Origin of the sequence: Streptomyces sp. NRRL S-244, from assembly GCF_000717915.1 — a bacterium.
Lineage (GTDB): Bacteria > Actinomycetota > Actinomycetes > Streptomycetales > Streptomycetaceae > Streptomyces.
The window spans coordinates 57,672-113,870 of sequence record NZ_JOCX01000031.1; the positions used below are offsets into that span (position 1 = coordinate 57,672).

A 56,199-nucleotide genomic window follows, 5' to 3' on the forward strand; every position below is an offset into this window, starting at 1 on the left:
CCCGGCCGCGCCCCTTCCGTCCGTGCTCCACCCTGCCCCCCGATCGGTCGTACGTAACACGTACGCACGTACGACGCGCAGACCCCCCGAAAGGTTGCTTGCAGCAAGATCCGGGGGGTCAGTGGGGCGGGGGTCTGCGCGGCGCGGCGTCAGGCGGCGGCGCGTTCGTCCTCGCCCACGAAGGTGCGCCACAGTTCGGCGTAGCGCCCGCCGCGGGCCACGAGTTCGGCGTGGGTGCCGTCCTCCACGACCCGGCCGCGGTCCATGACCACGACGCGGTCGGCGCGCGCGGCCGTGGTCAGCCGGTGCGCCACCACGAGGGTGGTGCGCTTGCCGGCGAGCCGGTCGGTGGCCTGGTTGACCTGGGCCTCGGTGGCCAGGTCGAGTGCGGCGGTGGCCTCGTCGAGCAGCAGCACGTCCGGGTCGACGAGTTCGGCGCGGGCCAGTGCGATCAGCTGGCGCTGGCCGGCCGAGAGGTTGCGGCCGCGCTCGGCGACGGTGTGCAGGTAGCCGCCGTCGAGGGTGGCGATCATGTCGTGGGCGCCGACCGCGCGGGCGGCGGCCTCCACCTCGGCGTCGCTCGCCTCGGGCCGCCCGTAGGCGATGGCGTCGCGGACCGTCCCCGGGAAGAGGTACGGCTCCTGGGGGACGACCCCGAGCCGGTGGCGGTACGCCGTCAGGTCGAGCTCCCGCAGGTCGGCGCCGTCGGCGGTGACCCGGCCCGAGGTCGGGTCGTAGAACCGGGCCACGAGCTTGACCAGCGTGGACTTGCCGGCGCCCGTCTCGCCGACGAAGGCGACGGTCTGGCCGGCGGGTATCCGCAGGCTGATTCCGGCCAGCGCGTCGCCCTTCTCGCCGCGCTCCTCGGCGGTGCCGTACGCGAAGCGCACGTCCTCGAAGGCGATCTCGCCGCGCAGCTCCTCGACCGCGCGCGGGTCGGCCGGGCGGGGGGTGCTGGTGGGCTCGCGCAGCAGCCCCTGGATCCGGCCGAGCGAGACGGTGGCCTGCTGGTAGCCGTCGAAGACCTGGGAGAGCTGCTGGACGGGGGCGAAGAACAGGTCGATGTAGAGCAGGTACGCCACCAGTGCGCCGGTGGTCAGGGTGCCGGCCTCGACCCGGCCCGCGCCGACGATCAGCACGGCGGCCGCGGCCCCGGAGGACAGCAGCTGCACGAAGGGGAAGTAGACGGATATCAGCCACTGGCCGCGCACCCGGGCCTGGCGGTACGAGTCGCTCCGCTCGGCGAACCGGGCGGCGCCGGCGCCCTGACGGCGGAAGGCCTGGACGATGCGCAGCCCGGAGACGGACTCCTGGAGGTCGGCGTTGACCAGGCTGACCCGGTCGCGGGCGAGCTCGTACGCGGCGACCGACTTGCGGCGGAACACGATCGTGCCGATGACCAGCACGGGGAGGGTGGCGAAGACGATCAGCGCGAGCTCGACGTCGAGGACGAGCAGGGCGATCAGGATGCCGAAGAAGGTGAAGACGGAGACGACGGCGGTGACGAGCCCGGTCTGCAAGAAGGTGGACAGGGCGTCCACGTCGGTGGTCATCCGGGTCATGATCTTGCCGGTCAGCTCGCGCTCGTAGTAGTCGAGGCCGAGGCGCTGGAGCTGGGCGAAGATCTTGACGCGCAGGGAGTACAGGACGCGCTCGCCGGTGCGCCCGGTCATCCGGGTCTCGGCGAACTGGGCGGCCCACTGCGCGACGACGACGCAGAGCGCGAGGGCGGCGGCGACCCAGACGGCGCCGAGGGCGGCCTGCTCGACGCCCTTGTCGATGCCGTGCCGGATCAGGATCGGGAGCAGCAGCCCGGAGCCGGCGTCGACGGCGACGAGGCCGAGGCTGATGGCGAGGGGCGCCCAGAAGCCTTGGAGCAGGCGGCGCAGGTTGTAGCTCTTCTCGGCGGCCGCCGCGCGGTCCTCGTCCACGGCGGGCTCGTCGTCGGCGGGCGGCAGGGCGGCCACCTGCGCGAGCAGTTCGGGGGTGGCCGGCATTCCGGCGACGGCGCCGGCAACGGAGGCGCCGGGCGCGCCGGTTCCGGGCGCGCCGGTTCCGGGCGCGCCGGTTCCGGGCGCGCCGGTCGCGGCCGCGGTCCGGGTGGCGGCCTCCGCCTCCGCCTCCTCCTCCGCTTCCTCTTCCTCTTGTTCCTCCTGGCGGCGCCAGAGCTCGGGGGTGATCCCGTCCACGACCCGCCGCTTGGCGTTGACCGGCTCGGAGTCGATCTCGGCTTCGAGTTCGATGTCCCGTTCCAGCTTGCCCTCGATGTCCCGCTCGAACTCGGCCATCGCGGGCGCGTCGGGGGTGCGCGGCGAGCCGGCGCCGAGCGCGTCCGGGTCGGTGAGCAGGCGCCGGTAGAGGGGCGAGCGGCGCTCCAGTTCCTCGTGCGTACCGATGTCGGAGAGCCGCCCGCGGTCGAGTACGGCGATCCGGTCGGCCAGCGCGAGCGTGGAGCGGCGGTGGGCGATGAGCAGGGTGGTGCGGCCGGCCATGACGGCGCGCAGCGCCTCGTGGATCTCGTGCTCGACGCGGGCGTCCACGGCCGAGGTGGCGTCGTCCAGGAGCAGCAGCCTGGGGTCGGTGAGGATGGCGCGGGCGAGCGCGATGCGCTGGCGCTGGCCGCCGGAGAGGGTGAGCCCCTGCTCGCCGACCTTGGTGTCGTACCCGGCGGGCAGGGCCTGGATGAACGATTCGGCCTGGGCGGCGCGGGCGGCGGCCTCGACCTGCGCGTCGGTGGCGTCCGGCTGCCCGTACGCGATGTTGGCGCGGATGGTGTCGGAGAAGAGGAACGAGTCCTCCGGTACGAGTCCGATGGCGGCGCGCAGCGAGTCGTACGTCAGCTCGCGCACGTCGTACCCGCCGACGCGGACGGTGCCGCGGTCGGCGTCGTAGAAGCGCGGCAGGAGGAGGGAGACGGTGGACTTGCCGGAGCCGGAGGCCCCGACGACGGCGACGGTCTCGCCTTCGGCGATGGAGAGCGAGAACCCGTCCAGGACGGGCCGCTGGGGGTCGTACCCGAAGCCGACCCCGTCGAACTCGACGGTGGCGGGGACGTCGGCGGGCAGCTCCCGCGTGCCCTCCTCGATGACGGGCTCGGTGTCGATGAGCTCGAAGACCCGCTCGACGCCGGCGCGGGCCTGCTGGCCGACGGTGAGGACCATGGCGAGCATGCGGACGGGGCCGACGAGCTGGGAGAGGTAGGTGGAGAAGGCGACGAAGGTGCCGAGGGTGATGTGCCCCTGGGTGGCCATCCAGCCGCCGAGGGCCAGCATGGCGACCTGTCCGAGGGCGGGTACGGCCTGCAGGGCGGGGGTGTAGCGGGAGTTGAGCCGGATGGTCCGCATCCGGCCGGCGAACAGCCGGCGCCCGGCGGTGCGCAGCTTGCCGGTCTCCTGCTCCTCCTGGCCGAAGCCCTTGACGACGCGGACGCCGGTGACGGCCCCGTCGACGACGGTGGCGACGGCGGCGGCCTGGCCCTGGGCCCACCAGGTGGCGGGGAAGAGCTTCTTGCGGCTGCGCTTGGCGATGAACCAGAGGGCGGGGGCCATGAGCAGCGCGACCAGCGTCAGCAGCGGGGACAGCGCCAGCATGATGCCGAGGGATATCCCGAAGAGGAGGAAGTTCCCGATGGTCATGGGCAGCATGAAGAGCAGCCCTTGGATCAGCTGGAGGTCGCTGGTGGCGCGCCCGATGACCTGGCCGGTGGACAGTTCGTCCTGGCGGCGCCCGTCGAGGCGGGCGATGGTGTCGTACATGTCGGTGCGCAGGTCGTGCTGGACGTCGAGCGCGAGGCGGCCGCCGTAGTACCTGCGTATGTAGGTCAGTACGTACACGAGGACGGCGGCGGCTATGAGGAGCCCGGCCCAGACGCCCATGGGCTTGGTGTGGTCGCCGATGACGTCGTCGATGATGACCTTGGTGACCAGGGGTACGAGGGCCATGACGGCCATGCCGGCCAGTGAGGACCCGAGGGCGAGCAGCACATTGGTCCGGTACCGCCAGGTGTAGGCGGTGAGCCGCCTGGCCCAGCCCTGTTTCCCGCCCGCTGCCGTCACGTCGTGCCTCCCCGTTCGTCTTGTCCTGCCGGAAGCCCCAACGCTCCGACCGGCGGATTTCATCCCGCCGCAACAATCGAACGGGTTTCCGCGCGGCGCGGCGACCCGACCCCACCCATCCGTGTCGGCCTGACCGTGCCGCCTTACGGGCTGGGCAGCGGCTTCACGACGGGAGGCCGCTCCAGCGGCTTGTTCTCGCAGCCGAGGGCCTCGGTGACCCGGCGGGCCACGAGGTAGGCGAGGGCTGTCTGGCGGTCCCGGGCGGCCTGGTCGAGTTCCGGCTTGCCGATGTTGATCGTGTACGAGGCGTCCGCGTAGAACCGTGCCGACTTCGACCGCTCATCGAGTTCACCGGGCATGGCGCACTCGACGAACACGCTCTTCGCCTCGGGCTCGCCCGAATCGCACGACGACATCGGCCCCGATGCCGTTGAGGGCGCCGGCCGCCGCGCCGATGTCATGGGCCCGGAGTGACCGCCTTGACCGTGTCCGCGATCCGCTGCGTCCGGGACCGCTCGACCTCCGGGAGGTCGGGGTCGTGGCGGATCGCCTTCGCCGTGTCCGGGTCGGCCTTGCCGAAGTCGTAGCTCGCGACGCCTGCGTCCGAGACCTTCATACGGGCGGTCACGGCATCGGCGCCTTCGTCAGACCGGTCGCGAACGGCACCGCTCCCCCTCGCACTTCGCCCACGTGATCAAGGCCACCCGCCACCCTGGCCAGCCGCCGGCAGGGCTCCCGGCGCTCAGAGGTGTGTGGGCGCGAACATGCGGAGTTCGGCCGGAAGGACGACCACCGAAGGGCCCGGGGTCTTCAGGGACTTGGTGAGGTCCTCGCGGAGGGTTTGGGGGGTCGTCGTCGATGCCGGGACTCCGAAGGATTCGGCCAGGGCCGTGAAGTCCGGGCGGGCGAGGTCGGTGCCCGTCGTGCGGCCCTCGAAGGAGTCCGCCATGTACTCGCGCAGGATGCCGTAGCCGCCGTCGTCCACGATCAGCCAGGTCACGTCGAGGTCGTGCTGCTTCGCCGTCGCCAGGTCCGCGATCGAGTACATCGCCCCGCCGTCGCCCGAGACCGCCAGGACCGGGGTGCCCGGTTCCGCGACGCAGGCTCCGAGGGCCGCCGGGAAGGCGTAGCCGAGGCCGCCGGCGCCCTGCGCCGAGTGCATCGTGTTGGGGTGCTTCGCGTCGAACGCCGACCAGGCCCAGTACGACAGGATCGTCATGTCCCAGAAGGACGGGGAGCGGGCCGGGAGCGCCGCGCGGATCGAGGTGAGGAGCCCGCGCTCCAGCGATACGTCCTGCGTCGACAGGCGGGTTTCGATCTCCGAGAGGAGCAGGCGCACGCGTTCCGGTGCGTGGGTGTCCTGGCGTTCCCCGACCGTCTCCAGGAGGGCCTGGAGGGCCAGGCGGGCGTCCGCGTGGATGCCGAGGGCCGCGTGGTTGGACTCCAGCTTGCCGAGGTCCGCGTCGATCTGGACGACCCGGCCCGTCGGGAAGAACGTGTGGTAGTTCGAGCTCAGTTCGCCCAGGCCGGAGCCCACGACGAGGAGGACGTCCGCGTCCTCCAGGAAGTCCGTCATGTGGCGGTCCTCCAGCCAGGACTGGAGGGACAGCGGGTGGGTCCACGGGAAGGCGCCCTTGCCGCCGAACGTGGTGACCACCGGGGCGTTCAGCCGCTCCGCCAGCCGGCGCAGCTTGCCCGCCGCGTCCGAGCGGATCACCCCGCCGCCCGCGATGATCACGGGGCGGGCGGCCCGCTCCAGCCAGTGCGCCGCGAGCGCGGTGAGCTCGGGGCGCGGGACCAGCTCGTGCGGGGTCGCGTCCACGCCCGTGACCTGCGGGATCACCGTCTCCGCGCGCAGCACGTCCTCCGGGATCTCCACCCAGACGGGGCCGTGCGGAGCCGTCAGCGCCGATTCCCAGGCCTCCGCGATCACCGAGGGGATCTGCGACGGGGTGCGGGCCGTGTGGACCGACTTCACCACGTCCCGGAACGACGCCGACTGGTCCCGCAGTTCGTGCAGGTGCCCGCGCCGGCCGCCGCCCAGGCCCGCCACCGGGACCTGCGAGGCGATGGCGAGGACGGGGGCCGAGGCGGCGGCCGCCTCCGCGAGGGCCGGCAGGGCCATCAGCGCGCCCGGACCGGTCGAGAGCAGCAGAGGAACCGCCTCGCCCGTGATGCGGCCGTACGCGTCCGCCGCGAAGCCGGCGTTGTTCTCCGTCCGCAGCCCGACCAGCCGCAGGTCGGAGCGGCCCACCGCGTCGAAGAGGGCGAGTGCGTGCTGCCCCGGCAGACCGAAGACCGTGGTCGCGCCGAGGCCGCGGAGCGTCTCCACGACCAGGTCCCCGCCCGTCCGCCCCGGCGGCGGCGCGAGGGCGGCCGCCCTCTGGGCCTCGGTGGGACGGAGTACCAGGTCGTGGTCGTGCGTCACGTGCGCTTACTCGCCCTTCTCGGGTCCTACTTCGTCCTCGACGCCGCGATCTGACGGCTCATGATCGTCGTCAGCTCGTACGCGGTGTGCGAGGCCGCGACCGAGGTGATCTCGGCGTGATCGTACGCCGGGGCGACCTCGACGACGTCCGCCGAGACCAGGTTGCAGGAGGACAGGCCGCGGATGATCTCCAGCAGCTCGCGGGAGGTCATGCCGCCCGCCTCCGGCGTGCCGGTGCCGGGCGCGTGCGCCGGGTCCAGCACGTCGATGTCGATCGAGATGTACAGCGGGCGGTCGCCGATGCGCTGGCGCAGCTGGTCCGCGACCTCGTCGGCGCCGCGCCGGTAGACGTCGGCCGAGGTCACGATGCCGAAGCCCATCTTGGCGTCGTCGTCCAGGTCCTGCTTGCCGTACAGCGGACCGCGCGTGCCGACGTGGGACAGCGCCTCGGTGTCGAGGATGCCCTCCTCCACGGCGCGGCGGAACGGCGTGCCGTGCGTGTACTCGGCGCCGAAGTACGTGTCCCAGGTGTCCAGGTGCGCGTCGAAGTGCAGCAGCGCGACCGGGCCGTGCTTCTTCGCGACGGAGCGGAGCAGCGGGAGGGCGATGGTGTGGTCGCCGCCGAGGGTCATCAGGCGGGAGCCGGCACCGAGGAGCTCGTCCGCGGCCGCCTCGACCGTCTCGACGGCCTCGTTGATGTTGAAGGGGTTCACGGCGATGTCACCGGCGTCCGCCACCTGGGCGAGCGCGAACGGGGAGGCGTCCTGCGCCGGGTTGTACGGGCGCAGCAGGCGGGAGGCCTCGCGGATCGCGTTGCCGCCGAAGCGGGCACCGGGGCGGTACGAGACGCCCGAGTCGAACGGGACACCGACGACGGCGACGTCCGCCGAGCCGACCTCGTCCAGGCGGGGCAGCCGGGCGAAGGTCGCGGGGCCCGCGTAGCGCGGGATGCGGGAGGAGTCGACCGGTCCGCGCGGCGTCTGCTCGTTGCTCATCGGGGTGTGCCCTTCTGGAGGTCCTTCGGTGCGGTCCTTCGAGCGTAAGCCGCGGGTGCCGGGGCGCGAAGTGTACGTTTTATCCACCGAACGACCTCGAACTGTACGGAGCATCCATGCCGAAGCCTGCGGGGGCCGACAGCCCGCCCACGCCCGCGGTCGGGCTCGGCGCGCTGCTCGCCGACCAGGCACTGGAGCTGCGGCTGGTCGCCGGGCCGGAGCGGGCGGAGGTGCACGGGGTGCACGCCTCGGAGATGGCGGACCCGTCCCCCTACCTCCTGGGCGGCGAGCTGCTCCTCACGGCGGGGGCGGGCGACGCCGCCGATGCCGCCGATGGCGCCGACGCGTACGTGCGGCGGCTGGTCGGCTCGGGGGTGGCCGCGCTCGGGTTCGGGGTGGCGCCGCTGCACGCGGAGGTGCCGCCCGCCCTGGCCGAGGCCTGCGTCCGGCACGGGCTGCCGCTGCTGGAGGTCCCGCCGCAGACCCGGTTCACGGCCGTGGCCCGCGCCGTGTGGCGGCTCATGGCCGAGGCGCGGACGCGCGAGCTGCGCCGGGTCACCGAAGCCCAGCAGGCCCTCGCCGCCGCGGCCGCCCGCCCCGACCCGGTCCCGGCGGTGCTGGCCCGCCTGGCGGCCAGCCTGAGCGGGTGGGCGGCCCTGCTGACCCCGGCCGCCGCCCCGGCGGGAGGATCGGACCAAGCGGTCAGCCGGTCCGGCGCCGGGGCGGCCGGGTCAGGCCCGGCGCCCGGCCCGGCCGGCGCCGCGGCAGAAGGATCAGGCCCCGCGGGCGGTCTGCCCGGCCCCGGAGCCGCCGCGGGCCCACCCGGCGGCCCGGCCGGATCCGGAGCTTCCGGGGTCGCGCCGGGCGGGCCGGCCGTGTCCGACGCCGCGGCGGCAACCGCCGGAGCGCCCGTCGGGGTGGTGCGGGCCGCCGGGGCGGGACCGGCGGAGGAGGCGCTCGTCGCCGTCCGGGGGCTGGCGCGGCGGGTGGCGGGCGGGGCGGCGGCCACCGCCACCGACGCCGTCGGCGGGACGCACCTCGCCGTCTACACCGTCGGCGGGGGGCGGGTGCTGGCCCTCGCCGCCCCGGTCCGGGCCCCGGGCGACCACGCCATCGCCTCCATCGCCGCCGTCCTGCTGGCCCTGCTCACCGCCGACCGGCCGGCCGGGGCCGAGGCCGCCGCGCTGGCCCGGCTGCTGCTGGGCGGCTCCCCCGCCGCGGCGCTGGGCGGGCCCGGGCCCTGGTACGCGGTCCACGCGCGCGGCGGCGCCGATCCGCAGGCCCTCGCCGCCGCGCTGGGCACCGTACTGCTGGACCCGGACGGCCCGGCCGTACGGCTCCTCACCGACCGGGAGCCGTCCCCGCAGCCCGGGTGGCGGCTCGGGGTCAGCGCCCCGGCCGGGCCCGACGCGCTGGCCGGCGCCGACGCGCAGGCCCGCCGGGCCCTGGACCGCGCGGAGGCGGCCCGGACCCTGCTGGCCCGGCACGCCGACTCCGGCTTCGCGGGGCTCGTCGGCGAAGCCGAGGCCCGCGCCCACGCCGAGGCCCTGCTCGGCCCGCTCTCCCCCGCCCTGCGGGACACCCTGCGCGCCTGGCTGGCCCACCACGGCAGCTGGGACCGCAGCGCCGCGGCCCTCGGGGTGCACCGCAACACCGTCCGCCAGCGCATCGCCCGCGCCGCGAGCCTCCTCGGCCGCGACCTCGACGACCCGGACACCCGGATGGAGCTGTGGTTCGCCCTGCGACGGGCGCCGGAGGCCTGACCGGCCCGGGCCACCGGCCATCCGGGGCCACCGGCCCGGCCCGGGGCAGCTCCGCCGTACGGATGGACTCGGGCCGTACGGCAGCGGGTGCGCCGCCCCGCGGCGCATGGCGGCCTACGTTCGCACTGCATCCCCCACCCCACCTCGAAAGGCAGTACTCGTGCGATCGATCCGCCCCGCCCTGACCGCTCTCGCCGTCGGCGGCATCATCCTGGCCGGCGCGTCCGCCGCCTCCGCCGACGACACCTTCACCGTGTACGCGCCGATCGACAACACGTACTCGATCGTCTTCGGCGACCTGTCCCAGGTGGCCGGCGACGACGTGTTCAACGCCGGCCGCGACAACACGGTCGGCTCCCACAACGGCACGGCCCCGGCGGCCGGCGACATCGGCATGAAGGCGCTGCCCGGGACCCGGGTCCTGAGCAACGAGGCCCTGATGCAGGGCGCCGCCGGCCAGTGGACCGGCAAGATCCTCGGCAAGTAGGACCCGGCAAGCACCACCGAGCGCGACCAAGCGGAACCAAACAGCACCGAGCAGCACCAGCAGAACCAAGCAGGACTCGGCGTCGGCCGGCCGGCACGGGCCGGCCGGCCGGCGCTCCGCCCCGGCCGACATGGGCCGGACATCACACCCGGTCCCCCTCCGCGACTCTGGACAGCCCACCCGACCCACCGGTAACTTAGTAGTCTGAGCAAGCGCTTAGACACGGCGCGACAGCGCGACGGGCGACAGGATCGAGGAGGCGGCTGTGCGCCGTACCGTTTTCAACGAGGACCACGAAGCGTTCCGCGAGACCATCCGCGCCTTCATAGAGGCCGAGGTCGTCCCCGTCTACGACGAGTGGTTCGCGGCCGGCCAGGCTCCGCGCGACTTCTACTACAAGCTCGGCGAGCTGGGCATCTTCGGCATCAACGTCCCCGAGGAGTTCGGCGGCGCGGGCCTGGACACCCACAAGTTCGAGGCCGTCCTGTACGAGGAGACCGCCCGCGCGGGCGTGAACTTCGGCGGCTCCGGTGTGCACGTGCTGCTCGCCCTCCCCTACATCAAGATGCTGGCCGACGTCGAGCAGAAGAAGCGCTACCTGCCGAAGTTCGTCTCCGGTGAGGAGATGTGGGCCCTCGCCATGACCGAGCCGGGCACCGGCTCCGACGTCGCGGGCATGAAGACCACCGCCAAGCTCTCCGAGGACGGCACGCACTACGTCCTCAACGGCTCCAAGACCTTCATCACCGGCGGCGTGCACGCCGACCGCGTGATCGTCTGCGCCCGCACCTCCGCCCCGCGCGAGGACGACCGCCGCTTCGGCATCTCGCTGTTCGCCGTGGACACCAAGTCCGAGGGCTACTCCATCGGCCGCAAGCTCGACAAGCTGGGCCTGCGCACCTCCGACACCGCCGAGCTGGCGTTCGTCGACGTCAAGGTCCCGGTCGAGGACCTGATGGGCGAGGAGGGCAAGGGCTTCTACTACCTCGGCCACAACCTGGCCTCCGAGCGCTGGGGCATCGCGTTCGGCGCGTACGCCCAGGCCGCCGCGGCCGTCCGGTTCGCCCAGCAGTACGTCACCGACCGCACCGTCTTCGGCAAGCCGGTCGCGCACTTCCAGAACACCAAGTTCGAGCTGGCCGCCTGCCAGGCCGAGGTGGACGCCGCCCAGGCCGTCGCGGACCGCGCCCTGGAGGCCCTGGACGCCGGCGAGCTGACCCCCGCCGAGGCCGCCTCGGCGAAGCTGTTCTGCACCGAGGTCGCGCACCGCGTGATCGACCGCTGCCTCCAGCTGCACGGCGGCTACGGCTACATGAACGAGTACCCGATCGCCCGCCTGTACGCCGACAACCGCGTCAACCGCATCTACGGCGGCACCAGCGAGATCATGAAGTCCATCATCGCCAAGTCGATGGGCCTGTAAGGCCCGTCGGACCAGGGACACGAGGGACTTACCCTTCCCCCCATGAACGAGGCACTGACGACGCTCCTCGATCTGCTCGACCTGGAGCAGATCGAGGAGAACATCTTCCGCGGTACCAGCCGTTCGGCGCTGGTACCGCGCGTCTTCGGCGGCCAGGTCGCGGCCCAGGCCATGGTCGCGGCCGGGCGGACCGTGCCCGAGGACCGCACCGCGCACTCGCTGCACTCGTACTTCCTGCGCGCCGGGGATCCCGGCGCGCCGATCGTCTACGCGGTCGACCGGATCCGCGACGGGCGCTCCTTCACCACCCGCCGGGTCGTCGCCGTCCAGCACGGCCAGCCGATCTTCCACCTCTCCGCGTCCTTCCAGACGTACGAGGAGGGCCTCGACCACCAGGCCGCGATGCCGGACGCGCCCGATCCGGAGACCCTGCCGACGGCCGCCGAGGCGCTTCCGGCGTACCGGGAGATCTTCCGCGACCCGGGCACGGTGGAGCGGCTGATCGAGGCGCGCGACGCCGTGGACCTGCGGTACGCGACGGTCCCGCCCTGGGGCAGCGTCGGCAAGCCGGTCGAGCCGCGCTCGCAGGTGTGGTTCCGTACGGCCGGGAAGCTGGAGAGCGACGACGCGCTCCTGCACACCTGCCTGGCCACCTACGTCTCGGACATGACCCTGCTCGACTCGGTGCTGCTCGCGCACGGCCGGGGCGGCTGGGCGGTCGGCGACGTGGTGGGCGCCTCGCTGGACCACGCGATGTGGTTCCACCGGCCGTTCCGCGCCGACGAGTGGCTGCTGTACGACCAGGAGTCCCCGACCGCGGCCGCCGGGCGCGGCCTCGGCCAGGCCCGGATCTGGACCCGGGACGGACGCCTCGCCGTGACGGTCATCCAGGAGGGCGTCGTACGCGTCCCGCGCGCGTAACGCCCACTGCGCGTCAGTCCCACCAGAACGCCCAGTGCTCCGCGCCGGTCACGGCCTCGTCGGCATACGCGCGGACGCTGCCCGAGCCCTGCCACACGTTGTCGGGGCAGAAGGCGAAGTGCTCGGCGGCGACCGGCAGCGCCGCGACCCTCGTCGGGAGCGGGGCCGCCACGGACAGGTGGACCTCGTCGAAGCCGAGTGCGATGACGCGGGCCCCGAACCGCTCCTCCCACGAGCGCATGACGGTGGTGAGCAGAGCCGTGTCGTTCTCGTGGTTCGCCGCGCCCTGCCAGCCCATCGCGGTGGGTACGTCGGCTCCCCGGGCGGCGGGGACCAGCGCGAGCCGCGGGCTCGGCAGGACCCCGTCCCGGATCAGCCCGTCGGCGAGGGCGAGGGCGAGGGCCTCCGGGTCCTCCCGCGGGGTCCGGCGCTCGGCGAGGCCCGGCCAGTCGCGGCCGAAGGGGGCTATGAGCCCGGCCCCGTCGGGGCCTTCTCCCTCCTCCGGATCGGGGACGACCCCGGCCCAGAACTCGCGCAGCACCGGCTCGACGTGGTGGTCGTCGGGGTCGGACATCGAACCGGGGCACAGCTCGCCGCGGTTCCACCACTCCTCCAGGCCGCGCCGCTCCTGGAGCAGCACCGCCTGAAGGCCCGCGCCGGTCCGGGCCAGGCGGGAGCGGCAGGCGGCGAGCACGCCGACGCCGACGGGCTCGTCGGAGACCCACAGCAGCGGCTCGCGCCGCGCCCGGGACCACAGCGGGGTCCGCCCGGCGGGCCCGTCGACGACCGTGCCGGGCGGCAGGTCCAGCCCCAGGGCCCGGCCTTGCGGATCCTCGGCCAGCGGGGACAGCGCGTTCTGGTTCTCCGGCGGTTTCGTCACGCCTTCGACGCTAGCCCCCGGCACTGACAACGCCCTTTCGGCGAGAGGGCGGTGGGACCGGGGCCGGCTACGCCTCGGGCTGGGCCTTGAGCTTGGCCCAGATCGCCTCCAGCGCGGCTATGTCCGCGTCGTCGAGGCGGTCGTCGAAGGCCTCGGCGAGGGCCTCGCGGCGGGTGGCGTCGGCCTCCGCGAAGGCGCGGCGGCCCGCCTCGGTGAGGGTGATGCCCACGGACCGGGCGTCCGTCGGGGACGGGACCCGTTCGATCAGGCCGCGGGCCCGGAGCGAATCGGCGACACGGGATACCTGGCTGCGGCTGAGCAGGGTCCTGGTGCCCAGCTCGGAGGGGGCGACCGGCTCTTCCTGGATGCTCAGCCACAGCATGACCTCGAACCACGACAGCGGCAGGTCGTGCCGGCGCGTGAGCGCCTGGTCGACCCGGGCGGTGAGGGTGGTTCCGGCCCAGACCAGGCCGTAGAAGGCGTGGTCGCGGGCGGTGAGACCGTTCAAGTTGAGATTCGCGTGCGCCATGGGGGCAGGATACCGGGTTGCGTGCACGCACACACATCGTTAATGTGTGTGTGCACGCACAAATCTAGGGAGCCTTCCATGAGCAACAAGACCACCGCCAAGACCGTCCTCATCACCGGCACGTCCTCGGGCATCGGCCTGGCCGCCGCGGTCGCCTCCGCCCGGGCGGGCTGGCACACCGTCGCCACCATGCGGGACACCACCCGCGCCGACGCCCTGAACAAGGCCGCCGCCGAAGCCGGCGTCGCCGACCTCGTCCAGGTCAAGCGGCTCGACGTGACCGACGCGGAATCGGTCGCCACGTGCGTCGCCGAGGTCGTCGCCGAGCACGGGCACCTCGACGCGGTCGTGAACAACGCGGGCGCCGGCTTCGTGGGCACGATCGAGCAGCACAGCATGGAGCAGCTGCGGAAGGTCATGGAGGTCAACTTCTTCGGCGTGGCCGAGCTCACCCGGACCGCGCTCCCGCACCTGCGCGCCTCGGGCGGCCGGGTCATCACCGTGACGAGCGTCGGCGGAATGATCGGCCAGCCGTTCAACGAGTCCTACTGCGCGGCCAAGTTCGCCGTCGAGGGCTTCATGGAGTCCCTGGCCCCGGTCGCCGCGTCCGCGGGCGTCCAGGTGGCCGTCGTCGAACCGGGCGCCGTCGCCAGCGAGTTCGTGAACAACGTCGGGCTCGACATCCCGACGCTGACCGCCCAGGCGGGTCCGTACGGCCCGGCGCTCGAGGGCTACATCAACCACGCCCTGGAGGTCTTCGGCAGCGGCACCGCCCAGACCTCGGAGCAGGCGGCGGCGCCGGTCATCGAGGCGCTGACCGCCGAGAAGATGCCGTTCCGGATCCAGACCTCCGACTGGGCGCGCGACTTCGTGGGCATGAAGCTCGCGGACCTCGACGGCTCGGCCGTCCAGACCGCGATGACCGCCTGGCTCGGCTGAGCGCGACCCGGCTCCGCGCCTCCGACGTTCCACCGGAGGCGCGCGGGAGCCGGACGCGCCCTACAGCAGGCCGGCCGCCGACAGCAGGTACGCCACCACCGGGTCGTAGAAACGCGGGTCGCGGACGTGGTCGTCGAGGGGGACCGCCACCTGGAGGGTGCCCTCCGCCTCGCCGAGGAAAAGCGCCGGGTCGTTGCAGTCCGCGTACCCCACCGCGTCCAGCCCGCGCTGCGCCGCGCACCCCGCCCAGCCGTGGTCGGCGACGACCAGGTCCGGCTGGGGGCGGTCCTCCGCCGCCAGGCCGTCCAGGATCGCGGCCATCGGCTCCGGGGAGTGGGTGTGCCACAGCGTGGCACCCCGCTCCAGCACCGCGACGTCCGCGAACTGCCACACCGAGCCCTCGTCCGCCACCAGCCCGGACGGGATCACCACGATGTCGCAGCCCGCCGCGCGCAGCGCCGCCGCCGTCGCCCGGTGGACGTCCAGCAGCCCGCCCGGGTGCCCCGTGGCGAGCAGCACGCTCTGCCGGTCCAGGGCCGCCTTCCGCAGCCGCACCGCCATCCGGTCCAGGCCGGAGACGGTCAGCTCCGGGTCGATCGTGTCCTGGCCGAAGCGGTACGCGGCGTCGTCGACGACCCCGACCCGCTCCGCCATCACGGCGAGCACGTCCTGCTCGTCCGCCCAGCGGTCGCCCAGCTCCAGGCCCAGCCAGTAGTGCCGGTCGCCGTTGGCGAGCTTGCGGTAGTGCGACAGGTTGTTCTCGCGGGGCGTCGCGACCTGACCCGAGATCCGGGTGCGGACCAGATGGTCGACGAGTTCGGCGCGGCTCGGTACGTGCGTCTCTATCGGCTTCGGCATATGGCCCATTCTGCCGCCGCCGGGCTCCGGGCGGCGGTGCCATTTCGACCAGCGGACGCGCCGCCTCACCTCCGCCTCACCCCGACAGCGCCCCGAACGCCCCGTGCGCCAGGCGCCGCAGCAGCGATTCCGTTGCCTCCCGGCCGAGCGCCGCCAGGTGCGGGGTGGAGTTGAGCAGGCCGAACACGGCGTGCACGGACACCCGCACCTCCGCCTCGCCGACCTCCGGGTGCAGTTCCCGTACGACCTCCACCCACAGCTCCACGTACTGCCGCTGCAGCTGCCGTACGAGCTTGCGGTCGGCCTCCCGCAGCCGGTCCAGCTCCCGGTCGTGGAGCGTGATCAGCGCCCGGTCGTCGAGGGCGAAGTCGATGTGCCCGTCGATCAGGGAGGCCAGGACGCCGTCCGGATCGCCCGCGGCCTCGGCCACCCGGTGGCGGCCGCCCGTCAGCAGCCGCTCGCTGATCCCGACGAGCAGCTCGGCGAGCATCGCGTCCTTGCCCGCGAAATGGCGGTAGAGCCCGGGGCCGCTGATGCCCACGGCGGCCCCTATCTCGTCCACGCCGACGCCGTGGAATCCGCGCGCGGCGAAGAGACGGGCGGCCTCGCTGAGGATCTGCTCGCGACGGGTCGGGGCGGCGGCTCTGGTGCTCATGGGAATCCATTCTAGACAGGGCCGTTAGCGCTCGTTAACCTAGGCGGTACATGCGTTAACGCTCATTAACAGCGTGCACCGAGCAAGGGAGCTCGACCGATGCAGCAGGCACCAGTGCTGACGAGCGCCGCGGACCCGGCGTCCGAGGCCTGGCGGACCAACGAGGCCGCCCACCGCGAGCTGACCGAGGGGCTGCGCGCCCGGCTCGACGCGGCCCGGCTCGGCGGCGGCGAGAAGGCCCGCGCGCGCCACACCGCCCGCGGGAAGCTGCTCCCCCGCGACCGCGTGGACACCCTCCTCGACCCCGGCTCGCCCTTCCTGGAGCTGGCCCCGCTGGCCGCCGAGGGCATGTACGGGGGCGCGGCCCCGGCTGCCGGGGTCATCGCCGGCATCGGCCGGGTCAGCGGCCGCGAGTGCGTGATCGTCGCGAACGACGCCACCGTCAAGGGCGGCACGTACTACCCGATGACCGTCAAGAAGCACCTCCGCGCGCAGGAAGTGGCCCTGGAGAATCGTCTCCCCTGCCTCTACCTGGTCGACTCGGGCGGCGCCTTCCTCCCCATGCAGGACGAGGTCTTCCCCGACCGGGAGCACTTCGGCCGCATCTTCTACAACCAGGCGCGCATGTCCGGCGCCGGCATCCCGCAGATCGCCGCCGTCCTCGGCTCCTGCACGGCCGGCGGCGCCTACGTCCCGGCGATGAGCGACGAGGCCGTCATCGTCCGCGGCCAGGGCACGATCTTCCTCGGCGGCCCGCCGCTGGTGAAGGCCGCCACCGGCGAGGTGGTCACGGCCGAGGAGCTCGGCGGCGGGGAGGTCCACTCCCGGATCTCCGGCGTCACCGACCACCTCGCGGAGGACGACGCGCACGCGCTGCGGATCGTACGGAACATCGTGGCGACCCTGCCCGAGCGCGGGGCCCTGCCCTGGTCGGTCGAGGCTCCGGAAGAGCCGAAGGTGGATCCGTACGGGCTGTACGGCGCGGTCCCGGTCGACTCGCGCACCCCGTACGACGCCCGCGAGATCATCGCCCGGATCGTGGACGGCTCCCGCTTCCAGGAGTTCAAGGCCGAGTTCGGCACGACGCTGGTCACCGGCTTCGCGCGGATCCACGGCCACCCGGTCGGGATCGTCGCCAACAACGGCATCCTGTTCTCCGAATCCGCCCAGAAGGGCGCGCACTTCATCGAGCTGTGCGACCAGCGCGGGATCCCGCTCCTCTTCCTCCAGAACATCTCGGGCTTCATGGTCGGCCGCGACTACGAGGCCGGCGGCATCGCCAAGCACGGCGCCAAGATGGTCACGGCCGTGGCGTGCACGCGGGTCCCGAAGCTGACGGTGGTCGTCGGCGGCTCGTACGGAGCCGGCAACTACTCGATGTGCGGGCGTGCGTACTCGCCCCGCTTCCTGTGGATGTGGCCCAACGCCAAGATCTCCGTGATGGGCGGGGAGCAGGCGGCCTCGGTGCTCGCGACGGTCAAGCGCGACCAGATCGAGGGCGCGGGCCAGGAATGGCCCGCCGAGGACGAGGAGGCCTTCAAGGCCCCGGTCCGCGCGCAGTACGAGGAACAGGGCAACGCCTACTACGCCACGGCGCGGCTGTGGGACGACGGGGTCATCGACCCGATGGAGACCCGGCAGGTGCTGGGACTGGCCCTGACGGCTTGCGCCAACGCTCCCCTGAGCGACTCCGCTTTCGGCATCTTCCGCATGTGACGTGAGGACCTCTTCGATGTTCAGCACTGTTCTGGTCGCGAACCGGGGCGAGATCGCGGTCCGGGTCATCCGCACGCTGCGGGAGCTCGGCATCCGCTCCGTGGCCGTCTTCAGCGACGCCGACGCGGACGCGCGGCACGTACGGGAGGCCGACACGGCCGTCCGGATCGGCCCGGCGGCGGCCGCCGAGAGCTACCTGTCAGTGGAGCGGCTGCTCGACGCCGCCCGGCGGACGGGCGCCGAGGCGGTCCACCCCGGGTACGGGTTCCTCGCCGAGAACGCGGCCTTCGCGGCCGCGTGCGCGCAGGCGGGACTGGCCTTCATCGGGCCGCCGGCCTCGGCGATCTCCCTGATGGGCGACAAGATCCGCGCCAAGGAGACGGTGAAGGCGGCGGGCGTGCCCGTGGTGCCGGGCTCCTCGGGCAGCGGCCTGTCGGACGCCGAACTCGTCGCGGCGGCCGAGGCGATCGGCATGCCGGTGCTGCTGAAGCCCTCGGCGGGCGGCGGCGGCAAGGGCATGCGGCTGGTCCGCGAAGCCGGTCTGCTGGGCGAGGAGATCGCGGCGGCGCGCCGCGAGGCGCGGTCCTCGTTCGGCGACGACACGCTGCTCGTGGAGCGGTGGGTGGACCGGCCGCGGCACATCGAGATCCAGGTGCTGGCGGACGCGCACGGGAACGTGGTGCACCTGGGTGAGCGCGAGTGCTCGCTCCAGCGGCGCCACCAGAAGGTGATCGAGGAGGCCCCGTCGGTCCTGCTCACGCCGGAGCTGCGGGCCTCGATGGGCGCGGCGGCGGTGGAGGCGGCGCGCTCGTGCGGGTACGTCGGCGCGGGGACGGTGGAGTTCATCGTCCCGGGCGGGGACCCGTCCTCGTACTACTTCATGGAGATGAACACCCGGCTCCAGGTGGAGCACCCGGTGACGGAGCTGATCACCGGGCTGGACCTGGTGGAACAGCAGCTGAGGGTCGCGGCGGGCGAGCGGCTGGGCTTCGGCCAGTCGGAGGTCCGGCTGACGGGCCACGCGATCGAGGCCCGCGTCTGCGCGGAGGATCCGGCGCGGGGCTTCCTGCCGTCCGGCGGTACGGTGCTGGCCCTCTCGGAGCCGGACGGCGGGGCGGTGCGTACGGACTCCGGGCTGGTGGCGGGCGTCGACACGGGGTCGACGTACGACCCGATGCTGTCGAAGGTGATCGCGTACGGCCCGGACCGGGCGGCCGCCCTCCGGGTGCTGCGCGGTGCGCTCGCGGACACCGTGATCCTGGGCGTCCAGACGAACGCCGGGTTCCTGCGGAGGCTGCTGGCCCACCCGGATGTCGTGTCGGGCGACCTCGACACCGGCCTCGTCGAGCGGGACCTCGCCTCCCTCCTCCCGGATTCGGTGCCGCCGGAGGTGTACGCGGCGGCCGCGCTGCTGGATGTCCCCCGCCCCGCCCCTTCCCGAAACCCTGCCGGGGGCTCGGGGGACCCGGGCTGGGTGGACCCGTTCGGGGCGGCCGACGGCTGGCGCCTCGGCGGTACCCCGGCCTGGACGGTCCGCCACTTCCGGCTCCCGGGTCAGGAGCCGGTCCAGGTCCGCACCCGCCCCCTGGGCGCGGAGACCGAGCTGACCGTTTCCGATGCCGCCGGGGCAAACCCGGCCCCGGCGGCGAGTGAGGCGCGGGGTCCGGGGCAGAGCCCCGGGGCGCCGGCCCTCGGCCGGATCGTCAGCCGCACCCGGAGCCACCTCACCATCGAGCTGGACGGCGTCACGCACCGCTTCGCCCACGCCGCTTCCCCGGAGGGGGTCTGGCTCGGCCGCGACGCGGACAGCTGGCACGTCCAGCGCCACGACCCCGTCATCGCCGCCCTCACCGGGGCCGGGCACGCCGGCGCCGACACCCTCGCCGCCCCCATGCCCGGCACGGTCACCGTCGTCAAGGTCGCCGTCGGCGACAAGGTGGTCGCGGGGCAGAGCCTGCTCGTCGTCGAGGCGATGAAGATGGAGCACGTCATCTCCGCCCCCCACTCCGGCACGGTCACCGAGCTGGACGTCTCCCCCGGTACCACCGTCGCCATGGACCAGGTCCTGGCCGTCGTCACCCCGGACGAGGATGAGAAAGAGGAGGAGGGCGCGTGAACGGGCTGCCCATGACCTTCCCGGCCCCCGAGCTGCCGGCCCGCGTCCGCATCCACGAGGTCGGCGCCCGTGACGGGCTGCAGAACGAGAAGTCGGCCGTACCCACCGCCGTCAAGGCCGAGTTCATCCACCGGCTGGCCGCCGCCGGCCTCAACACCATCGAGGCCACCAGCTTCGTGCACCCCAAGTGGGTGCCCCAGCTGGCCGACGCCGAGCAGCTGTTCCCGGAGCTGCACGACCTCGCCGGGGTGCACCTGCCCGTCCTCGTCCCCAACGAGCGCGGCCTCGACCGCGCGCTCGCCCTCGGGGCCACCCGTATCGCCGTCTTCGGCTCGGCCACCGAGACCTTCGCCTCCCGCAACCTCAACCGGACCGTCGCCGAGTCCCTCGCCATGTTCGAGCCCGTCGTGGCCCGCGCCAAGGAGGGCAGGGCGCACGTCCGCGGCTACCTCTCCATGTGCTTCGGCGACCCGTGGGAGGGGCCGGTCCCGGTCCACCAGGTGGTCCGGGTGGCCAAGGCCCTGCTCGACCTCGGCTGCGACGAGCTCAGCCTCGGCGACACCATCGGCGTCGCCACCCCGGGCCATGTCCAGACCCTCCTCAGCGAGCTCAACGAGGAGGGCGTGCCGACCGACCGGATCGGCGTGCACTTCCACGACACCTACGGCCAGGCCCTGTCCAACACCCTCGCCGCGCTCCAGCACGGGGTCACCACCGTCGACGCCTCCGCAGGCGGCCTCGGCGGATGCCCGTACGCGAAGAGCGCCACCGGCAACCTCGCCACCGAGGACCTGGTGTGGATGCTCGACGGCCTCGGCATCGAGACCGGCGTCGACCTGGCCGCCCTCACCGCCACGAGCGTGTGGATGGCCGAACAGCTGGGACGCCCCAGCCCCTCCCGTACCGTCCGCGCGCTCTCCCACAAGGAGTAACGAAGACCATGTCCCTCGACCACCGGCTCACCCCCGAGCACGAGGAACTCCGCCGTACCGTCGAGGCGTTCGCCCACGACGTCGTCGCCCCCAAGATCGGCGACCTGTACGAGCGGCACGAGTTCCCGTACGAGATCGTCCGCGAGATGGGCCGCATGGGCCTGTTCGGCCTGCCCTTCCCGGAGGAGTACGGCGGCATGGGCGGCGACTACCTCGCCCTCGGCATCGCCCTGGAGGAGCTGGCCCGCGTCGACTCCTCTGTCGCGATCACGCTGGAGGCGGGCGTCTCGCTCGGCGCCATGCCCCTCCACCTCTTCGGCACCGAGGAGCAGAAGCGGCAGTGGCTGCCGAAGATGTGCTCCGGCGAGATCCTCGGCGCCTTCGGCCTCACCGAGCCGGACGGCGGCTCCGACGCCGGCGGCACCCGCACCACGGCCGTCAAGGACGGCGACGAGTGGGTGATCAACGGCTCGAAGTGCTTCATCACCAACTCCGGTACGGACATCACCGGCCTGGTCACCGTCACCGCCGTGACGGGCCGCAAGGCGGACGGCCGCCCGGAGATCTCCTCGATCATCGTCCCGTCCGGCACCCCGGGCTTCACGGTGGCCGCGCCGTACTCCAAGGTCGGCTGGAACTCCTCGGACACGCGGGAGCTGGCCTTCGACAACGTACGGGTGCCGCTGGCCAACCTGGTCGGCCAGGAGGGCCGCGGCTACGCCCAGTTCCTGCGCATCCTCGACGAGGGCCGTATCGCGATCTCGGCGCTCGCCACGGGCCTGGCCCAGGGCTGCGTGGACGAGTCGGTGAAGTACGCGAAGGAGCGCAAGGCCTTCGGCCGGCCCATCGGCGACAACCAGGCCATCCAGTTCAAGCTGGCGGACATGGAGATGCGTGCCCACATGGCCCGCATCGGCTGGCGTGACGCGGCCTCCCGCCTCGTGGCCGGGGAGCCGTTCAAGAAGGAGGCGGCGATCGCGAAGCTGTACTCCTCCACGGTCGCGGTGGACAACGCCCGGGACGCCACGCAGATCCACGGCGGCTACGGGTTCATGAACGAGTACCCCGTGGCGCGCATGTGGCGGGACTCCAAGATCCTGGAGATCGGCGAGGGCACCAGCGAGGTGCAGCGCATGCTGATCGCCCGCGAGCTGGGCTTCGCCGGGTAGTCATCCGTACGGGGACGACCGCCGGGCCGCGATCGGTCCGGCGGCCGTTCCCGTTCGCGACTACTGCTCGCGCTCCGCCTCGGAGACGAAGGGCTGGAGGAAGCTCGCGATGTGCTGCTCGACGTCGGTGATCCGCTGCTCGAAGGCGTAGAGCTGGTCCCGCATGCCCGCCTTGGCCTGCTCGTCCTGCCGCGACTCCTCGATGTTGCGCTGGACGATGCCGATGAGGTCCTGGAGCTGGACGTGGAGCGTTCCGCTGATCCCGCCCCACATCTCGCGCAGGTCCGCGGCGCGGCTGCCCGCGTACTGGCGGGCGGTCTGGGCCGCCGAGTCCTTCACGTGGACGGCGAACTCCTCCGCCGCTCGCGTCTGAAGCTTGCCGTCGGCGAAGAAGACCGCCCCCGAGGCCAGCAGCGGTCCGATCGCCGCGCCGATGGCCACCGCCACGCCGACCGGCGGAACGGCCAGGCCCAAACTGATCAGACCGGCCGCCGCGGCGGCCGTCGCCCCGCCGGCGACCACCGCGCCGCCGCCCGCGCCGAGCGCCATGAGCGAGCTGGGGCGGAACATCAGCGGCACGTCGTCGCTGTGGCGGCGCCCGTCGCGGCCCGCCTTGCCCTTGCCCGCCGCGATGGCCAGCGTGTAGATCAGGTAGTTCTGGTCCCGTTCGGACTGCGAGCCGGTAAGTTCCGCGCGCAGCTTGTCGAGGAGGTCGGCGTGCGCCCGGATCAGCGGTTCGAGCTGGCGCACCAGGTCCCCCTGCCGCTCCTCGATGACCTGGTCGAGCTCCTGGGCGCAGAAGACCTGCATGCGTTCCTGGAGCTGGACCGTGTACGCGTCCATCAGCTCGTGCTGGGCCGCGACGCGGCCGCCCTTGGTGAAGGAGCGCACGGCCCGGGTCAGGCGCCCCGGGCCGGTCGTGACGTGCCATTCGCCGATCTCGCGGCTGATCTCGGTCAGGAACGCGGCGAACCTCAGCTGCAGTTCGTTCTCGATGCCGAGGATCTTGGTGCTGACGATGTCGCGGATCGCGTCGGCGCTGGCGCGCAGCTGGTCCTGGGTGGACTGGCTGCGGTCGAGGAGTTCGCGCAGCTCCGCAGTCGACTTCATCAGGACCGCGCCCTCGTCGTGCAGGCGCACGCGCAGGTTGACGGCGTTGTGGCGCAGGAACTCGGCGAGCCGGACGAACTTCACCCGGGCCGCGTCGCGCATGCAGAAGACCTCCAGGGCGGACTCCAACTGCCCGATCCCCGAGGCCTTCAGGGCCTCCTCGTTGCCGTCGGTCCGCGCGCGCAGGGCCTGGAGGGCGCTGATGAAGAAGACGTTGGGGGTGGCGCCGCCGGATTCCCCGCTGAACTCGGCGACCGAGTTGCGGCAGCGGCTCATCACCTCCGCCCGCTCCTCCTCCTCGATGCGGTCGAACTGGTTCACCACGAAGAAGATGTCGCGGTGGCCCAGCTTCCTGACCCGGGAGAGATAGTTCTCGGTCTCGTGGAGGGTGAACGGCCGTCCCGCGTCCGTGACGAAGAGGACGGCGTCCACCTCCTCCAGGTAGCGCAGGGTCACCAGCTCGCGGTCGGAACTCTCGTTGATCCCTGCCGAGTCGACGATCTCGACGGACCTGCGCAGCAGCTCCAGCGGCTGCTCGACGACGGCCAGCGCGAAGGACGGGGTGCGGGGCGCGCCCTTCGCGTCGATCTGGAGGGCGACCTCCCGCTTGAACTCCTCCGTGGTGACGGCCGTCTCGCCGCTGCGCCGGTCCCCGTCCCGGTAGAGCCAGGCCCGCTCGGTCTCGCCCCAGCGCAGGACCGTGGTGAAGGCGGTGGCCGGATTGGCCTTGGTGGGCAGCAGTCGCTTGCCGAGCAGGGCGTTGATCAGGGTGCTCTTACCGCTGCTGAACTCGCCGAGCACCATGATCCGGAAGGTCTCGCGCTCGAAGACCGCCCCGTTGATGCCGAGGTCCAACGGCCCGCCCGGGGTGCCGGGCGGGGCGATGACGGCCGCGGCCTCGCCGGCCACCTGCTGGAGGCGCTGGTAGTACGAACGCAGCGTTCCGATGTTCTCGCTCCAGCCGCGGAATTGCGGGGCCGGTGATTCCTGGCCGGCCGTTAACCGCCGGTTCTCTTGCGCCATCAGGCCCCTTCCAGGGGAGAGAGGTGGGCGTGCACGGCGCGGCTCAGCGTCCGCGCCGTGCTCCGCAGTGAACGCCAGTGGTCGAGGGATTCCGGCTGGGCGGCGACGGCGGTGGTGTGCAGCCGCCACCACTGCTCGTCGCGTTCCCGCGCCTGGCCGAGCAGGCGGTCGTAGACCTGGCCGATGCGCGACTCGGTCCGTGCCACCTGCTCCGTGAAGGCCGCCTCGACGATCCGTTCCAGGTCGTCGATGGCGCGCTCGCGGCGCTCGGCCTGGCCGTGTTCGAGGGCTTCCGTCACCAGCGCCGTACCGGCCGCGCCCGCGATCTGGCCCACGACCTCGGCGGACATGGGCGTCAGCACGCTCTCGATGGCGGTGCCGACGAACTCCGGCAGCCAGGAGGCGTCCCAGGCGGTGGCGCTGCGCGATTCGGCGGCGGCGGCCTCCTCGGCGACCGGGGGCAGGGCCGCGGCCGGTACGACCCGCCCGGCGCCGGGGGCGGCCAGGCCCTGGAACAGTTCCTCGCCGGGCCGGTTGCGGAGCAGGGCGGCGCGCAGCCGGCGGATGTCCTCTTCGAGGGCCCGGTCGACGGCTTCGGTGATCCACGCCTCGAAGTGCTGGAGGGCCTCGGCGGTGTACGGGATCGCGTGGAGGCGTATGAAGTGCTGCTCCTCCGGCGTCTCCAGCATGGCGGAGAAGCGCGCGGCGAGTTCGCGCGCCGTGGCGGCGCGGCGCCCGCGCGCCTCGGCGCCGATCGTCTGGACGAGGGTGGCGCGCCACTCCCCGGCATCGGCGCTGAGCACGATCCAGTGGAACCGGGCGCTCTCGTGGGCGGTGTGCCAGATCTGGGCGGCCCGCGTCCGGACGGGGTCGGGCCGGTGCACGTCGGCCAGCGCCCGTCCGGCGGCTTCGTCCACGAGGGCGCAGGTGGCCGCGAGGAGGTGCAGCCTGCGGATGGTGCGCAGCGCGCGGCGCAGCCGGATCCCGGCGAGGTGGCCCAGTACGGCGCGGAGCGGGTCGATGCCGTCGGGCTCCCCGGCGGCGGGGGCCGGGACCGGTCCGGTCAGTACCAGCGCCTCGGGGGCCAGGACCGAGACGAGGTGGTTGACGCGGCGCAGGATGTCGGGCGCCTCGTCCTCGACCTCGGCGAGCTTGGTGACGACGACGGCGAGCGGCGGGCTGTGCGGGGCGGCGGCGAGCGCCTTGATCCGGGCCTGTTCGGTGGCGAGCATCGCGCGGCGCGCCTCGGTGACGACGACCACCACGTCGCAGTCGCCGACGATCCGGGCGAGGGCGGCGGTGTCGGGCTGCCGTACCCCGGACCAGCCCTCCCAGCCCGGGGTGTCGACGAGTTCCACCCCGGTACGGGCCGCCCAGGACCCGGACGGCACCTCGACGCGTACGGTACGCAGGCCCGCCGGTTCGGGGTCCCCGGGAGCGGGGGTGTCGCCCGGCCCGGCGAAGTGGCCGGTTTCCGCCGGTGCGGCGGACCCGGCGGACCCGGCGGACCCGGCGGTGAACGGGCGTACCACCACGGGCGACCCGTCCGTCGGGTGCACGGACACCGGCACGCACGCCGCGCCGACCAGCTCGTTGACGAGCCGGGACTTGCCGACGTTGCTGCCGCCGATGACGCAGATCCGGGCCCTCGGGGATTCCGCGCGGCGGGCCGTGCGGCGGATCAGGGAGGCGGCGGAGTCCGCCCCGGCCCGGTCCGCCAGCAGGGCCACCTGTTCGGCGAGTTCGGCCTGGCGCAGCTCGCGCTCATGCTCCTCCGTACCGGCCACAGCGCCGCCACCCCACCCCGTCAGGTCCTCCCGGCAGGGCCATGATGCCAACGGACGGAGCCTTGCGCCTCCGGTTCGGCGGGAAGGGCACCTCGTACGCGCGGGGAAGGAGCGGCGGCAGGGGCGCGGGAGAAGGCGCCCGGGAAAACTTAGGCCCCCCTTACCAGTTTCGGCCAAGGTTAGGCTAACCTTCCCTCCGAACGGCCCCGTGGCCGCCCGGCACGCACGAAAGCGGACATAGACATGCCCAAGTCCCGTACCTCCCACCTCTCCCGCCGCGGCCTCATCGCCGCCGGCGGAGCGCTCGGCCTCGTCGCGGCCCTCACCGCGTGCGGCGGATCCGGCTCGGCGAAGGGCGAGGCGGGCGACAAGGACAAGGGCGCCGCCGCCTCCGGCCCCTGGACCTTCAAGGACGACCTCGGCAAGGACATCAGCCTCAAGGCGAAGCCGAAGAACATCGTCGCGTTCACCGGCACCGCCGCCGCGCTGTACGACTACGGCATCCAGGTCAAGGGCGTCTTCGGCCCGACCAAGACCGCCGACGGCAAGCCCGACGTCCAGGCCGGCTCGATGGACATCTCCAAGGTCGAGATCCTCGGCAACGTCTACGACGAGTTCAACGTCGAGAAGTACGCGTCCCTCCAGCCCGAGCTGCTCGTCACCAACACCTGGGACGGCACCTACTGGTACGTGCCCGAGGCCTCCAAGGACAAGATCCTGAAGCTGGCCCCGGCCGCCGCCGTCGGCGTCGGCGGCGACGTCTCCATGGACAAGGCCCTGGAGCGCACCGCGGACCTCGCCAAGTCCCTCGGCGCCGACCTGAACTCCAAGTCCGCCGCCGACGGCAAGGCCCGCTTCGACGCCGCGGCCGCCAAGGTCCGCGAGGCCACCAAGGCCAACCCGGGCATCAAGGTCCTCGTCGGCTCCGGCTCCGCCGACCTCTTCTACGCCTCCTCCCCCGACACCTCGGCCGACCTGAAGTACTTCAAGTCCCTGGGCGTCGAGTTCATCACCCCGGACAAGCTGGGCGAGGGCAACTTCTTCGAGAGCCTGAGCTGGGAGAACGCCGGCAAGTACAAGGCCGACCTGGTCCTGCTCGACAACCGCACCGGCACCCTCCAGCCGGAGGAGCTGAAGGCCAAGCCGACCTGGGCCGAGATGCCCGCCGTCAAGGCCGGCCAGGTCGCCCCGCGCGTGACCGAGCCGATCTACTCGTACGACAAGTGCGCCAAGATCCTGGAAGACCTCGCGAAGTCCATCCAGAGCGCCAAGAAGGTCAGCTGACCCTCGGCAGGCCCACCGGCCTCCGGCGCCCCGACCAGGCGCCGCTTCCACTCCCAGGGGGGACTCTCCGCATGACCGCCACCGCGTCCGACACGACTGCCTCCGAAGCCGTCCCGGCTGCCGCCCACTTCCGCTTCTTCGAACTCGAAGTGCTGCGCACCCGCCGGCTCGGGCACTCGTTCCTGCGCGTCACGTTCGGCGGGGAGTCCCTCGCGGGCTTCCGCTCGGGCGGCTACGACCAGAGCCTCTCGCTCTTCCTGCCGCCCGCCCACGAGGAGCACACCGTGCTCCCGTCCACCGACGAGGACACCTGGTTCGCCGCCTGGCGCGCGATGCCCGACGCCGACCGCCCGGTGATGCGCTCGTACACCGTGCGCGAGCAGCGCCGTACGCCCGAGGGCGTGGACGAGGTCGACATCGACTTCGTCCTGCACGGGGACTCCTCTCCGGCCTCCCACTGGGCCGGACGGGCCGTCACCGGCCGCCGGATCATGGCGATCGGCCCGGCCGTCACGGAGAACAAGTCCGTACGTTTCCAGCCACCGGCCGCCACCGACGCGCTGCTGATGTACGCGGACGAGACGGCGCTCCCGGCGGCCGCAGCGATCCTGGACCGGCTCCCCGCCGGCACCCGGGTCGCGGCCTGGTTCGAGGTCCCGCACGCCGACGACCGGATCGGCCTCCCCACCTCCGCAGACGCGGACATCACCTGGATCGTGCGGGAGAGCGGCGCGGGCAAGCAGCGCACCGAGCGCGTGCTGGAGGCGCTCCGGTCAGCAGAACTCCCGGTCGCGAAGGCTCCGTACGTCTGGCTCGCGGGCGAGGCGGGAACCGTTCGGGCGGTCCGCAGGCACTTCGTGCAGGAACGTTCCGTCGACCGGCGCGCGGTGCGTTTCACCGGCTACTGGCGTCTCGGTGCGAGCGAGGAGGAACTCCTCGCCGAGGCGTACGCGGGACAGGCGGCCAGCGAGGACCCCTCCTCCGCGCTGTAGCGCCAACTCCCTTTATCCACACCCCTGCTGAGAGATGGGCCCCGGCTTCCGGCCGGGGCCCATCTCTATTTGGCGTGACACTTAGGTTAGGCTAACCTAAGGGACGTCTTCCCCACCCCCCTCTCCCCGTGCCCGGAGGAACGTTGATGCGCTCGCATCTGCTGAATGAGACGACCGCGGACCTTTACCGGCGTTCCGTCACGGAAGGCGTCGAGCGCGTCGCCGCCAAACTCGCGACCACGGAGCGGCCCCACACCGGCATATCCGTCGACGAACTCGCCCCGGTCATCAACGGGATCGACCTGGACCGGCCGCTCGAAGACGCGGCCGCCGTCCTCGACGAGCTGGATGAGGTCTACCTGCGCGACGCGGTGTACTTCCACCACCCGCGCTACCTCGGTCACCTCAACTGCCCGGTCGTCATCCCCGCCGTCCTCGGCGAGGCCGTCCTGTCGGCCGTCAACTCCTCGCTGGACACCTGGGACCAGTCCATCGGCGGCACGCTCATCGAGCGCCGCCTGATCGACTGGACCGCCGAGCGCATCGGCCTCGGCCCGGACGCGGACGGCATCTTCACCTCCGGCGGCAGCCAGTCCAACTTCCACTCCCTGCTGCTGGCCCGCGACGAGGCCTGCCGCACGGTCATGCAGCGCAGCGAGCGCCCGCCGGCGAAGTCCGAAGTCCTCCCGAGGCTGCGCATCTTCACCTCCGAGGCCAGCCACTTCAGCGTCAAGAAGTCGGCCGCCATGCTCGGGCTCGGCTACGAGGCCGTCATCGCCGTCCCGGTCGACCGCAACCGCCGCATGGACACCTCCGTGCTCGCCCTGGAGCTGGAGAGCTGCGTCCGCGAGGGCCTGGTCCCGATGGCCGTCGTCGCCACCGCCGGCACCACCGACTTCGGGTCCATCGACCCGCTCCCCGAGATCGCCCGCCTGACCGCCGAGCACTCCACCTGGATGCACGTGGACGCCGCGTACGGCTGCGGACTGCTGGTCTCCCCGACCCGCCGGCACCTGCTCGACGGCATCGAGCACGCGAACTCGGTCACCGTCGACTACCACAAGTCGTTCTTCCAGCCGGTCAGCTCCAGCGCGATGCTGGTGCGCGACCGCGACACCCTCAAGCACGCCACGTACCACGCCGACTACCTCAACCCCCGCCGCATGGCGGAGGAGCGGATCCCCAACCAGGTCGACAAGTCCATCCAGACCACGCGCCGCTTCGACGCGCTCAAGCTCTGGATGACCCTGCGCACCATGGGCGCCGACGGCCTCGGCTCGCTCTTCGACGAGGTCATCGAACTGGCCGCCGCGGGCTGGGACATCATCGACGCCGATCCCCGCTTCGAGGTCGTCGTCCGCCCGCAGATCTCCACCCTGGTCTTCCGCTACGTACCCCGTCTCGAAGGCGTCGACGTGCGCAAGGACCTCGTCGACGAGGCCAACCTGCACGCCCGCAAGGCGCTGTTCGCCTCCGGTGAGGCCGTCGTCGCGGGCACCAAGGTGGACGGGGACCAGTACCTGAAGTTCACCCTCCTCAACCCGCAGACCACGACGGCCGACATCGCGGCCGTCCTCGACCTCCTCGCCGCACACGCCGAGCAGTTCCTGGGAGAATCCCTTGCCGTCCACCACTGAGCCCCACGACTTCATCGGTATCGGCCTCGGTCCCTTCAACCTGGGACTCGCCTGCCTGACCGCGCCGATCGCCGAGCTCGACGGTCTCTTCATCGAGTCGAAGCCGCACTTCGAGTGGCACGCCGGGATGTTCCTGGACGGCGCCCACCTGCAGACGCCGTTCATGTCGGACCTGGTCACCCTGGCCGATCCGACCTCGCCCTTCTCCTTCCTGAACTACCTGAAGGACAAGGACCGGCTGTACTCCTTCTACATCCGGGAGAACTTCTACCCGCTGCGGACCGAGTACAACGACTACTGCCGCTGGGCCGCCGACCGCCTCGACAACGTGCAGTACTCCACCTCCGTCACGGAGGTCACGTACGACGAGCAGGCCGAGGTGTACGAGGTCCACACCGACCGCGGCGAGACCCACCGCGCCCGCCGCCTGGTCCTGGGCACCGGCACCCCGCCGTTCGTGCCGCAGGCCTGCGCCGGCCTGGGCGGCGACTTCACGCACAACTCCGCGTACATGCAGAACAAGGCGGAGCTCCAGCAGAAGAAGTCGATCACGCTCGTCGGCTCCGGCCAGAGCGCGGCCGAGATCTACTACGACCTGCTGTCCGAGATCGACGTGTACGGCTACCAGCTCAACTGGGTCACCCGCTCCCCGCGGTTCTTCCCGCTGGAGTACACGAAGCTGACGCTGGAGATGACCTCGCCGGAGTACGTGGACTACTTCCACGCGCTCCCCGAGGAGACCCGCTACCGGCTCGAGACCCAGCAGAAGAACCTCTTCAAGGGCATCGACGGCGAGCTCATCAACGCCATCTTCGACCTGCTCTACCAGAAGAAGGTCACCTCGCCGGGCCCGGTCCCGACCACCCTGCTGACCAACACCTCGCTGAACTCCGCGGCGTACGACACCACCACGGGCACCTACGCCCTGGGGCTGCGCCAGGAGGAGCAGGAGCGCGACTTCTCCCTCGCCACCGAGGGCCTGATCCTCGCGACGGGGTACAAGTACACGCTGCCGGAGTTCCTGAACCCGGTGCGCGAGCGCCTCGCCTTCGACGGCCACGGCCGCCCCGACGCGGCCCGCAACTACAGCATCGACGTGACCGGCCGCGGGGTCTTCCTCCAGAACGGCACGGTGCACAACCACTCCATCACCTCGCCCGACCTGGGCATGGCCGCGTACCGCAACGCGTACATCGTCGGAGAGCTCCTCGGCCGCGAGTACTACAAGGTCGAGAAGTCCATCGCGTTCCAGCAGTTCGCGGCCCCGGAAGGCACCCACGCATGAGCACCACCACGGAAAACCTCTACACGCGCAACGACGCCGTCCTCGGCAGCTTCGCGATCCGCCCGCTGGACCCCTTCGCCGACGCGGAGCTGCTCCACGGCTGGGTCACGCACCCCAAGGCCTCGTTCTGGATGATGCAGGACGCCTCGCTGCCGGACGTCGAGCGCGAGTACATGCGCATCGCCGCCCACGAGCACCACGACGCCTTCATCGGCCTCCACGAGGGCCGCCCGGCCTTCCTGATGGAGAAATACGACCCGAGCCGGCTGGAGCTGGTCGGCCTGTACGAGGCGCAGCCCGGCGACGTGGGCATGCACTTCCTCGTCGCGCCGAGCGAGCGGCCGCTGCACGGGTTCACCCGCGCCGTGATCACCACGGTGATGGCCGCGCTGTTCGCCGACCCGAAGACCGAGCGCGTCGTGGTGGAGCCGGACGTGGAGAACAAGGCGGTGCACGCCCTGAACGAGGCGGTCGGCTTCGTCCCCGACGGCCCGGTCCGCAAGCCCGAGAAGACGGCCCTGCTGAGCTTCTGCACCCGCGCGCAGTTCGAGGCGGCCACCGGCCTGACGGGAGCCTCCATATGAGCCTCGCCGACGCGATCTCGCACCTCTCCCCCGAGCTGTGGGCCCGCGCGAACCGCGCGCTGGTCCGCAAGGCCCTGGCGGAGTTCTCGCACGAGCGCCTGCTGACCCCGAAGCCGCTCGACGGCGCCGCCTCCGGCACCGGCACTGCGTACTCGGTCCTCAGCGACGACGGCTCGGTCGAGTACCGCTTCACCGCGGCCCGCCACGCCCTGGACCACTGGGCGGTGGACGAGGCCTCGGTCACCCGTCTCAAGGACGGCGCCGAGCTCCCGCTGGACGCCCTCGACTTCCACATCGAGCTGCGCGAGGCCCTGGGCCTGAGCGCGGAGGTCCTGCCGGTCTACCTGGAGGAGATCTCCTCCACCCTGGCCGGCTCGGGCTTCAAGTACACGAAGCCGCAGGTCCCGTCCGCCGTGCTCGCGAAGTCCTCCTTCCAGGACATCGAGACCGGCATGACCGAGGGCCACCCCTGCTTCGTGGCCAACAACGGCCGGCTCGGCTTCGGCGTGCACGAGTACCTCTCGTACGCCCCGGAGACGGCGAGCCCCGTCCACCTGGTGTGGGTCGCGGCCCGCAAGGACGTCTCCACCTTCACGGCCGGCGCGGGCCTGGAGCACGACGCGTTCATGCGCGAGGAGCTGGGCGAGGCCGCCATCGCGGGGTTCGAGGCCAAGCTGTCCGCCCTGGACCTGGACCCGGCGGACTACCACTTCCTGCCGGTCCACCCCTGGCAGTGGTGGAACAAGACCACCGTCACCTTCGCGGCCGAGATCGCGAACCGCCGTCTGGTGCTGCTCGGCGAGGGCGAGGACGCGTACCTGGCCCAGCAGTCGATCCGTACGTTCTTCAACACCACGACGCCGGCCAAGCACTACGTGAAGACCGCCATCTCGGTCCTCAACATGGGCTTCATGCGCGGCCTGTCGGCGGCGTACATGGAGGCCACCCCAGCGATCAACGACTGGCTGCACCAGCTGATCGAGGGCGACGAGGTCCTGCGGTCGGTGGACTTCTCGATCATCCGCGAGCGCGCGGCGATCGGCTACCACCACCGCCAGTACGAGCGCGCCACCGACCGGTACTCGCCGTACCGCAAGATGCTGGCCGCCCTGTGGCGCGAGTCCCCGGTCAACCACCTGCGGGACGGCGAGCGCCTGGCGACGATGGCCTCGCTGCTGCACGTCGACTCCGAGGGCAAGTCCTTCGTGGGCGCGCTGATCGAGGAGTCGGGGCTCACCCCGTCGCAGTGGCTGAAGCCGTACCTGAGGGCCTACCTCCTCCCGCTCCTGCACTGCTTCTACCAGTACGACCTCGCGTACATGCCGCACGGCGAGAACACGATCCTCGTCATCGAGAACGGCGTGGTGAAGCGGGCGATCTTCAAGGACATCGCCGAGGAGATCGTGGTCATGGACCCCGACGCGGTGCTCCCGCCGGCCGTCGAGCGCGTCAGGGCCGACATCCCGGAGGACATGAAGCTCCTGTCGATCTTCACGGACGTCTTCGACTGCTTCTTCCGCTTCCTGGGCTCGATCCTCGTCTCGGAGGGCATCTGCGAGGAGGAGACCTTCTGGCGCGCGGTCGCGGACTGCGGCCACGAGTACCAGGAGTCGATGCCGCAGCTCGCGGAGCGCTTCGAGCGGTACGACCTGTTCGCCGAGGAGTTCCAGCTGTCCTGCCTGAACCGGCTCCAGCTGCGCAACAACAAGCAGATGGTGGACCTCGCCGACCCGGCGGCCGCCCTCCAGCTGATCGGCACCCTCAAGAACCCCGTCGCGCCTTACGCATCGCGACGGTGATCAAAGGGGGTGGGTGCGCTGCCGAATACGGTCCCTCGGCAGCGCACCCGCCCCTCCTGCCCGAGGACGTGTCTGCGGAGCCCTGACTGGCCCTCTTCGCGGACACGCCTCGGGCATCCCGTTCTCCCGGCTACGGCCAGGGGACGTCCGGTGCCCGGTAGTACGTGATGTCCTGGGCGTCCAGCCTCGGGCCCTGCGCCGCCACCCGCTGCCGGTACTCCGCCCAGTTCCGCGGGCCCGGGCTCCAGCCCAGTTCCGCGAGGCCCAGCACCCGCGGGAAGGCCATGAACTCCAGGTCCGCGCGGGTCGCGATCGTCTCCGTCCACAGCGGTGCCTCGACGCCCAGGACCGCGGACTCCGGGACTCCGGCCGCGGCCAGGTACGTCCCCGGGTTCCAGTCGTAGGCCCTGCGCACCGGGACAAAGCCCGCCCACGCCAGACCCGGCTTCGTCGTCAGGTCGTACTTCATGTCCAGGTACAGCCGGTCCGCCGGCGACAGGATCAGCGGGTGGCCCGCCTTCGCCGCCGCGGCCACCGCCGCCTTCTCCGCGGCCGCCGTCCCGTCGTGGCCCCAGTACTGGAGCACCGCCCCGGGCGCCGGGCGGGCCGTGGCGAGCTGGTGCCAGGCCACCACCGTCTTGCCGTGGCGCCCGACGATCTGCTGGGCCCGGTCCATGAAGGCCGCGTAGTCCGCCGCCGGAGTCGAGTGCGCCTCGTCGCCGCCGATGTGCAGGTAGCGGCCCGGCGTCAGCTCGGCCAGTTCGCCGAGCACGTCGTCGATGAACTCGTACGTCCGCTCCTTGCCGACGCACAGCGAGCTGAAGCCGACCTTGATCCCGGTGTAGCGCTCGCGCGCCTTCCCGTCGCAGTTCAGCTCCGCGTAGGAGGCCTGGGCGGCGTTCACGTGCCCCGGCATGTCGATCTCCGGGACCACGTCCACGTACCGCTCGCCCGCGTACGCCACCAGGTCCCGGTACTGGTCCTTCGTCCAGTACCCGCCCGGCCCGCCGCCGACCTCGCTGCCGCCGCCGTACTCCGCCAGCCGCGGCCAGGAATCGATCGCGATGCGCCAGCCCTGGTCGTCGGTCAGGTGCAGGTGCAGCGTGTTGACCTTGTACCGGGCCAGCTGGTCCACGTACCGCTTGACCTGCTCCGCCGTGAAGTGGTGGCGGGCGATGTCCAGCATGGCCCCCCGGTACGCGAACCGGGGCGCGTCGGCGATCTCGCCGCCGGGCACCGTGCCCGGTCCGGCCACCGGCAGCAGCTGCCGCAGCGTCTGCCCCGCGTGGAAGAGCCCCGCCGGGGTCCGGGCGGTCAGCGTGACCCCGCCCGGACCGGACTCCAGCCGGTACCCCTCGGTGCCGGTCCCCTCCGCCTGCTCGTCGAGCCGCAGCCGGATCCCGTCGCCGTCGGCCCCGTCGACCACCGGCAGCGGGAGCCCGCTGGGGCCCCTGAGCTGCTCCGCGAGGAGCTCGCCGACCCGCCGGACCTCCTCGCCGCCCGGGCCGGTACGGATGACCGTGCCCGCGCCGACGACGTACCCGGGGCCTTCGGCGCGTGCGGAGGCGGGCGCCGGCAGGAGCTGTGCGTAGGGGGCGAGGGCGGCCGGGCGCCCGTCCCCGGGTCTGGCGTCGGCGTCGGGGGACCCGGCGCAGGAAACGGCCGCGCCGAGGACGAGGAGTGTGCCGAGCGTGCGTCGCAGGACTCTCATAGAGCAGGTATAGGCCAACTGGCGTGCCGGGGCCGGTGCGAGAATCGACGGATGGCGGAAATCATCCAGAAGGACGGCACATGGACCTTCGACGGGGACGCGGTGCGGATCGTGCCCGGTCGGGACAAGGGGGTGGGGCTGCTGCGCCAGACGCTGGGCGAGGTGGTCGTCCCGCTGCGCGCGCTCGCCGGGATCAGCCACGAACCGGGGCGCAGGACGGGCCGGTTGAGGCTGAGGCTGCGTGACGGCGCCGACCCGCTGCTCCAGGTGACGGGCGGGCGGCTGCCGGAGGCCTCCGACCCGTACCGGCTGACGGTGGACACGGACCGGACCGGGGTGGCGGAGTACTTCGTGGACGAGGTGCGCAACGCGCTGCTGCTGGACCAGGTGGACCCCGGCCCGGCGGACGCGTACCTGCTGCCGGGGCCGGCCGTGCCGATCACGGTGGCCGCGGGGGACGGGACGGTGGCCTTCGACGGCGACCGGGTGGCGCTGGACTGGAACTGGACGACGGAGGAGGCCAAGAGCTCCGGCGGGCCGCGCGAGTTCCGGGTCGCGGACCTGCGGGTGGTGGAGTGGTCCCCCTCGAAGGGCCTGGACAACGGATGGATCCGGTTCACGCTGGCGGGCGCCCCGGCGGCTCCCGCGCCCAAGTACGACCCGTACACGGTGGAGCTGTTCGGCTTCAAGAAGGACCCGCTGATGGCGCTGGTCGCGGCGGCCGTGGCGGTACGGATGCCCCATCCCCGGGGCGCCGCGGCCCCGGCCGAGCCCGCCCCGGCCCTGTCGAAGCCGCCGGTGCCGGAGCTGGCGGCCTCGGCCCCCGAGCCGGCGGCCCCGGAGGACCACGACGCCCTGCTGCGGCGGCTGCGCGAGCTGGGCGATCTGCACCAGGGCGGCATCCTCACGGCCGAGGAGTTCGCCGCGGCCAAGCAAGCCGTTTTGCGACGTTTCTGACCTTTACCTTCGCTTTTCGGTGACCGGATTTACGCATTCCACTGGTCTGGACCAGAGGGATCCTGCCCGATTCCGGGCAGGATCTTTGCGTTCCCGGCCGCGGCCAGTCAGTATCTACGGGTGCTCGACCGCCGCCCGTCTCATGACGATCTCGTCGACCACCTGGTGCGCAGCACCGCGCTGCAGCGCGGCGAGGCCGCCCGGGTGGTGCTCGACGTACTCGCGTACTTCGACGAGACGACCGAGGAATTCGTGCGCCGCCGCCACCGTGAGCTCCAGTCCGGCGGCGCGGTCAACGCGGAGATCTTCGAACGGATCGCGGCCGAGCTGCCGCACCGCGCCGTGGCGCCGCCGGAGCTCTCGCTCCGGCAGTTGCGCCGCATCGTCTACGGCTGAGCGACAGGGCCGGCCGACGGCCAGGCGCGGCGACAACAGCGGCAAGGGCAACCGAACTTCAGGAGGGGCAAGACTTTATGTGCGGAATCGTGGGTTACATCGGCAAGCGTGACGTGGCACCGCTGCTGCTGGAAGGCCTGCAGCGACTGGAGTACCGCGGTTACGACTCCGCGGGCATCGTCGTCAACAACCCGAAGTCCCCCGCGCTCAAGGTGGTCAAGGCCAAGGGCCGCGTCCGCGAGCTGGAATCCCGGGTCCCCAAGCGCTTCGCGGGCACCACCGGCATCGCCCACACCCGCTGGGCCACCCACGGCGCGCCGAGCGACATCAACTCGCACCCGCACCTCGACGCCGAGAACAAGGTCGCGGTCGTCCACAACGGCATCGTCGACAACGCCGCCGAGCTCCGCGCCAAGCTGGAGGCCGAGGGGGTCGTCTTCGTCTCGGAGACCGACACCGAGGTCATCGTCCACCTGATCGCCCGCTCCCAGGCCGACACCCTGGAGGAGAAGGTCCGCGAGGCCGTCAAGGCGATCGAGGGCACGTACGGCATCGCCGTCATGCACGCCGACTTCGCCGACCGCATCGTCGTGGCCCGCAACGGCTCCCCGGTGATCCTCGGCATCGGCGAGAAGGAGATGCTCGTCGCCTCGGACGTCGCCGCGCTCGTCGCCCACACCCGCCAGGTCGTCACCCTCAACGACGGCGAGATGGCCACCCTGAAGGCCGACGACTTCCGCACCTACACCACCGGTGGCGCCACCACCACGGCCACGCCGGAGACCGTGGAGTGGGAGGCCGCCTCGTACGACATGGGCGGCCACGACACGTACATGCACAAGGAGATCTCCGAGCAGCCCGACGCGGTCGACCGCGTGCTGCGCGGCCGGATCGACGACCGCTTCAACACCGTGCACCTGGGCGGCCTGAACCTGGACCCGCGCGAGGCGCGCGGCATCCGCCGGGTCAAGATCCTGGGCTGCGGCACCTCGTACCACGCGGGCCTGATCGGCGCCGGCCTCATCGAGAGCATGGCCCGCATCCCCGCGGACGCCGAGCCGGCCTCCGAGTTCCGCTACCGCAACCCGGTCGTGGACCCCGACACGCTCTACATCGCCGTCTCGCAGTCCGGTGAGACGTACGACGTGCTGGCCGCCGTGCAGGAGCTCAAGCGCAAGGGCGCCCGCGTCCTCGGCGTCGTCAACGTGGTGGGCTCCGCCATCGCCCGCGAGGCCGACGGCGGCGTGTACGTGCACGCCGGTCCCGAGGTCTGCGTCGTCTCCACCAAGTGCTTCACCAACACGGTCGTGGCCTTCGCGCTGCTCGCCGTGCACCTGGGCCGGATCCGGGACCTGTCGGTCACCGACGGCAAGCGGATCATCGAGGGCCTGCGCAAGCTGCCCGCGCAGATCCAGGAGATCCTCGAAGGCGAAGAGGACATCAAGAAGCTGGCGGCCGAGTACGCCGAGGCCAAGTCGATGATGTTCATCGGCCGGGTCCGCGGCTACCCGGTGGCCCTGGAGGCCTCCCTGAAGCTCAAGGAGATCTCCTACATCCACGCCGAGGCCTACCCGGCCTCCGAGCTCAAGCACGGCCCGCTCGCGCTCATCGAGCCGGCGATGCCGACGGTCGCGATCGTCCCGGACGACGACCTGCTGGAGAAGAACCGCGCGGCGCTGGAGGAGATCAAGGCCCGCAGCGGCCGGATCCTCGCGGTCGCCCACCGCGAGCAGGAGAAGGCCGACCACACGATCCTCGTGCCCAAGAACGAGGACGAGCTGGACCCGATCCTGATGGGCATCCCGCTCCAGCTGCTGGCGTACCACACGGCCCTGGCCCTGGGCCGGGACATCGACAAGCCGCGCAACCTGGCGAAGTCCGTCACGGTCGAGTAGTCGCAGCGGCGCACCGAGCACGCGGAACGGCCCCCGGGGATTCCCCGGGGGCCGTTCCCGTACTTCCGCTTCCGTCCTTCCGCTTCCGTACTGCGCCCTCAGCTCGCGGCGACCGTGCCGCGGCCCGAGGCCTTGCCCAGTGCGGTGGGCCAGTGGGCCAGCGCCGCGGTGGCGCCGTACCAGAACAGCAGCCCGGAGAGCGCGGCCGCCCAGCCGGCCGCCTTGGCGAGCCCGCCGCTGTCGGCGAAGGAACCGACCGCGAGGAGCAGCAGGGAGAGGGTGAGCAGGGCGTACGCGCCCTGGCCGAACAGTCCGCTCGTGGCGCTCACGGTGAGGGTCAGCGCGAGCAGGGCGAAGAGGACCAGGAACAGTCCGGCGGCGTGTGCCGAAACCTTTCCGTCCGCCCCCGATGCCCAGGTGAACCAGAAGGCGCCGAGGCCCGCGAACGCCGTGCCGTTGAAGCCGTTGCCGCCGCGGAATTCGAGGACTCCGAGGACGAACAGGGCGAGACCGCCGACGTAGGTCGCGAGTGACACGGAGTTGGCGACGGACACGCCGCTGACGACGGCGGTGTGGCCGATACCGAATGCGAGAAGGGTGAGACCCAGGGCTATGTTCCCGAGGGTCGAAGTCGAGGCCGTGCTTCCCGCAGAGACACCATTGTCCACGGCGGGCTCCCTTCGATCTGCAGTTGTTTGCTGCGTCCCAGCAGCATTTATCTACCCTTTACATGGGGGTTCACAACCGCACGACCGACGTACAGTGGGTTACGGAATGACAACGACCGGTCGCTGTGCGCGCTTGGCCAGCCGGCCCGCCACGGAGCCGAAGATCCGGCCCACGATCCCGTGCGTCGAGCCCACCACGATGGCGTCCGCCGAGTACTCCCGGCCGACCTCCTCCAGCTCGTGGCAGATGTCCCCGCCCCGCTCCACCAGGATCCACGGCACCTCGGAGAGGTAGTCCGCGCAGGCGAGCTCCAGCCCCAGCACCTCGGTGCGGTGGTCCGGTACGTCCACGAATACGGGCGGCTCGCAGCCGGCCCACACGGTGGTGGGCAGCCGGTTGGCCACGTGCACGATGATCAGGCCGGATCCGGAGCGGCGGGCCATCCCGATCGCGTACGCCAAGGCGCGCTCACTGGACGTGGAGCCGTCGAACCCCACCACGACCCCGTGCCGGAAGGCCGGGTCGCAGGGATGACGTGTCTGTTCCGCCGCGCGCAGGTCGCTCGACGTGTGGTCGGCGAGCGGTTTGCGCTTGCGGTCCGCGGGTTCGGGAAGTTCGTGACCGGCCATGGATGTCTCGGCGAAAGGTCCTCGGGGGAAGGGACAAGGCGACGGAGCGGCAATGGGCGGAAGCAACGATTGAAAAAACGACGACTCAGGGTGACGGAGCACTGTCCGGGAAGCATCTTCCCAAGCCCATACCCACCAGGGTACGGCGACACTCCTGTCCTGCACAGGGCATGCCGCCCTTGGAGAGCGTCCCAGGGAGCATGCCGGAGCGAGGGCTCCTTGGCAATGGCCGCTGTCCCCTACAGCCAGTGACGAGTTGCCGCACGAGCCACTTCTGCGCCACCCGTGCGCGCAGTGACCGAGCGCGGCCGCGCGCCGTTGGACAGGCGTCCGACCGTCCAGGAAGAGCCCGCAGGGAGCACGCCGTGCCCGGCCATCCGGTTCACCCCGTCCAGCCCGCTCACCCGACCCACTCCGCCCGGTCCGCCCGGTCCGCCCGGCACGCCCACACGACACCGCATTTCACGCCCGCTCCCGTTCACTCGTCCGTGCACCCGCCGAGACACGCCCATGACGACCCCGCGGGTGACGTGGTCCGCTGGGCCGCCTTCAGCTGCCTGCTCGTGCCCGTGGTGCTCGTCGTGTACGGAACCTCCTTCGGCGGGGCCGCCGTCGCCACCCTCGGGCTGGTCGCGGTCACGGCGGCGTGCCGGGCGATGCTGCGCTATTCGGAGAAGGCGGAGCGGGCCTCCCTGGTTCTCGCGGAGGACCGGCTGCCGCCGGGCAGGCGCCGCCGGCATTCGCGCGCCGGGAGCGGGTCCGGGGGCCGCGGCTGCCACTCGTCCGGTGGAATCTCCCCAGAGGACTGACTGATTCGTACACCCACACCCGCATATTTTCAGCCAACTTCCCGGAACAGTGCCGGTCTTGCCGGAATGCCCCCTCAACCCCCCTACCACCAGCGACGACAGCGGCGAGGGGGCTCCGAGACCCTACGGGTACTGGCCATGGCCGGAGGGCGAGCTTCCCACTCCGGTAGCGGAGTGGAAGGCTTCCTGATCGAATGCTTTTCGCCAAGTTGCCAAGTCGACATAGCGCTGCGTGCTGAACTTGTCACGCCGACACCACGGGACGCAGTAGATTCGATCATGTATTTACGGCGGGGGATCCACGTGCAAGGCCGAGGGGAAACGTGCAGGTGCGACCAGACCAAGGAGTCGCGACACCCAAGGGGGGCTTAGCCATGAGCCAGGATTCCACCGCCGTCGTCGCGGACGCCGGCAGGAAGCTCGCGGGGCGTCGCCGCAGGGAGATCGTCGCGGTGCTGCTGTTCAGCGGCGGCCCGATCTTCGAGAGCTCCATTCCACTTTCCGTGTTCGGCATCGACCGGCAGGACGCGGGAGTTCCACGCTATCGACTGCTCGTCTGCGCCGGGGAGGACGGTCCGCTGCGGACCACCGGCGGACTCGAGCTCACCGCGCCGTACGGGCTGGAGGCGATCGCCCGGGCAGGCACGGTCGTCGTTCCGGCCTGGCGCTCGATCACTTCACCGCCGCCTCCCGAGGCGCTCGACGCACTGCGTCTGGCGCACGAGGAGGGCGCCCGGATCGTCGGACTGTGCACGGGGGCCTTCGTGCTCGCCGCCGCCGGTCTGCTGGACGGCCGGCCCGCCACGACGCACTGGATGTACGCGCCGACGCTGGCCAAGCGGTACCCGTCCGTCCATGTCGATCCGCGCGAGCTGTTCGTCGACGACGGCGACGTGCTCACGTCCGCGGGCACCGCGGCCGGAATCGACCTGTGCCTGCACATCGTGCGCACGGACCACGGCAGCGAGGCGGCCGGGGCACTGGCCCGCCGGCTCGTCGTCCCGCCGCGCCGCACGGGCGGCCAGGAGCGCTATCTCGACCGGTCGCTGCCGGAGGAGATCGGCGCCGACCCGCTGGCCGAGGTCGTCGCCTGGGCCCTGGAGCACCTCCACGAGCAGTTCGACGTGGAGACGCTCGCGGCCCGCGCGTACATGAGCCGGCGCACGTTCGACCGCCGGTTCCGCTCGCTGACCGGCAGCGCGCCGCTCCAGTGGCTGATCACCCAGCGGGTGCTCCAGGCCCAGCGGCTTCTGGAGACCTCCGACTACTCGGTCGACGAGGTCGCCGGGCGCTGCGGGTTCCGCTCGCCGGTCGCCCTGCGCGGTCACTTCCGGCGGCAGCTGGGGTCCTCCCCGGCCGCCTACCGCTCGGCCTACCGGGCACGCCGGCCGCAGGCCGAAGTGTCCCAGGTCAGCGAGATGCCGGGGGGCCCGGTGCCGCACCAGCGCACCCCGCAGCCCCAGCGTGCGGCGGCCGCCCTGGCCGCGGCCGGCCCGACGGTGACGGAGCTGTACGCCCCGAACCGGGTCCTGCGCGAGCACGCGTAGCTCCCGCCACGGGCACTGCCTGACGGAGGTCCCCCGCATCGGTCACCACCGAAGCGGGGGACCTTCCGCGTTATCCGCATAAGCTGGGCCGCATGAACGATCGCATGGTGTGGATCGACTGCGAGATGACCGGGCTCTCGTTGACGGACGACGCACTTATCGAGGTGGCCGCACTGGTCACCGACTCGGAGCTCAACGTGCTCGGCGAAGGCGTGGACCTCGTGATCCGCCCGCCGGACGCGGCCCTGGAGACCATGCCCGACGTGGTGCGCGAGATGCACACCGCCTCCGGACTGCTCGACGAGCTGGCCGGCGGGATCACCCTCGCGGACGCCGAGGCGCAGGTCCTGGCGTACGTACGGGAACACGTGAAGGAGCCCCGCAAGGCGCCGCTCTGCGGAAACTCGGTCGGTACCGACCGCGGGTTCCTGCTGCGCGACATGCCGGCGCTGGAGAGCCACCTGCACTACCGGATCGTGGACGTGTCCTCGGTCAAGGAGCTGGCGCGCCGCTGGTACCCGCGGGCGTATTTCAACAGTCCGCCGAAGAACGGCAACCACCGGGCGCTCGCGGACATCAAGGAGTCCATCGCCGAGCTCCGGTACTACCGGGAGGCGGTCTTCGTCCCGCAGCCGGGGCCCGACTCGGACACCGCCCGGGCGATCGCCGCCAAGCACACCCTGTCCGCCGAATAGGACCCGGCGGGAGCCTCCGGAGGCGGGGCGGGGGAAAGGGGGGCGCGAGCACCCTCCCGGACCCTGTACCCTTTTCTTCGGCCGGTCGGTTTTCCGACCGGACATGGTGGGTGTAGCTCAGCTGGTAGAGCACCTGGTTGTGGTCCAGGTGGCCGCGGGTTCAAGTCCCGTCACTCACCCTGCGAGAGGGCCCCGGTCCGCGAAAGCGGACCGGGGCCCTCTGCATTTTCCTCATTCTGCTCCTGCGCGACCGTCCTCTCAGACGAGGTCGCTGCGGAACCAGTTCCAGGAGCCGGTGCTCTCCCACTTCTTCACCGGGGCCGCGAACCCGCCGCCCGTGCCGGTGAAGGTCCACAGGCCGGTCCGGTTGGTGCCGTCACCCTGCTGGCCGTAGTTGTAGAGCACACCCACGTCGGTCTTGCCGTCGCCGTCGAAGTCCCCCGCGGTGACCTTGCTCGCGTCGGCGTTCCAGCTGCTGCCCGAGTCCCACTTCTTCACCGGGCCGCCGAAGCCGGAGCCGCTGCTCGTCATCGTCCACAGGCTGGTGTGGTTGACGCCTCCCGCGTCCTGGCCGTTGTCGTACAGGACGCCTACGTCGGTCTTGCCGTCGCCGTCGAAGTCACCGGCGACGGGCTTGGAGCGGTTCCAGTCCCAGCTGCCGGTGGTGCGGTCGTCGTTGTCCCACTTCTTCACCGGGCCGCTGAAGCCGGAGCCGGTGCTCGTCATCGTCCACAGCGCGGTCAGGTTGGTGCCGTCGGACTGCCGGCCCGTGTTGTAGAGGACGCCCACGTCCGCCTTGCCGTCGCCGGTGAAATCTCCGGCCACGAGCTTGGAGCGGTCCCAGCTCCAGCTGCCGGTGGTCCGGTCGTCGTTGTCCCACTTCTTGGCGGGTGCCTTGAAGCCGGAGCCGGTGCTGGTGAACGTCCACAGGGCGGTCAGGTTGGTGCCGTCGCTCTGCTGGCCGTTGTTGTAGAGCACGCCGACGTCCGTCTTGCCGTCGCCGTCGAAGTCGCCCGCGGTGAGCTTGGAGCGGTTCCAGTTCCAGGAGCCGGCGCTCTCCCAGGCCTTGACCGGGTTGCTGAACGCGGAGCCGGTGCTGGTGAAGGTCCACAGCGCCGTGTGGTTGGTGCCGTCCGCGTCCTGGCCGTTGTTGTAGAGAACACCGATGTCGGCCTTGCCGTCACCGTTGAAGTCGCCCGCCGTCACCTTCGAGCGGTCCCAGTTCCACGAACCGGCGCCGGAGGCGACGTTGTCCCACACCTTCACGGGAGCGTCGAATCCCGAACCGTTGGCCGTGAAGGTCCACAGCGCCGCGTGGTTGACGCCGCCGGCCTCCTGGCCGTAGTCGTACAGCACGCCGACGTCGGCCTTGCCGTCACCGTTGAAGTCGCCGGAGGCCTGGGTGGCCGCGGCCCGGTTGGCGGTGAAGAAGGAGACCCCGGCCGAGGCCGGCCCGGTCTGCCCGGCGTCGTTCGTCGCCTTGACGGTGAGGGTGTGCGGGCCGTCGGACAGGCTCGTGGTGTCGAGGGTGACCGCGTACGAGGGCCCGGAGCCGGTGGCCGCAGCGACCGCCGTGCCGTCGACGTAGAACGTGGCACCGGTCGGCGTGCCGACCGCGTCCGTCACCGACGCGGTCAGCGAGACCGGGCCGGTCAGTACGGTGCCCGCGCCCGGGCCGGTGACCTTGGACACCGGCGGGACCGGGTCGGGGTACGGGTCGGCGTGGTCGGCGCCCAGCCCGGCGGCGGGTCCGCAGTTCGGCCAGGCACCCTGGCCCTGCCCCTTGAGGAGCTTCTCGCCTGTCAGGATCTGCTGCTGCTTCGTCGCCTTGTCCGCTCGCGGGGCGTAGGCAAGACCGCCGTACGCCTCCCAGGAGGACTGCGTGAACTGGAGGCCGCCGTAGAAGCCGTTGCCCGTGTTGATGGCCCAGTTCCCGCCGGCCTCGCACTGGGCGACCTTGTCCCACGTGCTGACGGAGGCGGCGGTGGCCGGTCCGCCGGCCAGGAGGGTGGCGGCCATGCCGGCCACGGAGACGAGGGAGACGGCGGCGGCGAGGCGGGCGGTGCGCGCGGTACGGGCGGTGCGCGCGGTGGCGGCGGAACGGGACATGGCGGGTTCTGCTCCTGAAGGCGAAGAGTGCGGGGGAAGGGGGCCGGGGGGGGGGGGGGGGGGGTTTTTCCCGCCCCCCCCCGTCCGGGCGCCGGGGGGGCGGTCCCCGGGCTTGGCCGGGGTCCTGCTTCCACAGGCCGGTCCGGTTGGAGCCGTTGTCCTGCTTGCCGTAGCCGTACAGCACGCCGACGTCGGTCTTGCCGTCGCCGTCAAAGTCACCCGAGGTGAGCTTGCTGGCGTCGGAGTTCCAGCTGCCGTCGCCGGAGTCCCACTTCTTGACCGGGCCGTTGAAGCCGGAGCCGGTGCTGGTCATCGTCCACAGCGCGGACTGGTTGCGGGAGTCCTCGCTCTGGCCGTTGTTGTAGAGGACACCGATGTCGGCCTTGCCGTCGCCGTTGTAGTCGCCGACCGTGATCTTCGAGCGGTCCCAGTTCCAGGAGCCGGTCGTCCGGTCGTCGTTGTCCCACTTCTTGACCGGGCCGCTGAAGCCGGAGCCGGTGCTCGTCATCGTCCACAGCGCGGTCAGGTTGGTGCCGTCCTCCTGCTGGCCGATGTCGTACAGCATGCCGATGTCGGCCTTGCCGTCACCGGTGAAGTCGCCGGCCACGACCTTGGAGCGGTCCCAGTTCCACGAGCCCGTGGTGCGGTCGTCGTTGTCCCACTTCTTGACCGGCGCGTTGAAGCCGGAGCCGGTGCTGGTGAACGTCCACAGGGCGGTCAGGTTGGTGCCGTCCGTCTGCTGGCCGTTGTTGTAGAGCACGCCGACGTCGGTCTTGCCGTCGCCGTCGAAGTCGCCCGAGGTCACCTTGGAGCGGTTCCAGTTCCAGGAACCGGTGCTCTCCCACTTCTTGACCGGCGCGTTGAAGCCGTTGCCGTTGCTGGTGAACGTCCACAGGGCGGTGTGGTTGGTGCCGTCGGCGTCCTGGCCGTTGTTGTAGAGCACGCCGATGTCCGACTTGCCGTCACCGTTGAAGTCGCCGGTCGTGACCTTGGAGCGGTCCCAGTTCCACGAACCGGCGCCGGTGGCGACGTTGTCCCACACCTTCACCGGGTCGTTGAAGCCCGAGCCGTTGCTGAGGTACGTCCACAGGCCGGTGTGGTTGGAGCCGTCGGCCTCCTGGCCGTAGTCGTACAGCACGCCGACGTCGGCCTTGCCGTCGCCGTTGAAGTCCGCCTGGAAGGTGGAGGTGGCCTCGCCGTTGGAGGTGATGACCTGGGTGCGGGCGGTACCGGTGTTGCCGTTGGTGTCGGTCGCCTCGACGGACACGATGTGCTTGCCGTCCGGGACCCGGCTGGTGTCGAAGGCGAACCCGTACGGGGCCTTCGTCTGCTTGCCGCCGACCGGCTTGCCGTCCACGTAGTACTGGACGGAGGCGACCGGGTAGGTGCCGGCGGTCGCAGAAGCGGTCAGGTTCGCGACGCCGGACGCGGTGCCGCCCAGCCCGCTCAGGGTGACCTTCGGCGGGGTCGCCGCCTGGAGCTTCGGCGAGATGTACGCGCTGATCGTCTGGCCCCAGGGCGCCTGTCCCACCCGGTACGTGGTGGTCGTGCCGGTGCTGACGATGCCTTCGCGGTGCGTGCTGTGGCCCTGGTTGCCGCCGGTGATCGTCACTTCGTCGCCGTTGACGGCGGTGACCATGGCGACGTGCTGGGCCCAGCCGTTGGTGTACCCGAAGACGACGGCGTCGCCGACGTGCGGGGTGCCGGACTTGGTGCCGTACTTCACGCCGTACTCGTAGAAGCTGGCGGCGCCGTCGGTGAGGGTGCTCATGCCCTGGACGTTGTAGTGGGACCAGACCCAGCCGACGAAGTCGGCGCACCAGGCATGCGCCTGGCGCCCGTTGCCGGCGCAGCTGTTGCTCTGGTTGATGTTGTCGTCGTAGCCGCCGTTGGCACAGGGCCCGTTGCCGTTCTGGCTCTTGGCCAGCGCTGCCATCTGGTCCAGCTCCGAGGCGGCGTGGGCGGGCCCCATGCCGAGGCCGGATATCGCGGCGGCGGCGACGAGGGCGGCGAGGCCGGTCTTCATGCGGGCGGCGTTCTTGGTGCTGGACATGGCAAGTCTCCTGGAATCGGGCATGGCGGTGCCGTCTCAGTGGCGTGGGAAGTTCAGAAGCTCAGGGGGCGACGGTGTAGCCGTGCGCGGCGAAGGGGGTGTCCACCCGGGTGAGCAGGGTGCGCATCTGCTCGAGGGCCGAGGCGTCGCAGTCGGCTCGTACGAAGAGGAAGAGGTCCAGACCGTGCTCGGTGGGGCGGGGCCGGATGTGTTCCAGGCCCTCTGCCTGCGTGGCGTGCGCCCAGAGCAGGTCGTGGATGAGGTGGGAGGACCCCGCGGGGGCCGGCCCGGGGAGGGTGCGGTGCAGGGAGGCTTGGATCACCCGCACGGGTCGTCAGTCCCAGCCGATGACGCGCTTGTTCGCGGCCGGGGAGTCCCACCCGATGACGGAGGCGGAGGCGGAGACCGCGTGGTACGAGTCCCAGCCGATCACGCCGGCGGGTGCGGCAGGAGCGGCGACGGCGGCGGAGGCGGCGCCGATCGAGAACAGAGCGGTGAGGCCGGCGGCAGCGATGAAGTGCGTGGTGCGAGACATGACGTTCCCCTGAGCGTGAAAGCGGTGCGGTGCGGGTGGTGCGCGCTGCTCCGGTCCGGCCTTTCGGCCCTGGCCTGGGGTGGGGCTTCCGTGCCCCGCCGTCCCGGTGATCAATATCTTGCTGCCCGGGTGGGAGGCCCGGAAGGGGTTCGGGCTGGCACCGTGCTGCCCGGCAGCTTGGTGTCACCTGACCGAAATGCCGCAGGGGCCGACTAAGATCATCCAATGGCCGTCTGACCTGGCCGTCTGCACGAAACAGCTGGGGGGCTGCGCATGCTGGAAGCGTTGGGATTCGATGGGGACGTGGAGTCCGTGTACCGGGGGATGCTGGCGGATCCGTCGGGCGGGCTGGCCGAACTGGGCGCCCGCATCGCGCTCCCGGAGGCCCGCGTACGGGACGCGCTGGACCGGCTCGTCGACCTGAACCTCCTGACCTCCTCGCGCGAGAGCTCGGGCGGGCTGCGGGCCGTCAGCCCCGAGGTGGGTCTGGAACTGATCCTGCGCCGCCAGGAGGAGGACCTGGCGCGGCGCCAGCAGCAGCTCGCCGCGAGCAAGGCGGCGGCCGCGCAGGCCATCGCCGAGTACGCCGGACTGCGGCCGAACACGGAGACCGACGGCACCGAGCGGCTCGTGGGGATCGACGCCATCCAGGCGCGGCTGGAGGTCCTGACCCAGGACCTCGCCGAGGAATGCCTCGCCATCATCCCGGGCGGGGCGCAGTCACAGGCCAGCCTGGACGCATCACGCCCGCTGGACGAACGGGCCATGGCCCAGGGCGTCGACCTCCGGGCCGTCTACCAGGACAGCGTCCGCAACGACCCGGCCACGCTGGGCTACGCCCAGTGGACCACCGAGCGCGGCGGCCAGGTGCGCACGAGCCCGATGCTGCCGCCGCGGCTGCTGGTCTTCGACCGGACGACCGCCATCGTCCCGATCGACCCGGCCAACTCCCGGCTCGGCGCGCTGTGCACGACGGCGCCGGGCATCGTCGCCTCGCTGATCACGCTGTTCGAGCAGACCTGGGAAACGGCGGTACCGCTCGGCGCCGACCTCAAGCAGCCGGCGCAGGACGGCATCACCGCCGGCGAGCGGGAGCTGCTGAAGCTGCTGGCGTCCGGGCTGACGGACGAGGCCGCCGGCAAGCGCCTGGGCGTCTCGCTGCGCACCGTACGCCGCCAGATGGCCGGCCTGATGGAACGCCTGCACGCCACGAGCCGTTTCGAAGCCGGCCTCAAGGCAGCCCAGCGCGGCTGGCTGTGACCGCACGCGCCGCCCACGCCGCCCACGACTAGCGGCGGCGTTGGCCCGCGTAGAGGAGGGTTGCGGCGGTCAGGGCATAGAGGCCCGCGGTGATGCCCAGGCCGACGGGGTCGGCGGCGCGGTTGTCCGTGGCCTCGATCCACGGGTCCAGGCCGCCCAGCCGGTCCTTGAAGAGGACGACGCGCCGCCCCGTCGCGAACTGGCCGTGGCAGTTCTGGATGTCGCCCAGCTCCGCGCGGCTTCCCGCATCGTCGAGGACCCGGCAGAAGTGCCGTACGTCGCCCTTGACGTTGACCCGCTCCCCCGCCTCCACGACCACCGCGCCCGTGCTTTCACCGAGCTGCTTGAGGTACGTCTCGTTGAGGTTGGACCCTGCGAACAGCCCCAGCGCGAACACGGCGAAGCCCACCAGGGTCGCGGCGCCCGCCCGCTGCCAGACCGAGCCCGCCACGATCGGGCCCGCTGCCGCGGCGGCGAGAACGATCAGGACTCCGACCCACAACATGCCGTAGGGGTACTGGCTGACGAAACCGCCCACGGTGGCCGCCGTGGGGATCAGCGCGGCCCAGAACAGCGTGTTCGCCGTCCGCCGCGGCCGCCCGGCCACGGCCTCCTCCGGACTCCCCGGTATACCGATCTTCTGCATCCGGACACCCTAGGCACTTGGGGCGCGGAACGCCTCCACGTGGTCACGGGCCCAGGTTTCGAAGGAGCGGGCCCGGTGGCCGGTGAGGTGCTCGACGGCGTCGGTGATCTCCACCGGGAGCCCGTCACTGGCCGCCCAGTAGTCGAGGAGGGCGTCCGCGTAGGGGCCGGATATGTGCCCGTCGACCTCGGCCTTCCACTGCTCGGCGGTGACGGACTCGAACGGTATGGGGGCGCCCAGGACCCCGCCGAGTATCGCGAGTTGGGTCGCGAACGTCAGCGACTGCGGTCCCGTCAGGTGGTACGCGCGGCCGGCGAGGGCCGGGTCGGTCAGGACGGCGAACGCGGCCTCGGCGAGGTCGGCCTCATGGACCGGGTCGCAGTGCGAGCCCGGGTAGGGCAGGTGGACCGGGCGGCCGGACTTCAGCGACCAGGCCCAGCCGAGGGCGTTGCTCGCGAAGGAGCCGGGGCGCAGCAGGGTGGTGCGCAGCGGGGAGGCCAGCAGGGCTTCCTCCACGACGAGGTGGGAGGCGGCCAGCGGGCTGTCGGCGGCGCCGGGGGCGAGCACCGACGACGAGGAGAGGAGCACGACGTGCTCGACTCGGGCGGTGACGGCCTCCTTGACGAAGGCGTCGATGGCGGAGGCCTCGGCGTAGAGGAAGACGGACCGGACTCCGGCCAAGGCGCCCGGGAAGGTCGCGGGATCGCTGAGATCGCAGCGGACGGTGTCTGGTGTGTCCGGCTCGCGGGAGGCGAGGCGGTGGGGGATGCCGCGGGCGGCGAGGAGGGGGACGAGGCCGCGGGCGACGGAGCCGCGGGCACCGGTGACGAGGATCGACATGGCGGGTTCCTGCTTCCTGTTCCAGTTCGTGTTCGTGTTCATGAGCACGGGTACGTCACCCACGCTAGGATTGATACGTGGCACAGATTCTGCACGATAAATATTCTGCGTCACACAGATAAATTTCAGGCATGGAGAAGCCGATGTCAACCGATTCCCCTCGTTCGAGTGACGGCGCCCGCGATGAGTGGAGCCGCGCCGAGCTGCTCGCGCGCATCGTCACCGAGAGCCAGCGGCACTACGCCGACTACTCGCTCTTCGCCCAGGCGATGGCCGACCACGTCGGCCTGCACCCCACCGACATGCAGTGCGTCGGGCTCCTCGACATGGAACCCGGCCCCGTCAGCACCGGGGACATCGCCCGCCTCACCGGCCTGACCTCCGGCTCCGCCACCCGCCTCGTCGACCGGCTCGTCAAGGCCGGCATCGTCGAGCGCCTCGCCGACCCCCACGACCGGCGCCGCTCCCTCGTCGCCCTCGCCCCCGAGGCCCGCCGGCGGATCGGCGAGGCCTGGGACACCCCCGGCCGGGCCTTCGGCGCCGTCCTGGAGAGCTACTCCGACTCCGAACTCGCCGTCATCGCCGACTACCTGCACCGCGCCGCCGAGGTCGGCCGGTCCCAGGCCCGGCGCCTGAACTCCGGCGGCTGACCGCCGTCGCACCGGTGGCGGCCGCACACACAGTGGCGGCCGCCGGCCGGGTACGGGCGCTCAGCCCCGCGCGCTCTGCAGCTGCGACAGTCCCTTCGCCAGGTCGTCCGCGTTCATCACCGGGCTGACCTCGATCTCGGCGTTCAGCTCTGCGAACAGGTCCTCGAACAGCGGCGGCATCTCCGCGCTGTCCTGCATGTCGAAGACGATCCAGCAGGTCCGGACGCCCTCGGAGGGGCCGAAGTACGCGGCTTCCGGCTTGAGCTTGTCCATGAGCTTCTTCATGGCCTGGGGCAGGGCGCCGGTCTTGATGGCCTCATTGCCGGCCGGTGTGTCGATGTGGGCCCGGAGCATGACTCTCATGCCTGACTCCTTCCGTCGGGCCCACACTCGGCGGGGCCACCGGGACCGGCAACATCTCCTCGCCCATCCGGCCCCAGCCCCACCCCCGCCCCCACCCCCGCGAAGAACTCAGTCGCTCCCCGCCGCGCCCTGGATGTGGAAGTTGAAGTCCGCGTGTCCGAGGGCGCCCATCATGCGGAGCCAGATGGGCAGGAGCATCTCGGTGCCGCGGGCCGACTCGATGCCGCCGAGGTCGAGGACGCTCGCCTCCGGCCAGCCGAAGGAGTACAGCAGTTCGCGTACGGACTTCTTGGCGTCGGCGTCCTCCCCCGACAGGAACACGGTGTGCTCGCCCGCCACCCGCGCCGGTTCGACCATGACGCGGCAGTTCATCGTGTTCAGCGTCTTCACCACCCGCAGCCCCGGGAACGTCCGCTGGAGCAGCTCCCCCAGGCTGTCGTCGTTCACCGGGTCGAGGGTGGGCGGGAACCCCCGCGAGAAGTCCAGCGGGTTGGCGATGTCGATCAGCACCTTGCCGTCCAGGTGCGCGGCGTCCGCCTCCGTCAGCGCGGCGACGCTGACCTGCCCGCCGGTGGCGTTGACCAGGACGTCGCCCTGCCGGGCGGCGTCGGCGAACGGAGCGAGGCCCACCTGCGGGTGGGCCTCCTGCCATTCGGCGTACTCGGTACGGGCGCGGGTGGCCCCGGGGTCCCGGGTGCCGATGACCACCTCGTGCCCGAGCGAGACGAGGCGGGCGGCCACCGTACGGCCGACGATGCCGGTGCCGAGGACTGCGTAGCGCATGACCGGTTCCATTCCGTTGGGGGAAGGGACGAAGGACGACCAACAACCCCGTACGGTACGCGTCAGCCGCGCCGCTTGCGCCGGCTGACCCGGCGCGACCGTACGCCGCCCGACCCGCCCCGCGCCCGGTCGTCCAGGGCGATCCACACCCTGACCTCGGTCCCGCCGAGCATCGAGCGGCCGATCCGCACGTCGCCGCCCGTCGATTCCGCGACCCGGCGCACGATGTCCAGCCCGAGCCCCGTCGAACCGTCCCGCCCGCCGTCGTTGCCGCGCCGCAGCGCCGCGTCCGGATCGGCGATCCCGGGACCCGCGTCCGAGACGAGCACGATGACCGCGTCCCCCGCGTCGTGGACGTCCACCGCGAACGGGGTGCCCTCCGGGGTGTGCCGGAACACGTTGCCGAGCAGGGCGTCGAGGGCCGCCGCGAGCTCCGGGCGGGCGACCGGGAGCCGTACCGTACGGTCCACGCCCGCGAGCCGCACCTCGCGGCCCTCGTCCTCCGCCAGCGCCGACCAGAAGGCCATCCGGTCGCGGATCACCTCCGAGGCGTCGCAGCCCGCCCCGGCCCCGCCGCCCGCCGCGGAAGCCGGCGCACGCTGTTCACGGGCGGTACGGATGATCGTGTCGACCTCCCGTTCCAGCTGCTCCACCGCCGCCCGGGTCTGCTCCGCGGCCGGCCCGTCACCGAGCGAGGCCGTGTTGAGCCGCAGCACCGTCAGCGGCGTCCGCAGCCGGTGCGAGAGGTCGGCGGCCAGCTCCCGCTCGTTGGCGAGGAGTTCCACCACCTGGTCCGCCATCGAGTTGAACGCGACGGCCGCCGAGCGGAGTTCCTTCGGCCCGTCCTCCGGCACCCGCGCCCCCAGCCGGCCCTCGCCCAGCTGGTGCGCGGCGTCCGCGAGCCGCTCGGCCGGCCGCACCAGCCGGGCGCCGAGCCGGTCGGCGACCGCCACCGAGCCCACGATCAGCGCCAGTCCCACGCCCGCGAGGACCACCCAGGCCGTCGCGACGCCGTTGCTGACCTCGCTCTCCGGTACGAAGATCTCCACGACCGCGATGTCCCCCGAGCCCAGGGCGGTCGGCTGGAGCAGCGCCGAACCGCCCCCCGCCAGCCGGGCCGTCATGGCCCGCCCCATCCGCCGGGTCTCCTCCACGGCGTGCGCCCCGGCCCGCGTGGTGCCGATCTCCACCGGCGCGCCGCCGCCGATCGCGGGCACGTGGACCGCCATCCGCCGGGCCGCGCCCATCTGCGTGGACTCGACCGCCTTGCGCAGCTGCCCCGGGTCGGTGGTGATGGACAGGGTCGGCCCGATCGTGGCGGCCTGCCGCTCGGCGTTGGAAAAGGCCCGGTCACTGGCCATCTCCTGGACGACGAGCCCGAGCGGTACGGCGAAGGCCACGACCACCATGGCCGTGACCGCGAGGCACACCTTGACCAGCGCCCATCTCACTGCGGCGGCTCCAGCTTGACGCCGACCCCCCGCAGGGTGTGCAGGTACCGCGGCCGCGCCGCCGTTTCGCCCAGTTTGCGGCGCAGCCAGGACAGGTGCACGTCGATCGTCTGGTCGTCCCCGTACGACTGCTGCCAGACCTCGGCGAGCAGCTCGCGCCGGGCCACGACCACCCCGGGCCGCCCGGCGAGGAAGGCCAGCAGGTCGAACTCCCGCCGCGTGAGGTCGAGTACGGCCCCGTCCAGCTCGGCCTGGCGCCGCAGCGGATCGATGGCCAGCCCGCCCACCCGCAGCACGCGCGAGGGCGGCTCGGCCCCGGCGGCCGCCCGGGCGCGGCGCAGGACTGCGGACATCCGGGCGGAGAGGTGCTCCACGGAGAAGGGCTTGGTCAGGTAGTCGTCGGCGCCGTCGTTGAGGAGCCGGACGATCTCGGCCTCGTCGTCGCGCGCGGTGGCGATGATCACCGGTACGTCGGTGATGCCGCGCAGCATCTTCAGCGCCTCCGACCCGTCGAGGTCGGGCAGCCCGAGGTCGAGGATGACCACGTCGAACCGGTGGTGGGCGACCTCGCGCAGCGCCTCCAGGGCCGTACCGACGCTCCGCACGGTGTGCGAGGCCTCGGTCAGGTGCCGGATCAGGGCGGAACGCACGAACTGGTCGTCCTCGACCACGAGCACACTTGCCATGGGCCGCACCGTAGTCCATTCGGGGGACCCGGCGGGGTGTCGGGCCGCCTCTCGGACCGGTGGTGCAGTATGTGCCCTGATGCACCGAGGACTTGTTCACGCACTCGCCTGGACGCTGGCCACCGGGGCGGCGGTGACGCTGTCCTGGTGGGGCGTGCACACGGTCATGTCCGGAACTGCCTACGATCCGCCGCTGGCGGTGCCGCTCACCACGCAGCCGCTGTCCTCCTCGACGCACCGCGCGGCGGAGCCCTCGCCTCCGCCGGCCTCGGACGCGCCGTCCCCGTCCGCCGCCTCCCCCTCGGCTTCGCCCTCCGCCGGCGCCTCCCCCGCGAAGCCCCCGCAGAAGGCGGCCCCGCCGAGCCCGCGCCAGGACGAGCAGCGGGGCGACGGCGGGGACCAGGGCAACGTGAAGGCCTATCCGGTCACGGGTGGCCGGGTGGTCTTCGACCTCGGTACGTCCTCGGCCGAGCTGGTCTCGGCGACGCCGGACGCCGGATGGCAGATGCAGGTGTGGAAGCAGCCGTACTGGATCCGGGTCACCTTCACGAAGGCGGGCCGGGAGATGTCGGTCTTCTGCACCTGGAACGACCACCCGCCGATGGTGGAGACGTACGAGGGCTAGGCCGTCCCTTTCGGATCAGGCCGGGACGCCCGGCGTCAGGCCATGACGGTGATGTTCGTCGCCTGCGGCCCCTTCGCGCCCCTGCTGACGTCGTACTGGACCTTCTGGTTCTCCTGGAGCTCCTTGAAGCCGGTCCCCTGGATCTCGCTGTAGTGGGCGAAGACGTCCGCGCTGCCGTCCTCGGGCGCGATGAACCCGAAACCCTTCTCGGCGTTGAACCACTTGACGGTGCCGTTGGCCATGTTCCTGTCTCCCTGCTGCCTGCTGATGTCCGCTCGCCCCGGCGGGACGTTCGACTCGCAGACATACCCGCCCGCGGGCCGGTCGGAGCGCAAGGTCATCCGTACGAGGGCGTGTCGCGACGGGTCGCTGCCCCCCGGGACACGCTCTAGCGAAAGACCGACGGCGGGGGCTCCGGCGAGGCCACCGCCGAGGCGTCCGCGACCGGGGCCGCCCCGCCCGCGAAATCGGCGAGGGCCCGGCCGTGCTCGACCCGGCCGGGATGCGGGTCGCTCGCGACCCGGCGGGTGAACTCGGCGACCGGCAGCTCCCGGTCGGCGGCCACCAGCACCGCATTGCCGAACCGTTTCCCCCGCCACACCACCGGGTCGGCGGCCAGCGCCAGGTGCTCGAAGCGCGACGCGGCCGTCGCGATCTGGCCCTTCAGGTGCGCGAGCGGCGGACCGTCCGCGAGGTTGGCCACGTACCACCCGCCCGGCGCGAGGGCCCGCCGTACGTCGTCCAGGAACTCGGCGCTCGTCAGGTGCGCCGGGGTGCGCGCGCCGCTGAACACGTCCGCGATCACCAGGTCGGCCCAGCCGTCCGGAACCTTGGCCAGGCCCGCCCGCGCGTCCACCGCCCGGACCCGGACCCGCGCCTGCGGGTCCAGCGGCAGGTGTTCCCGTACGAAGGCCACCAGGGCGGCGTCGATCTCCACGACCTGCTGGGTCGAGCGGGGCCGGGCGGCGGCCGTGTAGCGCGCGAGGGTGAAGGCGCCGCCGCCCAGGTGCACCACGTTCAGGGGCTGCCGGGCGGGCGCGACGAGGTCGATGAGGTGGCCGATCCGGCGCTGGTACGCGAAGTCCAGGTGCCCCGGATCGCCCAGGTCCACATGCGACTGCGGGGCTCCGTCGATGAGCAGCGTCCAGGCCTGCGCGCGCTCCCGGTCCGGAGCCAGCTCCGCCGTGCCGCCGCCCACCTGCCCGACGACCGCCCCGGAGCCCGCGCTCCCGCTCCCGCCCGCGCGCCCGCGCTGCCTGCCGCCGCCGCTTCCGCTGCCTTTGCCCTTGCCTGCCACCACCCCATTGTCGCCGGTCAGCGACAGTTGTCCGCCGCCTCGATCAGGCGGGCGGCCTCGCCGAGCGCGGCGCGCAGCACCTCCGGATCGGTGACCGGACCGACGGCTTCCGGGGGGAGCAGCCAGCCGGTGTCGCCGGCGGTGGGCGAGACGTCACCGAAGCGCATGCCGCGTCCGTTGGTCTGGGTGCAGGCGCTGCCCGGCATGTCCCAGGCGTCGGCGGTGC

The 56,199-nt window shown here is 72.1% G+C and carries 51 protein-coding genes, 1 tRNA gene and 1 pseudogene (2 of these 53 running past the window's edge); 25 read left to right on the forward strand and 28 right to left on the reverse strand.

Annotated elements, in window-relative coordinates; genetic code table 11:
* From IF02_RS0127615 to speB, 6 genes are all read right to left on the reverse strand, one after another.
* Positions 1-31 carry the 5' portion of a hypothetical protein gene (locus IF02_RS0127615; RefSeq protein ID WP_234318345.1) on the reverse strand. The gene continues 371 nt to the left of window position 1, outside the view, so the window shows 31 of its 402 coding nt (coding positions 1-31); its start codon is at positions 29-31; the stop codon falls past the left edge of the window.
* A 118-nt stretch (positions 32-149) separates the two neighbouring features.
* Complete coding sequence (locus tag IF02_RS0127620) at positions 150-4,118, reverse strand: ABC transporter ATP-binding protein (protein WP_234318346.1); 3,969 nt, start codon at positions 4,116-4,118, stop codon at positions 150-152.
* A gap of 80 nt (positions 4,119-4,198) precedes the next feature.
* Positions 4,199-4,471: a hypothetical protein gene (locus tag IF02_RS0127625; RefSeq protein ID WP_158708578.1), complete on the reverse strand. Its 273-nt coding sequence runs from the start codon at positions 4,469-4,471 to the stop codon at positions 4,199-4,201.
* 41 nt (positions 4,472-4,512) lie between these two features.
* Complete coding sequence (locus tag IF02_RS34980) at positions 4,513-4,683, reverse strand: hypothetical protein (RefSeq protein WP_158708579.1); 171 nt, start codon at positions 4,681-4,683, stop codon at positions 4,513-4,515.
* Positions 4,684-4,797: 114 nt separating this feature from the next.
* Positions 4,798-6,483 (reverse strand): thiamine pyrophosphate-binding protein, encoded by a 1,686-nt coding sequence (locus IF02_RS0127640; RefSeq protein ID WP_030161598.1) that lies wholly within the window; start codon positions 6,481-6,483, stop codon positions 4,798-4,800.
* Between the two features lie 26 nt (positions 6,484-6,509).
* Positions 6,510-7,478 (reverse strand): agmatinase, encoded by a 969-nt coding sequence (gene speB / locus IF02_RS0127645; protein WP_030161600.1) that lies wholly within the window; start codon positions 7,476-7,478, stop codon positions 6,510-6,512.
* Between the two features lie 116 nt (positions 7,479-7,594).
* Here speB and IF02_RS0127650 point away from each other — a divergent pair, with 116 nt between their 5' ends.
* From IF02_RS0127650 to tesB, 4 genes are all read left to right on the forward strand, one after another.
* Positions 7,595-9,241 carry a PucR family transcriptional regulator gene (locus IF02_RS0127650; RefSeq protein ID WP_078622370.1) on the forward strand — a complete coding sequence of 549 codons (1,647 nt, stop codon included), beginning with the start codon at positions 7,595-7,597 and terminating at the stop codon, positions 9,239-9,241.
* Between the two features lie 160 nt (positions 9,242-9,401).
* Positions 9,402-9,728: a hypothetical protein gene (locus IF02_RS0127655; RefSeq protein WP_030161604.1), complete on the forward strand. Its 327-nt coding sequence runs from the start codon at positions 9,402-9,404 to the stop codon at positions 9,726-9,728.
* Between the two features lie 265 nt (positions 9,729-9,993).
* Positions 9,994-11,151 (forward strand): acyl-CoA dehydrogenase family protein, encoded by a 1,158-nt coding sequence (locus tag IF02_RS0127660; protein ID WP_030161606.1) that lies wholly within the window; start codon positions 9,994-9,996, stop codon positions 11,149-11,151.
* A 42-nt stretch (positions 11,152-11,193) separates the two neighbouring features.
* On the forward strand, positions 11,194-12,072 hold the full coding sequence (tesB, locus tag IF02_RS0127665; RefSeq protein ID WP_030161607.1) for an acyl-CoA thioesterase II: 879 nt from the start codon (positions 11,194-11,196) through the stop codon (positions 12,070-12,072).
* 13 nt (positions 12,073-12,085) lie between these two features.
* Here tesB and IF02_RS0127670 read toward each other — a convergent pair whose 3' ends face one another.
* Both IF02_RS0127670 and IF02_RS0127675 read right to left on the reverse strand, forming a co-directional pair.
* Positions 12,086-12,952: a DUF4253 domain-containing protein gene (locus tag IF02_RS0127670; RefSeq protein WP_030161608.1), complete on the reverse strand. Its 867-nt coding sequence runs from the start codon at positions 12,950-12,952 to the stop codon at positions 12,086-12,088.
* Positions 12,953-13,019: 67 nt separating this feature from the next.
* Positions 13,020-13,481, reverse strand: coding sequence for a MarR family winged helix-turn-helix transcriptional regulator (locus tag IF02_RS0127675; protein ID WP_030161609.1), 462 nt, complete (start codon positions 13,479-13,481; stop codon positions 13,020-13,022).
* A gap of 78 nt (positions 13,482-13,559) precedes the next feature.
* On the opposite strand from IF02_RS0127675, the gene IF02_RS0127680 reads away from it, so the two are divergent.
* Positions 13,560-14,420, forward strand: a complete 861-nt coding sequence (locus IF02_RS0127680) for an SDR family NAD(P)-dependent oxidoreductase (RefSeq protein WP_030161610.1) — start codon at positions 13,560-13,562, stop codon at positions 14,418-14,420.
* Between the two features lie 60 nt (positions 14,421-14,480).
* Here IF02_RS0127680 and IF02_RS0127685 read toward each other — a convergent pair whose 3' ends face one another.
* Together IF02_RS0127685 and IF02_RS0127690 are read right to left on the reverse strand one after the other, a co-directional pair.
* The gene (locus IF02_RS0127685; RefSeq protein WP_030161612.1) at positions 14,481-15,287 is read right to left on the reverse strand and encodes a phosphatase; all 807 of its coding nucleotides are present in this window, start codon (positions 15,285-15,287) and stop codon (positions 14,481-14,483) included.
* 67 nt (positions 15,288-15,354) lie between these two features.
* Positions 15,355-15,933, reverse strand: coding sequence for a TetR/AcrR family transcriptional regulator (locus tag IF02_RS0127690; protein WP_030161614.1), 579 nt, complete (start codon positions 15,931-15,933; stop codon positions 15,355-15,357).
* A gap of 99 nt (positions 15,934-16,032) precedes the next feature.
* Here IF02_RS0127690 and IF02_RS0127695 point away from each other — a divergent pair, with 99 nt between their 5' ends.
* The 4 genes from IF02_RS0127695 to IF02_RS0127710 are packed head-to-tail and all read left to right on the forward strand — an operon-like array spanning position 16,033 to position 21,866.
* Complete coding sequence (locus tag IF02_RS0127695) at positions 16,033-17,649, forward strand: carboxyl transferase domain-containing protein (protein ID WP_030161616.1); 1,617 nt, start codon at positions 16,033-16,035, stop codon at positions 17,647-17,649.
* Positions 17,650-17,665: 16 nt separating this feature from the next.
* Positions 17,666-19,765, forward strand: coding sequence for an acetyl/propionyl/methylcrotonyl-CoA carboxylase subunit alpha (locus IF02_RS0127700; RefSeq protein WP_030161619.1), 2,100 nt, complete (start codon positions 17,666-17,668; stop codon positions 19,763-19,765).
* Between the two features lie 11 nt (positions 19,766-19,776).
* Entirely contained in the window at positions 19,777-20,697 is a 921-nt protein-coding gene (locus IF02_RS0127705; RefSeq protein WP_030161621.1) for a hydroxymethylglutaryl-CoA lyase, read from the forward strand.
* 8 nt (positions 20,698-20,705) lie between these two features.
* Positions 20,706-21,866, forward strand: coding sequence for an acyl-CoA dehydrogenase family protein (locus IF02_RS0127710; protein WP_030161624.1), 1,161 nt, complete (start codon positions 20,706-20,708; stop codon positions 21,864-21,866).
* Between the two features lie 60 nt (positions 21,867-21,926).
* Here IF02_RS0127710 and IF02_RS0127715 read toward each other — a convergent pair whose 3' ends face one another.
* A complete protein-coding gene (locus IF02_RS0127715; RefSeq protein ID WP_030161626.1) occupies positions 21,927-23,999 on the reverse strand; it encodes a dynamin family protein in 2,073 nt (690 codons plus the stop codon).
* Complete coding sequence (locus IF02_RS0127720; RefSeq protein WP_030161628.1) at positions 23,999-25,786, reverse strand: GTPase; 1,788 nt, start codon at positions 25,784-25,786, stop codon at positions 23,999-24,001. The genes IF02_RS0127715 and IF02_RS0127720 overlap by 1 nt, the downstream gene beginning before the upstream one ends.
* A 243-nt stretch (positions 25,787-26,029) precedes the next feature.
* Here IF02_RS0127720 and IF02_RS0127725 point away from each other — a divergent pair, with 243 nt between their 5' ends.
* The 6 genes from IF02_RS0127725 (at position 26,030) to IF02_RS0127750 (ending at position 33,367) form a co-directional block, all read left to right on the forward strand.
* Positions 26,030-27,070 carry an ABC transporter substrate-binding protein gene (locus tag IF02_RS0127725; RefSeq protein ID WP_030161630.1) on the forward strand — a complete coding sequence of 347 codons (1,041 nt, stop codon included), beginning with the start codon at positions 26,030-26,032 and terminating at the stop codon, positions 27,068-27,070.
* A 71-nt stretch (positions 27,071-27,141) separates the two neighbouring features.
* On the forward strand, positions 27,142-28,062 hold the full coding sequence (locus IF02_RS0127730; protein WP_030161632.1) for a siderophore-interacting protein: 921 nt from the start codon (positions 27,142-27,144) through the stop codon (positions 28,060-28,062).
* 146 nt (positions 28,063-28,208) lie between these two features.
* Positions 28,209-29,699: a pyridoxal phosphate-dependent decarboxylase family protein gene (locus IF02_RS0127735; RefSeq protein ID WP_030161634.1), complete on the forward strand. Its 1,491-nt coding sequence runs from the start codon at positions 28,209-28,211 to the stop codon at positions 29,697-29,699.
* Positions 29,683-30,984 (forward strand): lysine N(6)-hydroxylase/L-ornithine N(5)-oxygenase family protein, encoded by a 1,302-nt coding sequence (locus IF02_RS0127740; RefSeq protein WP_030161636.1) that lies wholly within the window; start codon positions 29,683-29,685, stop codon positions 30,982-30,984. Before IF02_RS0127735 ends, IF02_RS0127740 begins: the two co-directional genes overlap by 17 nt.
* Entirely contained in the window at positions 30,981-31,568 is a 588-nt protein-coding gene (locus IF02_RS0127745) for a GNAT family N-acetyltransferase (protein ID WP_030161638.1), read from the forward strand. Before IF02_RS0127740 ends, IF02_RS0127745 begins: the two co-directional genes overlap by 4 nt.
* Positions 31,565-33,367 (forward strand): IucA/IucC family protein, encoded by a 1,803-nt coding sequence (locus IF02_RS0127750; RefSeq protein WP_030161639.1) that lies wholly within the window; start codon positions 31,565-31,567, stop codon positions 33,365-33,367. Before IF02_RS0127745 ends, IF02_RS0127750 begins: the two co-directional genes overlap by 4 nt.
* A gap of 130 nt (positions 33,368-33,497) precedes the next feature.
* Here the strand turns inward: IF02_RS0127750 and IF02_RS0127755 are convergent, their stop codons facing one another.
* Complete coding sequence (locus IF02_RS0127755) at positions 33,498-35,078, reverse strand: beta-N-acetylhexosaminidase (RefSeq protein WP_030161642.1); 1,581 nt, start codon at positions 35,076-35,078, stop codon at positions 33,498-33,500.
* Positions 35,079-35,129: 51 nt separating this feature from the next.
* Between IF02_RS0127755 and IF02_RS0127760 the strand changes: the two genes are divergently transcribed.
* The 3 genes from IF02_RS0127760 (at position 35,130) to glmS (ending at position 38,326) form a co-directional block, all read left to right on the forward strand.
* On the forward strand, positions 35,130-36,035 hold the full coding sequence (locus tag IF02_RS0127760) for a DUF4429 domain-containing protein (RefSeq protein ID WP_030161644.1): 906 nt from the start codon (positions 35,130-35,132) through the stop codon (positions 36,033-36,035).
* 120 nt (positions 36,036-36,155) lie between these two features.
* Entirely contained in the window at positions 36,156-36,431 is a 276-nt protein-coding gene (locus tag IF02_RS0127765; protein ID WP_030008735.1) for a hypothetical protein, read from the forward strand.
* 77 nt (positions 36,432-36,508) lie between these two features.
* The gene (glmS, locus tag IF02_RS0127770) at positions 36,509-38,326 is read left to right on the forward strand and encodes a glutamine--fructose-6-phosphate transaminase (isomerizing) (protein WP_030161648.1); all 1,818 of its coding nucleotides are present in this window, start codon (positions 36,509-36,511) and stop codon (positions 38,324-38,326) included.
* Between the two features lie 98 nt (positions 38,327-38,424).
* On the opposite strand, the gene IF02_RS0127775 is transcribed toward glmS, so the two are convergent.
* Both IF02_RS0127775 and IF02_RS0127780 read right to left on the reverse strand, forming a co-directional pair.
* Positions 38,425-38,994 (reverse strand): GPR1/FUN34/YaaH family transporter, encoded by a 570-nt coding sequence (locus tag IF02_RS0127775; protein WP_030161650.1) that lies wholly within the window; start codon positions 38,992-38,994, stop codon positions 38,425-38,427.
* 99 nt (positions 38,995-39,093) lie between these two features.
* Complete coding sequence (locus IF02_RS0127780; protein ID WP_030161651.1) at positions 39,094-39,624, reverse strand: universal stress protein; 531 nt, start codon at positions 39,622-39,624, stop codon at positions 39,094-39,096.
* Between the two features lie 488 nt (positions 39,625-40,112).
* Here IF02_RS0127780 and IF02_RS0127785 point away from each other — a divergent pair, with 488 nt between their 5' ends.
* The 4 genes from IF02_RS0127785 (at position 40,113) to IF02_RS0127800 (ending at position 42,854) form a co-directional block, all read left to right on the forward strand.
* The gene (locus IF02_RS0127785) at positions 40,113-40,433 is read left to right on the forward strand and encodes a hypothetical protein (protein WP_030161654.1); all 321 of its coding nucleotides are present in this window, start codon (positions 40,113-40,115) and stop codon (positions 40,431-40,433) included.
* A gap of 374 nt (positions 40,434-40,807) precedes the next feature.
* Positions 40,808-41,980, forward strand: a complete 1,173-nt coding sequence (locus IF02_RS0127790) for a helix-turn-helix domain-containing protein (protein WP_030161656.1) — start codon at positions 40,808-40,810, stop codon at positions 41,978-41,980.
* Between the two features lie 92 nt (positions 41,981-42,072).
* Complete coding sequence (gene orn / locus IF02_RS0127795; protein WP_030161659.1) at positions 42,073-42,675, forward strand: oligoribonuclease; 603 nt, start codon at positions 42,073-42,075, stop codon at positions 42,673-42,675.
* 106 nt (positions 42,676-42,781) lie between these two features.
* Positions 42,782-42,854 (forward strand) — tRNA-His (locus IF02_RS0127800).
* Positions 42,855-42,933: 79 nt separating this feature from the next.
* Here the strand turns inward: IF02_RS0127800 and IF02_RS0127805 are convergent.
* The 4 genes and pseudogenes from IF02_RS0127805 to IF02_RS0127820 all read right to left on the reverse strand — a co-directional run bounded on the left by IF02_RS0127805 (position 42,934) and on the right by IF02_RS0127820 (position 47,372).
* Positions 42,934-44,784: a transglycosylase family protein gene (locus IF02_RS0127805; protein WP_051696601.1), complete on the reverse strand. Its 1,851-nt coding sequence runs from the start codon at positions 44,782-44,784 to the stop codon at positions 42,934-42,936.
* Between the two features lie 1,270 nt (positions 44,785-46,054).
* Positions 46,055-46,861: pseudogene (locus IF02_RS36150) on the reverse strand (CHAP domain-containing protein); the annotation flags it as partial.
* A 37-nt stretch (positions 46,862-46,898) separates the two neighbouring features.
* Entirely contained in the window at positions 46,899-47,165 is a 267-nt protein-coding gene (locus IF02_RS0127815) for a hypothetical protein (RefSeq protein WP_030161664.1), read from the reverse strand.
* A gap of 6 nt (positions 47,166-47,171) precedes the next feature.
* Positions 47,172-47,372: a hypothetical protein gene (locus tag IF02_RS0127820; RefSeq protein WP_030161666.1), complete on the reverse strand. Its 201-nt coding sequence runs from the start codon at positions 47,370-47,372 to the stop codon at positions 47,172-47,174.
* A 273-nt stretch (positions 47,373-47,645) separates the two neighbouring features.
* Between IF02_RS0127820 and IF02_RS0127825 the strand changes: the two genes are divergently transcribed.
* Positions 47,646-48,632 carry a helix-turn-helix transcriptional regulator gene (locus tag IF02_RS0127825; RefSeq protein ID WP_030161668.1) on the forward strand — a complete coding sequence of 329 codons (987 nt, stop codon included), beginning with the start codon at positions 47,646-47,648 and terminating at the stop codon, positions 48,630-48,632.
* Positions 48,633-48,660: 28 nt separating this feature from the next.
* Here the strand turns inward: IF02_RS0127825 and IF02_RS0127830 are convergent, their stop codons facing one another.
* Both IF02_RS0127830 and IF02_RS0127835 read right to left on the reverse strand, forming a co-directional pair.
* Positions 48,661-49,278 (reverse strand): hypothetical protein, encoded by a 618-nt coding sequence (locus IF02_RS0127830; RefSeq protein WP_051696602.1) that lies wholly within the window; start codon positions 49,276-49,278, stop codon positions 48,661-48,663.
* A gap of 9 nt (positions 49,279-49,287) precedes the next feature.
* Entirely contained in the window at positions 49,288-50,181 is an 894-nt protein-coding gene (locus tag IF02_RS0127835) for an NAD(P)H-binding protein (protein WP_324603791.1), read from the reverse strand.
* Positions 50,182-50,261: 80 nt separating this feature from the next.
* Here IF02_RS0127835 and IF02_RS0127840 point away from each other — a divergent pair, with 80 nt between their 5' ends.
* Complete coding sequence (locus IF02_RS0127840) at positions 50,262-50,768, forward strand: MarR family winged helix-turn-helix transcriptional regulator (RefSeq protein WP_051696610.1); 507 nt, start codon at positions 50,262-50,264, stop codon at positions 50,766-50,768.
* Positions 50,769-50,828: 60 nt separating this feature from the next.
* Here the strand turns inward: IF02_RS0127840 and IF02_RS0127845 are convergent, their stop codons facing one another.
* The 4 genes from IF02_RS0127845 to IF02_RS0127860 form a co-directional block, all read right to left on the reverse strand.
* Positions 50,829-51,131, reverse strand: a complete 303-nt coding sequence (locus IF02_RS0127845; RefSeq protein WP_030161677.1) for a DUF3303 family protein — start codon at positions 51,129-51,131, stop codon at positions 50,829-50,831.
* 108 nt (positions 51,132-51,239) lie between these two features.
* Positions 51,240-51,914, reverse strand: coding sequence for an NADPH-dependent F420 reductase (locus tag IF02_RS0127850; protein ID WP_030161680.1), 675 nt, complete (start codon positions 51,912-51,914; stop codon positions 51,240-51,242).
* A gap of 62 nt (positions 51,915-51,976) precedes the next feature.
* Positions 51,977-53,365 carry a sensor histidine kinase gene (locus IF02_RS0127855; RefSeq protein WP_030161682.1) on the reverse strand — a complete coding sequence of 463 codons (1,389 nt, stop codon included), beginning with the start codon at positions 53,363-53,365 and terminating at the stop codon, positions 51,977-51,979.
* Positions 53,362-54,051 (reverse strand): response regulator transcription factor, encoded by a 690-nt coding sequence (locus IF02_RS0127860; RefSeq protein ID WP_030161684.1) that lies wholly within the window; start codon positions 54,049-54,051, stop codon positions 53,362-53,364. The genes IF02_RS0127855 and IF02_RS0127860 overlap by 4 nt, the downstream gene beginning before the upstream one ends.
* Positions 54,052-54,130: 79 nt before the next feature.
* Between IF02_RS0127860 and IF02_RS0127865 the strand changes: the two genes are divergently transcribed.
* Positions 54,131-54,676, forward strand: a complete 546-nt coding sequence (locus tag IF02_RS0127865; RefSeq protein ID WP_030161686.1) for a hypothetical protein — start codon at positions 54,131-54,133, stop codon at positions 54,674-54,676.
* Positions 54,677-54,711: 35 nt separating this feature from the next.
* On the opposite strand, the gene IF02_RS0127870 is transcribed toward IF02_RS0127865, so the two are convergent.
* From IF02_RS0127870 to IF02_RS0127880, 3 genes are all read right to left on the reverse strand, one after another.
* On the reverse strand, positions 54,712-54,918 hold the full coding sequence (locus IF02_RS0127870) for a cold-shock protein (RefSeq protein WP_030161687.1): 207 nt from the start codon (positions 54,916-54,918) through the stop codon (positions 54,712-54,714).
* Between the two features lie 146 nt (positions 54,919-55,064).
* Positions 55,065-55,973: a fused MFS/spermidine synthase gene (locus tag IF02_RS0127875; protein ID WP_030161689.1), complete on the reverse strand. Its 909-nt coding sequence runs from the start codon at positions 55,971-55,973 to the stop codon at positions 55,065-55,067.
* Positions 55,974-55,990: 17 nt separating this feature from the next.
* On the reverse strand, positions 55,991-56,199 hold the end of the coding sequence (locus IF02_RS0127880) for a hypothetical protein (RefSeq protein WP_030161690.1). It continues 244 nt past the right edge of the window; only the last 209 of its 453 coding nucleotides appear in the window; its start codon lies off the right edge, out of view — the gene reads right to left on this strand; its stop codon occupies positions 55,991-55,993.

Bases quoted from the DNA above. Each gene is read 5' to 3' on its own strand.
- IF02_RS0127620 (WP_234318346.1), bottom strand. From the start codon at position 4,118: ATGAAATCCGCCGGTCGGAGCGTTGGGGCTTCCGGCAGGACAAGACGA.
- IF02_RS0127625 (WP_158708578.1), bottom strand. From the start codon at position 4,471: ATGTCGTCGTGCGATTCGGGCGAGCCCGAGGCGAAGAGCGTGTTCGTC.
- speB (WP_030161600.1), bottom strand. From the start codon at position 7,478: ATGAGCAACGAGCAGACGCCGCGCGGACCGGTCGACTCCTCCCGCATC.
- IF02_RS0127650 (WP_078622370.1), top strand. From the start codon at position 7,595: ATGCCGAAGCCTGCGGGGGCCGACAGCCCGCCCACGCCCGCGGTCGGG.
- tesB (WP_030161607.1), top strand. From the start codon at position 11,194: ATGAACGAGGCACTGACGACGCTCCTCGATCTGCTCGACCTGGAGCAG.
- IF02_RS0127675 (WP_030161609.1), bottom strand. From the start codon at position 13,481: ATGGCGCACGCGAATCTCAACTTGAACGGTCTCACCGCCCGCGACCAC.
- IF02_RS0127680 (WP_030161610.1), top strand. From the start codon at position 13,560: ATGAGCAACAAGACCACCGCCAAGACCGTCCTCATCACCGGCACGTCC.
- IF02_RS0127685 (WP_030161612.1), bottom strand. From the start codon at position 15,287: ATGGGCCATATGCCGAAGCCGATAGAGACGCACGTACCGAGCCGCGCC.
- IF02_RS0127690 (WP_030161614.1), bottom strand. From the start codon at position 15,933: ATGAGCACCAGAGCCGCCGCCCCGACCCGTCGCGAGCAGATCCTCAGC.
- IF02_RS0127695 (WP_030161616.1), top strand. From the start codon at position 16,033: ATGCAGCAGGCACCAGTGCTGACGAGCGCCGCGGACCCGGCGTCCGAG.
- IF02_RS0127700 (WP_030161619.1), top strand. From the start codon at position 17,666: ATGTTCAGCACTGTTCTGGTCGCGAACCGGGGCGAGATCGCGGTCCGG.
- IF02_RS0127705 (WP_030161621.1), top strand. From the start codon at position 19,777: ATGACCTTCCCGGCCCCCGAGCTGCCGGCCCGCGTCCGCATCCACGAG.
- IF02_RS0127710 (WP_030161624.1), top strand. From the start codon at position 20,706: ATGTCCCTCGACCACCGGCTCACCCCCGAGCACGAGGAACTCCGCCGT.
- IF02_RS0127715 (WP_030161626.1), bottom strand. From the start codon at position 23,999: ATGGCGCAAGAGAACCGGCGGTTAACGGCCGGCCAGGAATCACCGGCC.
- IF02_RS0127725 (WP_030161630.1), top strand. From the start codon at position 26,030: ATGCCCAAGTCCCGTACCTCCCACCTCTCCCGCCGCGGCCTCATCGCC.
- IF02_RS0127730 (WP_030161632.1), top strand. From the start codon at position 27,142: ATGACCGCCACCGCGTCCGACACGACTGCCTCCGAAGCCGTCCCGGCT.
- IF02_RS0127735 (WP_030161634.1), top strand. From the start codon at position 28,209: ATGCGCTCGCATCTGCTGAATGAGACGACCGCGGACCTTTACCGGCGT.
- IF02_RS0127745 (WP_030161638.1), top strand. From the start codon at position 30,981: ATGAGCACCACCACGGAAAACCTCTACACGCGCAACGACGCCGTCCTC.
- IF02_RS0127750 (WP_030161639.1), top strand. From the start codon at position 31,565: ATGAGCCTCGCCGACGCGATCTCGCACCTCTCCCCCGAGCTGTGGGCC.
- IF02_RS0127755 (WP_030161642.1), bottom strand. From the start codon at position 35,078: ATGAGAGTCCTGCGACGCACGCTCGGCACACTCCTCGTCCTCGGCGCG.
- IF02_RS0127760 (WP_030161644.1), top strand. From the start codon at position 35,130: ATGGCGGAAATCATCCAGAAGGACGGCACATGGACCTTCGACGGGGAC.
- glmS (WP_030161648.1), top strand. From the start codon at position 36,509: ATGTGCGGAATCGTGGGTTACATCGGCAAGCGTGACGTGGCACCGCTG.
- IF02_RS0127780 (WP_030161651.1), bottom strand. From the start codon at position 39,624: ATGGCCGGTCACGAACTTCCCGAACCCGCGGACCGCAAGCGCAAACCG.
- IF02_RS0127790 (WP_030161656.1), top strand. From the start codon at position 40,808: ATGAGCCAGGATTCCACCGCCGTCGTCGCGGACGCCGGCAGGAAGCTC.
- orn (WP_030161659.1), top strand. From the start codon at position 42,073: ATGAACGATCGCATGGTGTGGATCGACTGCGAGATGACCGGGCTCTCG.
- IF02_RS0127805 (WP_051696601.1), bottom strand. From the start codon at position 44,784: ATGTCCCGTTCCGCCGCCACCGCGCGCACCGCCCGTACCGCGCGCACC.
- IF02_RS0127820 (WP_030161666.1), bottom strand. From the start codon at position 47,372: ATGTCTCGCACCACGCACTTCATCGCTGCCGCCGGCCTCACCGCTCTG.
- IF02_RS0127825 (WP_030161668.1), top strand. From the start codon at position 47,646: ATGCTGGAAGCGTTGGGATTCGATGGGGACGTGGAGTCCGTGTACCGG.
- IF02_RS0127830 (WP_051696602.1), bottom strand. From the start codon at position 49,278: ATGCAGAAGATCGGTATACCGGGGAGTCCGGAGGAGGCCGTGGCCGGG.
- IF02_RS0127840 (WP_051696610.1), top strand. From the start codon at position 50,262: ATGTCAACCGATTCCCCTCGTTCGAGTGACGGCGCCCGCGATGAGTGG.
- IF02_RS0127845 (WP_030161677.1), bottom strand. From the start codon at position 51,131: ATGAGAGTCATGCTCCGGGCCCACATCGACACACCGGCCGGCAATGAG.
- IF02_RS0127850 (WP_030161680.1), bottom strand. From the start codon at position 51,914: ATGCGCTACGCAGTCCTCGGCACCGGCATCGTCGGCCGTACGGTGGCC.
- IF02_RS0127860 (WP_030161684.1), bottom strand. From the start codon at position 54,051: ATGGCAAGTGTGCTCGTGGTCGAGGACGACCAGTTCGTGCGTTCCGCC.
- IF02_RS0127865 (WP_030161686.1), top strand. From the start codon at position 54,131: ATGCACCGAGGACTTGTTCACGCACTCGCCTGGACGCTGGCCACCGGG.
- IF02_RS0127870 (WP_030161687.1), bottom strand. From the start codon at position 54,918: ATGGCCAACGGCACCGTCAAGTGGTTCAACGCCGAGAAGGGTTTCGGG.